This window comes from Methylomonas sp. 2BW1-5-20 (genome assembly GCF_052474515.1).
Genome location: NZ_CP184127.1, coordinates 4,021,894 through 4,079,564, shown reverse-complemented (window position 1 = coordinate 4,079,564; position 57,671 = coordinate 4,021,894). Strand labels below are relative to the sequence as shown.

The window sequence follows — 57,671 nt, the reverse complement described above, 5'->3', positions numbered from 1 at the left end:
ACCGGCTGTTGGTTAAAAACGCGCCCGCCGGCTTGGTTGCCGGCGAAATTGCCGCGCAACTGGGCTTGCCGCCGACCAATTTGTCCTTCCATTTAAAGGCAATGACTTATTCCGGGCTGATCAACGTCACGGCGGAGGGCCGTTATCAGCGTTATCGGGCAAATTTGACGCTGATGCACGATCTGATCGGCTATCTGACCGCCGAATGTTGTACCGGCCACCCCGAACAATGTTTCGAGACCGATTCGGCAACGGGCTGCTGCGAACCCCAATCTTCTCTTTCCTCCACTCCAGCGGACGCGTAATCATGAACGTGTTGTTTCTTTGCACCGGCAATTCCTGCCGTTCCATCCTCGGCGAGGCGACTTTCAATCATCTGGCGCCGGCGGGCTGGCACGCGTTAAGCGCCGGCAGCAAACCCACCGGCCAAGTGCATCCGCGCTCGCTGGCTTTGCTGGAACGCGAAGGCATTTCCACCGCAGGTTATTACAGCAAATCCTGGAACGATCTACCGGTCACGCCGGACATCGTACTCAGCGTCTGCGGCAACGCGGCCAACGAAACCTGCCCGGCTTATCTGGGTCCGGTGTTGCGCAGCCACTGGGGCGTGGACGATCCCGCTCACATCACAGGCACGGAACAGGAAATCGACGCCGCTTTCATGACTGCTTATCGCATCTTGCGCCACCGCATCGAAACCTTTCTGACCTTGCCGCTGGACGAGTTACAACACAACCCGGCACAACTGAAAGCCGAGCTGGATCGCATCGGCGTTTTATTACCCTGATTTAGGAGTTTGGCATGGCAAACATTCAAGTATTCGACCCGGCCTTGTGCTGTAGCAGCGGCGTGTGCGGCGTGGATGTCGATCAACAATTGGTCGGCTTTGCCGCCGATGTGGATTGGGCCGAGCAAAACGGCTTCCAGATCGACCGCTACAATCTGGCTCAGCAACCGCTGGCGTTTGCCGAAAACCCGGTCGTAAAAAGCTTTCTGGAGCGCTCCGGCGCGGAAGGGCTGCCATTGATTTTAATCAACGGCGAAATTGCGTTGGCGGGACGTTATCCGAGCCGGGCGGAATTGACACGTTGGCTTGGCGTTGCCGAGGCGGCGGAAACGCCTCCATCAGGCTGTTGCAGCGGCAGTAAGTGCTGCTAATCGTAGCCGATGAAGTTTCTTGACCGCGCGCCGCGCTTCCTGTTTTTCACCGGCAAGGGCGGCGTCGGCAAGACCTCTATCGCCTGCGCCACGGCTATAAGGCTGGCGGATGCCGGGCGCCAAGTGTTGCTGGTCAGCACCGATCCGGCATCCAATGTCGGCCAGGTGTTCAGCGTCAACATAGGTAACCGGATCACCGCGATTCCGGCCGTAAACGGCTTGGCGGCGCTGGAGATCGATCCGCAAGCCGCGGCCCAGGCTTATCGCGACCGCATCCTCGGCCCGGTACGCGGCGTGTTACCGGACGGCGTGGTAAAAGGTATAGAAGAACAATTGTCCGGCGCCTGCACCACGGAGATCGCTGCGTTCGACGAATTCACCGCTTTGCTGACCGATTCGGCATTAACCGCCGGTTACGACCATATCGTGTTCGATACCGCACCTACCGGCCATACCATCCGCCTATTACAACTACCCGGCGCCTGGAGCGGCTTTCTGGAAACAGGCAAGGGCGATGCCTCTTGCCTGGGCCCTTTGGCCGGATTGGCGAAACAACGCAGCCAATACAAACAAGCCGTCGAGGCATTAGCCGACCCGATGCGTAGCCGCCTGATTCTGGTAGCTCGTGCTCAGCATTCCACGTTATGGGAAGTGGCGCGTACCCATGAAGAATTAGAGGCTATCGGCTTATCGCAGCAATATTTGCTGATCAACGGAATTTTGCCGGCGCGTGAAACGGCGCAAGATTCGCTGGCAACCGCCCTATATCGACGTGAACAACGGGCACTGGCCGAGATACCGCAAGCGCTCGCAGCGCTGCCCATTGATCGCATCGAATTGAAACCGTTTAATCTGGTCGGACTGGCTGCGTTGCGGCAATTGCTATGCGCCGCGGCACCGGTATCTACCCGTAGCGAAGGGATCCGCAGCACCATTCAAGCACCTAACCTATCAAAACTGGTCGATGAGATTGCCGCCGACGGGCATGGGCTGGTGATGCTGATGGGCAAGGGCGGCGTCGGCAAAACCACGCTGGCGGCCGCCGTGGCGGTGGAGCTGGCGCGGCGCGGTCTGCCGGTACATCTAACTACTTCCGATCCGGCCGCGCATTTGAGCGAAACCCTGGACGGAGCGTTGGACCATCTAAGCGTCAGCCGCATCGATCCGCACGCGGAAACCGAACGTTATCGCCAACACGTACTGGCAAGCAAAGGCGCCAAGCTGGACGCAGCCGGCCGGGCCTTGCTGGAAGAGGATTTACGCTCGCCTTGCACCGAGGAAATCGCCGTATTCCAGGCCTTTTCCCGCATCATCCGGGAAGCCGGTAAAAAATTCGTGGTCATGGATACCGCGCCGACGGGCCATACCTTGCTGTTGCTGGATGCCACCGGCGCTTATCACCGCGAAGTTAGTCGGCAGATGGATAGCAGTACGCATTTCCTGACGCCAATGATGCAGTTGCAGGACCCGAAGCAAACCAAAGTCATATTGGTCACGCTGGCGGAAACCACGCCGGTACTGGAGGCAGTCAATCTACAGGCCGATCTGCGCCGGGCCGGCATAGAACCCTGGGCGTGGGTGATCAATAACTGCATCGCCGCAAACGTCGTCCATTCGCCCTTGCTGCGGCAACGCGCCGCCAACGAAATCCCCGAAATCGAAGCCGTCGCCAAACGGCATGCCCAACGTTATGCGGTGGTACCGTTACTGGCGGACGAACCGGTGGGTGTGCGGCGTTTGCTGGCATTGACCGGCGGTAACGGCTTGGACGCATTAAATATCACAATACCGACCGAGCAATAGCCATGAAACGCTTTCATATACACATCGCCGTCGACGATCTGGAACGGAACATCGATTTTTACAACACCTTATTTCAAGCCGAGCCGTCGGTACGCGAAGCCGATTATGCCAAGTGGATGCTGGACGACCCGCGTATCAACTTTGCCATCTCGATGCGCGGGCGCCAACCCGGACTGGATCATCTTGGCCTGCAAGCCGAATCGCCCGCTGAGCTGGAATCCGTGCAACAAGCGCTGACGGACGCAGTCTTGCCGGTGGCGGCGCAAAAACAGGCCGCTTGCTGTTATGCACAATCAGACAAATATTGGACGGTCGATCCGCAGGGCATCGCCTGGGAAGCGTTTCACTCTCTGCAGAGCATTCCGATGTTTGGCGAGGATGACGCGATTCAACTACCTCCCGCCTCGGCCTGTTGCAAACCCAAGACTTAGCAATAAGCAATTGCCCGACGAACCGCTCGCGAACCACACTATCCGGCCCCCCATGAATCCACCCAGCTGTCCCCACGCCCGCTTATCCTTTCTCGACCGTTTCCTGACCTTGTGGATTTTTGCCGCAATGTCGCTCGGCGTCGGCATCGGTTTTCTGTTTCCAACCCAGGTCACCGACCTGAATCGTGCGGTTTCGATCGGCACCACCAATATCCCGATCGCCGTCGGGCTGATTTTGATGATGTATCCGCCGCTGGCCAAGGTCCGTTACGAAGAGCTGGGCGACGTGTTCCGCAACTGGCGGATATTGGGGATTTCGCTGTTACAAAACTGGGTCATCGGTCCGCTGTTGATGTTTGCACTGGCCATTCTGTGCCTGCGCGACTATCCGGAATATATGACCGGTTTGATCCTGATCGGCTTGGCGCGCTGTATTGCGATGGTCATCGTCTGGAACGAACTGGCGCGCGGCGATAACGACTATGCAGCCGGTCTGGTGGCGTTCAACAGCGTGTTTCAAGTACTGTTTTACAGTGTGTATGCTTGGCTGTTTATTACCGTACTGCCGCCGCTGTTTGGACTGCCGGGCAGCTTGGTGGAAATTACCATCGCTGAGATCGCCAAAAGCGTATTCATCTATCTGGGCATTCCGTTCGTCGCCGGCTTCACCACCCGATTTTTATTGGTCGAAGCCAAGGGCAAGGCGTGGTACCAACGCAGTTTCGTCCCGAAAATCAGCCCGCTGACCCTGATTGCCTTGTTGTTTACCATCGTCGTGATGTTCTCGTTAAAAGGCGACCTGATCGTGCAACTGCCGTTGGACGTCGTACGGATTGCGGTACCGCTGCTGATTTATTTCGTGGCGATGTTTTTGCTGAGCTTTGCGATGGGCAAAGCCGTAGGCGCGGATTACGGTAAAACCACTACCCTGGCTTTCACTGCCGCCAGCAATAATTTCGAGTTGGCAATCGCGGTGGCCGTGGCGGTATTCGGCATCAACAGCGGTGCGGCATTTGCGGCCGTGATCGGGCCGCTGATCGAAGTACCGGTGATGATAGGCTTGGTGAACGTGGCTCTCTGGTTCGGCAATCGCGGTTTTTTTCGAACTTGAGACGTTTTGCAAACATTCAAATTAATTGTCGCTAAATCCGCGCACTAAAATTTCCTTGATTTGCGTTTGAGCAGAAACTAGCTAAAGTAAGCGGGCGACCGGATTTGGCGTCGTTGCTACCCCCTAAAAATGGGTAGTTTTTAAGTCCATAAAGGATCTTTAGCCACTTTGCTTACAGCCAAACGCCATGTCACTCGTCCCTAGCTACTTACTGTTGGCCGTTACTTTACTGGCGTTGCCCCGATATCTTCACGCTGAAGAAGACGCTCAAGCCGCTGAAGCCGGCGACGAACAAAGCTTGTTATTCGGCGAACTGCCCTCGGTGTTTAGCGCGTCGCGTCACGAGCAACCGATCACCAAAGCCCCGGCAGCTGTAGACATCATCAGTTCCGAACAAATCAAGCGTTACGGCTGGCGCACCGTCGCCGCCATGCTGGGCAGCCTGCCCGGCTTCCTCAATACTTACGACCGGGCTTATAACCATGTCGGCGTGCGCGGCTTTGCGCCGCCCGGCGATTACAATACCCGCATTCTGGTCTTGATAGACGGCCACCGCGTCAACGAAAGCCTGCAAGACTACGCCGGTTTGGGCCGCGATTTTCTGGTGGATGTCGAAAATATCGAACGGGTGGAAGTGGTACGCGGACCGGCTTCTTCGCTGTACGGCAGCAGCGCGGTATTCGCGGTCGTCAACGTGATCACCCAGCGCGGCCGCGACCTGCAAGGCGCCCGGCTCGGCTCCGAAGTGGCGAGTTACGACAGCCACCAAGGCCAAGTGAGTTACGGACAAAAGTTCACCAACGGTATGGAAGGCCTGCTGTCGGCCAGCGTTTATCACAGCGACGGCCACCACACGCTAAATTACGGCGATTTAGGTAATGTAAACAATCTGGACGGCGAACAAGTCGAACGCTTGTTCGGCAAACTGGCCTGGGGCGATTTCACGCTCAGCGGCGCTTACCTGCAACGCAAGAAGTCCATTCCCGCCGGTAGCGTCGGCGCCGATCTGGGCGTACAAGGCAGCCATTACCACGACCGCCGGGCATATGCCGATTTGAATTACCGGCACACGTTTTCCAACGATTGGGAACTGACCGGCCGTCTGTTCTGGGACGGCTACGAATTCGACGACGATCTCAACAGCATAAACGCTGCGCAATTGCTGACCAACCAGGACTATTGGCAAGGTAACTGGTTCGGCGGCGAGGTGCTTTTGAGCCACACTTTTTTCGAAAGCCATCGGCTAACGCTGGGCAGCGAATATCGGCGTAATTATCACCAGCAAATGCTGAACTACGATATCCAACCCTATCAAAGCTGGGCGAATAACAACCTGAACAGCAGCATTGCCGGTATTTTCCTGCAAGACGAATGGAGTCTGCTGGACAATCTGAGTTTACACGCCGGCGTGCGTTACGATCGCTACGATAACTTCGGCGATACCGCTAACCCGAGGCTGGGCCTGATCTATCAACCCTTTGCCGACACCACCGTCAAACTGCTTTACGGCACCGCATTTCGCGCGCCCAACGCATTCGAAAGCGTTTATACCTGTTGCCAAGGTGCGTGGCTGGGCAATCCTGCCCTGAATCCGGAGCGGATAGAGTCTTACGAAATCGTACTGGAGCAAAAGCTTAACGAATATTTGGATTTACGTCTCAGCCCCTACTATAACCAGCTGAGCGACCTGATCAATCAAGTCAGCGACAACGGAATAACCCAATTTCGCAATCTGGGAAACGCCGAGGCACACGGCCTGGAAACCCAGTTGCAGGGCCGCTTTCGAAATTTCGAAGGCCGATTCAGCTACACCTACCAGCAAACCCGCATCGCCGGCGCCGATAAGGCCTTGAACTCGCCAACCCATATGCTCAAGCTCAATATCAGTGCGCCATTGTGGCAGGATAAATTGTTTGCCAGTATCGAAACCCAGTACGTTAGCACCCGGGCCGGCGTCGGCGGCAGCAGTGCCAACGATTACGTGCTGACCAATCTGATTGTGTTTTCCCGAAAATGGCTACCCGGCGTCGAATTGAGCGGCGGTATTTATAACTTGTTTGAAGAAGATTACGCCGATCCTCGTTTCATTCCGCCCAACAGCAGCAAACCTTTGCCGAGCCTAGTGCCGCAGGACGGGCGCAATTTTCGCCTGCGTCTGGGGCTGGAATTTTGATCTTGCCGAGCGCATGTCCGCCTCCTCGGGTCAGCTACCCATGCTGCTAGCCTTGTCGATATTAATATGCGTGGCGGCGGGGCACTATCTAATTCCCCGCCGGCGATGCGGCGGGCTATTCGGCCAACTGTGCCTTGGCTTGGCGGCATTCGGACCGGCGACTGCTGCCTTAGCCCTGGATATCCTGGTTTTGCAGAGCCATGACGGCCCGCCTTACCGGCAAACGCTGGAAGGCTTCAAATCCGCATTGAGTCAACGCGGTCTCGCGGCTGATTTTGACGTGCAAACCGTAGACGAATCGGCCTCGACCACTTGGCTGGCGGAACGCTTGACCAAACGGCCGCCGCAATTACTACTTACCCTCGGCACCCCCGCTACGCGCACGTCGCAGGCGTTAAACCGCACTATCCCTGCAGTCTCGGGACTGGTACTGGATAATGAAGAGTTGCATGCCTACCCGAATATGACCGGCGTTGGCCTGGACTTTACGCCCTCGTTGCAATGGCAATGGCTGCGGCGCATATTGCCCGATGCCCGCCATATTGCGGTGATTTACGATCCGCGCCACGGCGTCCGCTTATTTCAGGCCCTGCAGCAGATGGCACGGGCGGAAGGCATGGAACTGATTTCGGCGCCGGCCTCCAGCCCCGAGGATTTGCCGACACTATTAAAACAACTGCCATCGCAACTGGACGCGGTATGGGCCTTGGACGGCGTCACGGCATTTAATGCCGTCGCGGTGCGTGAATTATTGCTGTATTCGTTCCGCAATCGCACGCCGCTGATCGGTTTGTCGGCGCAATGGGTCAGGGCCGGCGCCATTTACGCGCTGGATTGGGACTATACCGATCTGGGGATGCAAGCCGGCGAGCTGGCCTGGGCAATACTCGGCAAGGGATCTAGCCCGGCCGCTTTACCGCCGCAAACGCCGCGCAAAGTCAGACCGGTATTCAATAATAAAACCGCCGAACACATGAAACTGGCCTTCCCGGAACTCTGGCAAGCGGAGATTGCCGAGGTGGTGCAGTGAAATTTAAGCTAACGTTCAGCATGGCGACTCGCTTCAATTTATTGAATGTGGCATTGGTGTTGGTCACCGCGCTCAGTGTCGGCTTTATCGCCACCTATACTCAGCTCACCCGGCAATTCGACGCGCGTCACCAACATAGCCGGGCCTTGGCGGCAATGCTGGCGGAGACCTGCGAATATCCGGTCATCACCGGTCAAAGCATTTTGCTGGAACGCCAATTGGAACGCCTGAAGAAGGTACCTGGGCTAGCCTATGTCATCGTAAGCGACGCCCAGGGCAAGCCTTTGGCGCAAATGTTCACCGATGCGCGCAACAAACAAACGACGGCAACATCGGCCGACAAGCTGCCGGCAAATTTGTGGCAGTGGTGGCACAACCCGCAGCGGCAAAGCATTCTGGAAATAGTCCAACCTATTACCAGTGCCGGTTTTGAAAACGAAGATGCGCTGTTTCTGGATACACCGACCACCAACAAAGTCATCGGCTCCGTGCATTTGGCGATGGATATGAACGACTTCGTCGTGGTAGTGCAACATGCGGTAAAACTAGGCCTGGTGGTGGTTGCGGTAATTCTGCTTATCGGCCTGACCGTTTCGTTGGCTTTGACGGCGCGTATCGCCGCGCCATTGAAGCGGCTGGCCGAAGCCGCCCATAAGCTCACCGAAGGCGATATCCAACCGGTCTCATTGAGCCACAACGGTCCGGAAATCCACGAGCTGGTGCAAGCCTTCAATCTGATGGTTTCCTGGTTGAGTGACTACCGCAAGGAAGTCGAAAATTATCAAGCCATGCTGGAACGGCAGGCGTTTTACGACGACCTAACCGGCCTGGCCAATCGCACGCTGTTACGAGAACATTTGCAACTGGCGCTGACCCAAACCCACCGCCGGCAGAGCTCAATGGCACTTTTATTTCTCGATCTGGACCGCTTTAAATATGTCAACGATACCTTGGGCCATTCCTTCGGCGATCAATTGTTACAAGAAGTCGCTCAGCGGCTGCATAGTCAGATCAGGGTTTGCGACACCGTGGCACGCATGGGCGGCGACGAATTTGTGATGATACTGAACGACTTGAATGCCGACTCCGCCCAAGCCCGACTGGATGCCGGCCAAATAGCCGAACAAATCGGCCGGGAACTGGCCTATCCGTTCGAAATCAGGGGACATGAAATCAGCACCAGCTTCAGTATCGGCATTGCCCTGTGTCCGCACGATGCCGAAGACAGCGAAGCCTTGATTCGTCACGCCGATTGCGCCATGTACGAAGCCAAAACCCAAGGCCGCAATACCCATAGATTCTACGAACCCTCCTTACAACAACGCGACGCGCGCTTGTTGGCACTGGAAACCGGACTGAAGCGGGCGCTGGAGTTGAACGAACTGCACTTGTACTTCCAGCCTAAATACGATTGCCGTAGCGGCCGTCTGGTCGGAGCGGAGGCTTTATTACGCTGGCGGTTCAGGGACAACTGGATATCGCCGATAGAATTCATCCCCTTAGCTGAAGAAACCGGCCTGATTTTGCCGATAGGCGAATGGGTGCTGGAGACCGCGCTTCGTTCCCTGGTACATTGGCAAGCGCTCGGCGTGGTCAATGCCGACTTCCATGTCAGCATTAACGTTGCGCCGCCGCAATTTTGGCACCCCGACTTTGCGCGCCGCACGCTGGCCATACTCGATAAATTGATGCCTCACGCGCCGCATGCTTTGGAGTTGGAGCTGACCGAGAGCTGTTTACTGAGGCCCAGTTCGGAAATTCAGCGTAGTTTCTCCACGCTCAGACAGGCGGGTGTGCGTTTTGCCGTCGACGATTTCGGCACCGGTTATTCCAGTCTCAGCTATTTAAAACAATTTCCGCTGGATGTATTGAAAATAGACCAGTCTTTCGTGCGCGATTGTATCGACGACCCGAGCGATGCCACCATTATCAGGGCAATTATCGCCATGGCGCGCGGACTGGGTTTGGAAGTAATAGCCGAAGGCGTGGAAACCCCGGAACATGCGATGTTTCTGAAAAAGGAAGGCTGCTATCTGCTCCAGGGTTATCTGCTCGCCAAGCCCATGCCCACGGACGATTTCGCCGAATTTTGCAAAGGCTTTCAGAACCATTCCATCGCTGCCAACTTTAAGCCGTGGGAACGCGACCTGCAAAGCGTTACGCAGGAAACGCTGAAACCCTAAACCACAAGGCACGGGTAAAAACGGAGCGGCACTATTGCCCGGACTTTGTGATAATAGCCGGGATTAAACTCTCTCACTCCAAGCTTTAGCCGCTCTCATGCAACGAATCTACTATTACTACGCGGCCCTAATCGGCTTTTTCGGCCTGTTTGCTTTACTGATGGCGTGGCACACGCTGTTATCGCCATCGACTAAACTGCCCACCGCCTTGGTTCTGATTATTTCGGTCGGCCCGCTATTATTACCGTTCAAAGGCCTGTTGAACCGCAATCTGAAAAGCTGTACCTGGATGAGTTATTTGAGCCTGCCTTATTTTGCTCATGGCGTCGCCGAAGCCTACGTGAATCAAGTGGAACGACCTTATGCGCTGCTGGAAGTACTGTTCAGCCTATTGTTGTGCTTCGGCGCGGGTTTGTTCGTGTATAAAGCGGAAAAAGCCTGAGCATTTTCGGTATGCAAGTTCCGTTACAGTTCGAGTTTCAGAGCGATCAGACCTTTGCCAGCTTTTTCCCCGGCAATAACGCCGAAATCGTCGCGCAGATACAAACTTTGGCCACGAACGGCGGCGAGCAGCAAATTTTTATCTGGGGCGATGCCGGTAGCGGTAAGAGTCATTTATTGCAGGCCTGTTGCCAGCAAGCCAAATTAGCCGGGAAAGACCCGTTCTATTTCGCGTTTACCGCTGACAAATTGCCGGCGCCGGCCATGCTGGAAGGCCTGGAAGACATGGAACTGGTCTGCTTCGACGACATTCAGATGCTTGCCGGCCATGACGATTGGGAACGCGCGCTGTTCGCTTTTTATAATAGCCATCGGCAGAGCAATCATAAATTGCTGCTGGCCGCCGATTGCCCGCCGAAATTTTTAAGCTTTGCCTTACCCGATCTGAAAACTCGGATGGCCTGGGGACTGACGCTAAAAATTCAGCCCCTGCGCGACGATCAGTTAATCGAAGCGCTGACCTATAAAGCGCATTTTCTGGGCTTCGATATTCCGCCGGCGGTAGGGCGGTTTTTGTTAAATCATTATGTGCACGATTTAGCTGCTCTATGGCTGCTCCTGGAAAAAATCGACCGCGCCACCCTGGCCGCGCAACGCAAACTATCCATTCCGTTTTTAAAGCAGATTCTGGCTGACGAAACATGAACAACAAGGTATTGATCGTTGGTGCCGGTGCCATCGGCGGGTTTTATGGCGGATTGCTGGCCAAGGCCGGCACCGATGTCTCGGTGGTATGCCGTTCGGATTACGACATTGTTAAACGCCAGGGATATCGTATCGATAGCCATGTTCTGGGTGGTTGGCAATTCATGCCTAGCCAAGTATTGCGCAGTGCCGCCGACTACAACGGTCAAGCCGATTATCTGATTTTATGCAGCAAGGTAACAGCCGACATCGACCGGGTTGCACTGATACGCGATGCGGTGGCGCCACACACGGCGATTGTGCTGATCCAAAATGGTGTCGAGATTGAACAGGAACTGCAGCACGCCTTTCCTGGCAACCTGTTAATTAGCGGCCTGGCGTTTATCTGCTGTAACCGGCTTGCTCCGGGCGAGATTAGCCACTTGGCTTACGGCAAGTTGATCCTGGGTAATCTGTCGGGCAAACCTGAGCCGAAAACACCGTATTTGCGCGATTTATTCCAGCGGGCCGGCATCGAATGTGTGATCAGTGAAGATATTGTCGCCAGCCGCTGGCAGAAATGCGTCTGGAATGCGCCGTTCAATCCTTTGTCGGTGCTGTCCGGCGGACTGGCAACTCAGGCGATATTGCAGAATCAGGAAAATTTTGTTCGCCGCATCATGCGGGAAGTCTGTAGTATTGCCGAAGCTTGCGGCCATCCTCTGCCGGCCGATATTGTCGAAAGTCATATTGCGCTGACGCGCGACATGCCGCCCTACAAAACCAGCATGCTGCTGGATTTCGAACGCGGACATACCATGGAAACCGAGGCCATTCTCGGTAATGCGGTGCGCGCTGCCCAGCGGCAAGGTGTAGACTGCCCCTGTCTGCAATCGCTTTACGTATTGATGCAACTTCGGGAGTTGCAACTCCGTTCCACTAGCCCGCTTAAATAAATCACACAATTGACATTCTGCTTTTTTTGGTTTTTCGGTTAGAATGTGAAGATTTTCATTGACCTTGTCTTTGAAGAAGCCGTGTGAATTTCGCCTCAGACCTTGCAAAGCGAAGACCGGCCGCATACTTCGCTAGGCTAGCAGCTATGTGATCCACAACCAACCGTGGCAATGGTGCTGGGGTTTAAAAGTTTTTATGTCCATTTTTAGAGTATAACCATGACTGATCTATCGCTTTACAGAAACATCGGCATCTTCGCTCACGTCGATGCCGGTAAAACCACTACCACCGAGCGGATTTTGAAACTGACCGGAAAAATCCACAAAATCGGCGAAGTGCACGATGGCGCGGCGACGACAGACTTCATGGTGCAAGAGCAAGAACGCGGCATCACCATTCAATCGGCCGCCACCACCTGTTTTTGGCCGGGCAGTACTAACCAATTCAAACCGCACCGTTTCAATATCATCGACACCCCTGGGCACGTTGACTTTACTATCGAAGTTTATCGTTCCTTGAAAGTATTGGACGGCGGTGTTGGCGTATTCTGCGGCTCCGGCGGCGTTGAACCGCAATCCGAAACCAACTGGCGTTATGCGAACGACTCCAAAGTCGCTCGCGTCATTTACGTCAACAAACTGGACAGACTGGGAGCCAATTTCTATCGCGTCGTCAAACAAGTCGAAGACGTGTTGGGCGCCAAACCCGTTGTAATGACCTTGCCTATCGGCGAAGAAGAAAACTTTGTCGGCGTGGTCGACTTGCTGACCCGTAAAGCCTGGATTTGGGATAACTCCGGCGACCCATTGAAATACGAAATTCAAGACGTGCCTGCCGACATGGTTGAGCAAGTCGAAGAATGGCGCGCGAAACTGATTGACCAAGTGGCCGATCAAGACGACGACATCATGGAAAAATATTTGGAAGGCGAAGAGCCTACCATCGAAGAAATCAAACGCTGTATCCGTAAAGGCACCATCGCGATGAATTTCTTCCCGACTTTCTGCGGCTCATCTTTCAAAAACAAAGGCGTGCAATTGGTGTTGGATGGCGTTATCGAATACTTGCCTAATCCTACCGAAGTCAATCCGCAACCTGAGACCGACCTGGAAGGCGTTCCAACCGGCGAACACGCGATTGTCGATGCCGATCGTCCGTTGCGCGCATTGGTATTCAAAATCATGGACGACCGTTTCGGCGCCTTGAACTTCGTACGTATCTACTCCGGCCGCATCAAAAAAGGCGATACCTTGCTGAACACTTTTACCGGCAAAACCGAGCGTATCGGCCGTATGGTGGAAATGCACGCCGACGACCGTAACGAGATCGAAACCGCGCAAGCTGGCGACATCGTGGCCTTGATCGGTTTGAAAAACGTACAAACCGGCCATACCCTGTGCGACCCGGACCAACCTGCGACTCTGGAACCGATGGTATTCCCGGATCCTGTTATCTCAATTGCGATTTCGCCAAAAGACAAAGGCAGCAACGAGAAAATGGGTATAGCGATCGGCAAGATGGTGCAAGAAGATCCATCGTTCCGCGTCGAAACCGACCAAGAAAGCGGCGAAACCATCATCAAAGGGATGGGCGAGTTGCATCTGGACATCAAAGTCGACATTTTGCGCCGTACCCATGGGGTAGACGTGAACGTGGGTAAACCACAGGTGGCTTACCGCGAAACCATTACCCAACGTATCGAAGATAGCTACACCCACAAAAAGCAATCGGGCGGTTCCGGCCAATACGCGAAAATCGATTATGTGATCGAGCCAGGCGAGCCAGGCAGCGGTTTCATATTCGAATCACAAGTTACCGGCGGTAACGTGCCTCGCGAATACTGGCCTGCCGTTGAAAAAGGCTTTAAAGCCAGTATCGACAAAGGTGTGTTGGCAGGCTTCCCTTGCTTGGACTTCAAAGTCATCCTGACCGACGGTGCTTTCCACGCAGTTGACTCCTCGTCCATCGCTTTCGAAATCGCCGCCCGTGCCGCGTACCGTCAATCGATCCCAAAAGGTAACCCGCAATTACTGGAACCGATCATGAAAGTTGACGTATTCACACCGGATGCGCACGTCGGTGACGTGATCGGCGACTTGAACCGTCGCCGCGGCATGATCAAATCACAAGATGCAGGTGTTACCGGTGTACGTATCAAAGCCGACGTGCCGCTGAGCGATATGTTCGGTTACATCGGTGATTTGCGTACCATGACTTCCGGTCGCGGCCAGTTCTCCATGGAGTTCTCGCACTACACCGCTTGCCCACGTAACGTCGCGGAAGAAGTGATCAAAGAAGTTAAGGAACGTAACAAAGACAAATAAGCGGCATCCGGGCTGACCTTGTTGAGCCCTTACTCTGCTTAGTATTGCCGATCAGCCACCTGCCGCGTTTAGCGGCAGGTGCATTTTTAACCATAAAGCTTCCGCAATGCACGGCAGCTTGTTCATTTACCTAACCTTGGAAGAACAATATGGCTTTTGTAATCACCGAAAACTGCATCAAATGCAAATTTACCGACTGTGTTGATGTTTGCCCAGTCGATTGCTTTCATGAAGGTCCAAATTTTCTGGTTATAGACCCCGACGAATGTATCGATTGCACCTTGTGCGAGCCCGAATGCCCCGCCAACGCCATCCACGCCGAAGACGAATTGCCTGAGGGTCAAGAACACTTCGCGGCTCTGAACGCGGAACTGGCTAAACAGTGGCCTATCATCACCGAAGTGAAAGACTCGTTACCGGATGCCGACGAATGGAACGGCAAACCGGGCAAGTTTGCGTTACTGGAAAAGTAAAGCGCCACTTCCCGCACTGTACTATCCGGACCGGCACCTTAAACATTTGGCGCCGGTCTTTTTACTCGCTTTACCCGCGCTATCACTCCCCGCCATCGGCCATACAGATCGCAATCCGTATTCGCTATCCTTCAGAATTCCAAATTCTTGGTGATAAAAAGCCTAGGCAAAACAATTCATTCACACCGACGACCTTAAAACCTGGCACGTTAAATTTGGCTTTTGGCTGATTGGCTCCGTTGCTACACTTTGATGTGCAGTATATGAACGGCTTTATTTCAATCACGGCATCTGCGGTTCCGCTCCCCACGATTCGATCTGCTTATTTACGCCGTTGGCGGTGCCGGATAACCCCTGCCAACAATTACGTCTAAAACCGTCCTGCAAATAAAAAGGCGTTAAACCGGCATGCGGTTTAACGCCTTTTTAGTAAATACCAAAAAATCAAATCTCGCCTTTCTCAACCACTGGCATAATCCAATAATGAATACCCGACCCGGCAAACTCGGCCTTCAATTTTTCCAGCAAGGCGGAAATAGCCATCTTTTCGGCATAAATCTGAAACCGGGCGGTTTGCTGTTCGGCATCGTCGGCTTCAGTGAGAAACTTGGTAATCTTGTGCTCGCCGGTATCGCTGGTAAGCAATTCTTCCTCAAAACTGTTCAAGCACTCCATCATTGCAACTTCCATGACCGGCGGTACGATGAACGAAATCGAGAACTGTTGATGGTGAACGGTTTTGAAAAAATCGTCTTCGCTGTTGAAGCGATCGGATGCATTTTTGATCACTTGCAAATATTTACCGCGACGGCGGTCGCCTTTGCGTTTTTCCATCACGTCGGGCGCGACAGGCGTTTGGTTTTGCCTGGGATCGTTGTACCAGCTACGGTGGTAATAAGGTCTGACAACCACCATTCTGCCGTTGAAACGGCGATTTTTTAAGCCTTTTACCACTCTTTGCACTGAAAGCTCGGAATCCAGCGTCACCACGCCGTGGTATTCGATCGTCCCTATCCGCGTATCTTGTAAAGCCAGAATCTCTATATCGACGATGCGCCCGGACTTTCTAAACAAGCCGCTCTTTAATGCAGGGGCTACAAACTCGGAAATTTCAATATGCCTGGTATTAGCAGGAATTCGTCGCAAAAAAATGTTCATAGGGCTATGTATGACAAGAAAAATAGCTCATTCAATAATGTTTAACCGCTGTTTGCCCGAACTGTAGCATTCCCTGTGGAATTCTGCATATTTTATGCTCAGATGATGCCTTGCTCGATGGCCGGCACCAACCAATAACGTAATCCGGAACCGGCAAAATCCGCTTTTAGCTTAGTCAATAATGCGGAAATGTTTGGTTTTTCGACATACATCTGAAAGCGAATTTTCCGTTGATGCCCTGCCACCTGCTCCGCCAGCGACAAGCCCTCATTATTATGATCGTGCACATTGGCCGGAAAACTGGTGAAACCCTGCCGCCACTCCAAGGATAAAAGACAATCGACCAGCGCCTCTTCCAGGCTGGGCGGCACATTTAGCGTCAGTAAAAATGCATCATGACTCATTAACAAAGCTCCGGGTTACGGCCGTATAGCCGGTAGAGTATCGGCAACAAAATTAGCGTTAACAAGGTCGAAGACAGCAATCCGCCGGTGACCACGATAGCCAGCGGCCGCTGAATTTCCGAGCCCGGTCCCGACGCGAACAGCAGTGGGATCAAACCGAACGCGGCGATACTGGCGGTCATCAACACCGGCCGCAGACGCCGGCCGGAACCGATAATCACCACCCGCGATAACTCCATGCCGGTCGCGCACAGCTGATTGAAATAACTCACCATCACCACCCCGTTCAATACCGCGATGCCGAGTAGGGCGATGAAACCGACCGAGGCCGGTACCGACAGATATTCGCCGGACAACCACAGCGCGAACACGCCACCTATCATTGCCAGCGGGATATTGGATAGCACCAGCACCGCCTGCCGCACCGAACCGAAAGTGGAAAACAACAGCAAAAATATCAAGCCCAGCGACAATGGGATCACCAATGACAGCCGTGCCGAAGCGCGTTGCTGATTCTCAAACTGCCCGCCGAACGCGACATGAAAACCACCAGGTAATTTGACGCGTTCGGCCACCGTTTTACGCGCCTCGTCGACAAAACCGACCAGATCGCGGCCTTCCACGTTACAGCGGATCACAACGAAGCGCTGGCCTTTTTCCCGATCGATCGACACCACGCCTTCGACCGCTTGAATTTTCGCGACAGCGGTAATCGGCACATGACCGCCATTGGGCAGGCTAATTTGCAGGTTGTCGAAATTGGCGGTATTGCTGTTCCCGCGCAGCAGCAACGGTGTACGTTTGACGCCTTCCTGCACAATTCCCATCTGCATACCTTCGATTTGAGCCCGCAGCATGGTTTCGATAGTATTGCTATCCAAGCCGAAACGGCCGGCCGCCTCGCGATTTATGCTGAGTTGCAAGAACTGCATACCTTCGTTTTTACGAGTGAACACATCGCTGGAGCCGGGTATAGTCTTCAGCACGGATTCAATTTCTTCGGCTTTATGATTCAGCGTCTCCAGATCCGCACCGAACAGTTTAATCGCGACATCGCCGCGGGTACCGGTCAGCATTTCCGAAACCCGCATTTCGATGGGTTGGGTGAAACCGAAGGCAATACCTGGTGTATGGTCCATGATTTTGCGAATCTCCTCGATCAACTCCTCTTTGGTATCCATACGCCATTCGGATTTGGGCTTAAGGATTAAAAAGGTGTCGGTGTCATTTAGACTCATCGGGTCCAAACCCAATTCGTCGGTGCCGACCCTTGAAACCACGGTTTCCACTTCGGGAATATGCTCAAGAATATTTTTTTGTACGCGGCCGTCCAGCGCCACTGAATCCAGCAAAGTAATCGATGGCAATTTTTCCAGCTGGATGATGATGTCGCCTTCGTCCATGGTCGGCATGAAAGTGCTGCCGATCTGGGTAAATACCGCCAGACTGGCGGCCAGCATCACGCCGGCGCCGATAAAGACTTTCTTGCCGTTCTCCAGACACCAGACCAGGATAGGTTGATACCACTGCAACAATTTGCGCGGCAACCAGGGCTCTTCATGCGATACCTGCTTGAGGAGTAGCGAAGCCAAAACCGGAATCACCGTCAGCGACAATATCAAAGAGCCGCTTAAAGCAAACACGATGGTCATCGCCACCGGCCCGAACAACTTACCTTCCAGGCCCTGCAAGGTCAACAGCGGCAAGAACACGATAATGATGATCAAAATGCCTGAGGTCACCGGCGCGGCGACTTCGCGGGTGGCGCGATAAATCAGATGCAAACGCGGCAGACGCTCGACCTTGTGATGATCGGCCAACTGGGTAATCACGTTTTCCACCACGACCACCGCACCATCTACCAGCATGCCGATCGCGATTGCCAGGCCGCCCAAACTCATCAGATTGGCAGACATACCAAAGGCATACATGAGAATGAAGGTCGCCAGCGCCGCCATCGGCAAGGCCAAGGCCACGGTCAACGCCGCCCGCAAATCGCCTAGGAACAGGATCAGCAACACCACCACCAAGACGATCGCTTCCATTAAGGCCTTGGACACCGTATTGACAGCCTTGCCGACCAACACGCCGCGGTTATAGAACACATTGATATGTACGCCTTCCGGCAAGGCGGGTCGCAATTCCGCTAATTTATTTTCCAGTTGTTCGATAGTCTGTCTGGCGTTGGCGCCACGCAAACTCAACACCACCGCAGTGACCGCTTCGCCTTTGCCATCCTTGCTGACCGCGCCATAGCGAGTCAGTGCTCCGATGCGGACATCGGCGATATCCTCGACTCTAACCGGTAATCCTTGGTGTTGGGCCACCACAATATCCTTAACATCCTGTTCGTTTTTGATGCGGCCTTCGGCACGGACAATCAGCGCTTCCTCGCCTTCGGTGAGCCGACCGGCGCCGTCGTTACGGTTATTGTTTTGCAAGGCTGCCATCAATTGCTGAGTATCGATATTGCGCGCGGCCATCCGGACGTTATTCGGTACCACTTCGAAACTGCGTACCAGCCCGCCCAGCGCGTTGACATCGGCCACGCCGCTCACGGTGCGTAAAGCCGGACGTATCGTCCAATCCAACAACTCGCGACGCTGCATTAAACTTAAATCGCCGCCCTCGATGGCAAACATGAACATCTCGCCCAACGGAGTGGTCAGCGGCGCAATCCCGCCTTGTACTCCTTCCGGTAAACTGCCCCATAAAGTGTTCAAGCGTTCCGCAACCTGCTGTCTGGCCCAATAAATATCGGTACCTTCTTCAAAATCAAGCGTGATGTCGGTAATCGCGTATTTCGCCAACGACCTCAACATGGTTTGGTGCGGAATACCCAATAGCTCAATTTCGATCGGCGCGGTAATCCGCGCTTCCACTTCTTCCGGCGTCATGCCGTTGGCTTTGACGATGATCTTAACCTGGGTGGGCGACACCTCCGGAAAGGCATCGATAGGAATATGTTTAACGGCATAATAACCGCCGCCCATCAACAGCAACACGCCGAGTAAAATCAGCAGGCGCTGGGTCAACGCAAAGCGAATTAACCCGGCCATTACTCAGCCCTTCCCAAACCAAGCCAATTGGCTTTCAAGGCTACAGCACCTTTTGTCGCGATTTGCTCGCTACCGGACAACGGTCCGCTGATCAGCGAATCGGCATCCTGTTTACCAATGACCGACACTTCCGTCACCGCAAATCCCTCTTGGTTACGCACGAACAGATAGGCATGGCCCTCATTTTGCGCAATCGCGGTATTGGGCACGATAAAGCCGGCTTGCGTACTGTTTTGCATGATCTGCACATTAACGTTTTGCCCGACTCTTAAGCCCTCTGCCTTGCCGTCGATCACCGCTCTGGCCAACACCATTTGATTGTCGCGATTGACGCTTTGCCCCAGCAGACTAATTCTGGCGGTTATCTCGCTGCCCTCCAGACGCAGCGAATCGCCGAGCCGAATCCCATTCAAGCGTTCTTGCGGAATATTAATTTCCAGCCAGAGTTCGGATAAATCGGCAATACGATACAGCGGCGCCTGCACGTCCAAACGAGCGCCCAGGCTGATCAGGCGTTCCAGTACCACACCGTCAATCGGCGAGCGAATATTCAATTGATTCTCAAGCTTGCGGGTTTGAGCCAGATTTTTGATTTCGGCAGCCGACATACCGGCCAGCGTTAGCAATTGGCGGGCTTCGTCGGCTTTTGCCGATTTGTTGCTGTGCAGCATCTGGGTTTCCTGCCAACGCCGTTCGGCGATGACGCCTTCCTGAGATAATTTTTGATCCCGGCTCCGCTCCAAAGCGGACAAATTCAGTTCGCTATTAGCCGTCAAAAACGCCTGCTGCAAGCCCACCAACGCCGGACTGTTCAACTGCGCCAATACTTGGCCCTTACGTACATGGTCGCCGATATTGACCAGCAATTCGCTGACCAACCCCGGTTGGCTAGTACTGATCAACACCTCGCGATCGGCGGGCACTACCACTTTGCCGGGCGCGTAGAACAACGGAATCTGCCGGCTGGCGGTCAGTGGCGCAACCGGAATATCCAGATTGGCTATCTGCTGCGGGGAAATGCGAATCTGCATCTCCAGCGCAAACGTGTTCGTAGACTGCGCCAGTAGCAACGCATATATCATCCGCTTCATGGCTGTACACCGACCGCTTGATTATAAAAGGCGATATTGCGCTGCAATTTAACTTCCTGCAGTTTGGCGTTACGAGTCGCCTCCAGGCTGCGGGCCTGGATTTTCAACAAATCCAGCAGATTGATTTCGCCGGCGGAAAAACTGATTTCCGTCATTTTCAGATGGGTTTCGGCGATTTGTTTCAATTCGTTGGCTATGGCCAGCTCCGCCCGCGTCACTTCCAGCGAGTGCTCGGCCTCATGCAGATTTTTCTCCAATTGCCGGTAAAGATGCTCGCGTTGCGCCTTGGCATGGTTCAGCTCTACATTCACCTTCGCGATTTCCGGCGCATTGTAGGCTTCGCCGCCGAACAGCATTACTACGCCGACACCAACACTCTCTATATCTTGACCGTTACGGCCGTCGCGCTGGCTTTTGGCGCCCACGCTCAGTTTGGGCTGATTGATCGGATCGGTGGTTTTAGTCCATTCGATTTCCGCCTGCTTGCGTTCGATGATGGCATTTACCGCTTCCAGCATCGGATGATTGGCGGTCACAGCGGTAATATCGCTTTGCTTTTCCTGATAGCTGCCTGGCACCCGTGACAAGGTGGTCAAACTGGCATAGGCTTTTCGGCTATGCATTACCTCCGCTTCGGCCTGCGTCACCAAAGCCCGATTTTGCAGATATTCCCCCTTGGCCAACAACAAATCGGCGCGCGGTAAATCGCCCAGCTCGACCCGCCGTTCGACTTTATTCATCAGCTGCTCGGAAATCGACAAGGCGTTTTGCGCCTGTTGCAAGCCGATGTTGGCGATTTCCATATTCCACAGCGCCTCGCGAACCAAACGCGTTACTTCCAATTTCACCGCAGCCAATTGCTTTTGCGCGGATAGGCTCGCTTGCTGCGCAACCGCCTGTCCGGCATCGCGCTGCCCCCATTTCCAGGTGGTCACTTCCAACTTTGCCGACGCTTCCCTGGAACCAAAATTATCGGCTATGCGGTCATCGAAATAATCCAAGGCCAAGGCTGTCGATCCCGCCACCCAGGCATCGCTACGTTCCGCCAGCGCATCGGCTTCCTGAGTCAGGGCTTCGTTGATCAAGCGATCCGGGTATTTTTCCAAGGTCAATTCCACCAATTCCGCCAAACTCAGGGCCGGGTCGGTTTCAACCGGATCAATGTGTTCGACAATCAGCTTTTCCGCAACCGGCTTGCGGCTCATCGCGGTCAAGTGTTCGCCGCTGTCGTTTAGTTCGGCAGCACAAGGCGTGCTTGCCAACAGTAAAACAGGTAAACCGTATTTAATATGACGGTATCCGTTCATTTAGCGCTCCAAAACAAAAATTAAACTGGGCATAACTTACTAATAGCCGGCAGACTTTAGTAGTTGTAAGGAATCGGGGGCATGGTTTAGCGTGTAAACCAATTCCGGCCGCGCTAGGCGGCGGCCCCTTTCAGAACGGCGGTGCGCGTGAGGCGTTTTGACTGGGTAATGGTTCCGGCACAAATAAGGATGTGTGCGGAGAAAAATTGACGATACCGATTTGCCGCGCAACGGCAAAAACCGGGACTGCCAGAACAAACAAGAACACAGCAGGGCTGAGCTTATCCAGCAATTGTTGCTGCTTAATCGCCGAGCCGATGTTGACGATGCTGCTTTGCATTTGCAGATCGTGATCGAATGCCATCAAGACCGGCCCATCGCGCTCGATATGCAAAGCTTCGAATTCATGTAAATGCAGACCGCAGGGACTGACATCCGCACCGACGTGGGCATGCATCAGCGGTGCCGCCATTTGCAGCAGCATAAGCAACATCACCAACAATTGACGCAAATATGCAACCATTTATGTTTTCAGAGTGTCTGAGAAGTCTCGTTAATCGGTAGACAGGTTGTATAGGCCGGTACGAAAGGCTATTCTACTTTAAATTAGCGATTTTACCCCGAATATCGGCAAACCCTTACTCACTTGGCATACAAACCCTATGAACAGAAAGATCGGTACCTTGGCAACACTATTCATTGCGCTGGCCTTGCTGCTAGGCAGTGTTCACGAAGCGCAAGCTAAACGCATGGGCGGCGGCAAATCCTTCGGCAGCAAACCCAGCTATAGCACGCCTTTTCAACGTTCAACCTCGCCCAGCGGAGCGAGCAGCCAGCCGGTCCGGTCGGCCGCCCAACAACAAGCCGCGGCGCAAAATCAAACGGCTCGGCAAAGCTGGGCCGGTCGCGGCGGTCTGATGGGCATGCTGGGCGGCTTGGCCTTGGGCGGATTGCTGGGCTCTATGTTCTTCGGCGGTGCGTTTGAAAACTTCAATTTTATGGACATTCTGGTACTCGGCGGCGTCGCCTATTTGCTGTATCGGCTGTTTGCCGCCAGAAGCCGTCAGCAACCGGCCGCACCCGCCGGCTACGGACCGGCCCAACATAAGCAGGCGGAGCCGCAAACTTATTACCGCGAGAATCAACAAGCCGCGCCCGGCACCTCCGGTTTCGATACCGACGTGTTATTCAACAAAGGCAAAGTGGCGGCCTCAAGCAGCGGCGACAGCCAGGCGTCTGCGGGCTTTGACGCAAGCAAACTACCGGCCGGATTCGATCAACATACTTTCTTGACCGGTGCGGAGAACGCCTACCGGCACTTACAAGCGTCTTGGGATAATCGCGACCTGGCCGAGATCCGCGGTTTGACCACCGACAAAGTCTTCGCGGAAATTCAGGAACAATTGCGCACATCAGGCGGCAATAACAAAACCGTAGTGCTAAAACTGAATGCCGAACTGCTCGACGTGCGCGAAGCCGGTTCGGAACTGGAAGCCGTGGTCCTGTTCGACGCGCTGATCAGCGAAGACGATGCGCCGGCCGAAGCAATCAAGGAAGTCTGGCATTTCATCAAACCGATAAACAGCAAACAAACCCGCTGGTTTCTGGATGGCATTCAGCAACTAGAGGCGTAAGTTATACATGACAGCGAACAGCAACCGGATCAGACAACGCTATGACCGGCTGGCGCCTTATTTCGACAGTCTGGAAGGCGTTTTGGAAGGCTTGCTGTTTCGCCGTTTACGTAAAAAACTCTGGGTGCAGGCGGCGGGCGCCCACATTTTGGAAGTCGGTGTAGGTACCGGCAAAAATTTCGCCTTCTATCCGGACGATGCCAGAATGACCGGTATCGATTTCAGTCCAAGAATGCTGGAAATAGCGCAACGCAAACAGCAGCGTAAACAGATTGCTGTCGATCTGACGCTGATGGATGTGCAATCCCTGGATTACGCCGATAACAGTTTCGATACAGTCATCGGCAGTTTCGTGTTCTGTTCGGTCCCCAAGCCCAGAAAAGGCCTGAAAGAGCTGTATCGGGTATGTAAGCCCGGCGGCCAAGTACTGCTGCTGGAACATGTTTTAAGTTCCAACAAAATCCTGGCTACCCTGATGAATTTATTCAACCCGTTGGTTGTGAATACCTTGGGTGCCAATATCAATCGGCAAACCCTAAAGAACGTCCAAGCCTGTCCGTTCCAGAAAATATTTATCGACCCGGCCAGCAGCGACATGATCAAATTGATCCGCGCCATCAAGTAACCCCCCGGCTTTTACCCGACCGACCAAAGAGGTTTTGCTATTTAATCGCGCCCGTCTACAATGAACCCATGCTTAATAGGGTATAGAAACGGGGTTTATGGCAAAACGGCTAAAAAAGGCTGGGAAATATCAGAGCGCAACGCTTTTTTATTTAACCTGCTTGACCGCTGGCGATGTCTATGCGGACGATACGCTGACACACCTAAAAGCCCTGTCCCTGCAAGAACTAAGCGCCACCACGGTCTCCATTGCCACGAAAAACCAGCAACCCATCAACGAGACGCCGTCCGCGGTATTCGTGATCAGTCACGAAGAAATCAGGCGCTCCGGCATGCAATCGATTCCGGAAGTGCTGCGCAAAGTCCCGGGCTTGGAAGTCGCTCGCGTGGATGCCAATCAATGGGCGATCAGTAGCCGAGGTTTCAACGGCATTTATGCCAATAAATTATTGGTGATGGTGGACGGCCGCACCGTTTACGATCCGTTAAACTCCGGGGTGTACTGGAATGAACAGGATTATCCGCTGGAAGACATAGACCGTATCGAGGTGATTCGCGGCCCGGGCGCCACCTTATGGGGCTCCAACGCCGTCAACGGCGTGATTAACATCATTACCCGCTCGTCGCAGGAGTCGCAAGGCCTATTGCTGTCGGGCGGCACCAGCAAGGAAGAACCCGGATTCGGCACCTTTCGTTACGGCGGCGAAATCAATCCTGATTTTCATTACCGGATTTACGGCAAATACAATCATCGCGACGATTTCCATTTCGGCAACGGCGACAAAGCTAACGATCGCCTGGACATGGGACGAGCCGGCTTTCGCAGCGACTGGACACCGGACGCCCGCAAAAACCTGATCGTGCAGGGCGACTATTTCAACGGCGATATGCAACAATCGCTGAGCAACCTGAATCCTATGGCCCCGGTTATCGCCGACAACGCTAAAAAATACGGCGGCAACCTATTGCTGCGCTGGCAGCAAACCCTGGAAAACAACAGCCGCCTGCAAATTCGCAGCTATTTCGATCATGCCGTCAGAAATCAGGTTCGACTGGACTATCGGCGCAGCACCTTCGATCTCGATCTGCAGCATAATTTCCGCCTGCAGGAGCATAATTTGACCTGGGGCGCCGGTTATCGCTTCAACAGCGATCTACTCGAGCAAAAGCAAGCTTTGTTGTATTTCGATCCGGCGCAACGCGATGTGCATTTGTTTAATGTCTTCGGGCAAGACGAATGGCGATTTCTGGACGATAATCTGCGCTTTATTTACGGCAGCAAAGTCGAACACAACGACTTTACCGGTTTTGAAATTCAACCCTCGGCAAGGCTGTTGTGGATGCCCAATCGACAGCATAGCCTGTGGGGAGCGGTATCCCGAGCGGTAAGAGTGCCGGCAAGAGTGGATCACGATCTGAATGTGCTGTTCAACGTCGGCCCCGGAACTAACGCAAATATATTGGGCGACGACAATTTCGACTCGGAAAGCGCAATTACTTACGAACTGGGATATCGCTTTTTCCCCGGCGACGCCTTCAACATCGATACCACGCTGTTTTACAGCGATTACGGCCGACTCAGCACAACCGAGCCGCAAACCCCGATAGTATCCGGACAAAATACCACCATCCCGTTTCTGATTGCCAACAAAGCGAATGGCGAAACCTATGGCTGGGAAACCGCGTTGAACTGGCGGGTTTCGGAGAACTGGCGCATGCAAGGCAGTTACAGCCTGTTTGGGATTGCGCTGCATCGGCGTGATGGCAGTCTGGACAGTGCCGCCGAAATAGCCGAAGGCAATAGCGCGCGGAATCGGTTCAACTTGAGCTCTTACCTGAATCTGCCGTATCAATTGGAATTCGATGCCCACTGGTATTACAGCGATCGGCTTGTTAATCAGGTTAGGGCTTATCACCGCGTGGACTTGCGACTGGGCTGGCAGCCGAATCTGCATTTTGAGTTGGCGGTCGGTGCGCAAAACTTGCTGGACAATCGGCATCTGGAATTCAGTCCCTATCTGGACAACGCCGTGATCAGCAGCGAATTCGAACGCAACTACTACCTTAAAGCCACGGTGCGTTATTAGATGCAGCGCCCTAGCCGGTTAAAAACGGTCTTGGTCAATTCCGGCCATGCTTGGCGGGGTTTGACACTACTGCTATTGTGCTATTCGCTGTGGATACAAGCAGTTAAAGCCGAGGAGCCGCGTTTCAACGAAACGGAACTTAAAGCGGCCTATCTGTATAACTTTGCCTACTTCGTTACCTGGCCGGCGGACATTAGCAAGCATTTTTTATTTTGCAGTTATGCCAACTCGCCGGTGACGCAAATCCTGGCCAAGCTGATCGAAGGCGAACGGGTGCACGATCAACCCATTCAGTTGCTTATAGATCCGGTGCCCGGCCAATTACATGAATGCCAGGTGATTTACGTGCCGGCCCAACAAGAGAGAATACTCGCCGCCACGCTGGAGTTCGTGCATGCGTTGCCGATTCTGACCGTCAGCGATATCGCCGATTTCGAGCAACGCGGCGGTATGATCAGGCTGGCCAACGACGGCCAACGTATTCAACCGGTGATTCAACTGAAAAATGTGACGCAGACCGGGCTGACGATTAGTTCCAAGCTACTGCGAAGCTCACGGATACTGGAATAGCCATGTCGCTTAGTAGCATCTACCAACACGCTTCAATTCGCCGAAAAATTTTGGCCATCGTGCTGCTGACAGCGTTAATCACGGCGGTATTCACGCTAGTGTTTTTTCTGGCAACCGATTATCGGCATCAGAAACAAACATTGCTGGAGCAAAGCCGGGTGTTATCCAAAATACTCGCCAGCAATGTATCGGCGGCGATTGTCTATCAAGACCCCGGCACGGCTAGAGAAATCCTGGCGGCACTAAGGGAAAAAGACGATGTGATCGGCGCCTACATTTTTACCGCCGACTATAGGCTGTTTGCCGACTATCGGAGGCAGTTGCCGCAAAACCAGACCAAGTTAAGCACGGATAAACGGGATGGCGAATTTTGGCGGCAATTTTCCGCAACATTAAACGGCCAAAGCGTTGATCATATTTTTCGTTCCGATTCACTGGATTTGCTGGTTCCCGTCAGAATCGACCAACGACTTATTGGTTACCTAGCCCTGCATTTGTCGCTGGCGGAATTGATATATAACTTCCGTTACACGGCGCTAGAGGCCCTGAGCGCGATGCTGCTGGCGATGCTGATCGCCGTGTTATTGGCTCGCTGGCTGGGTTACAAAATCAGCCGGCCATTGTTGCGCCTTACGTCCAAGATCGAGCAAATCAGCCGGAACAATAGTTTCAACAGCCGGCTCAAGGTGGACACTTTCGACGAAACCGGGACCTTAATTAAAACCTTTAACACCATGCTGGAGCGACTGGAGCAACACGAACTCAACAAAAACGCATTAATCGTCAATTTATCACACGCCAAGTGGGAAGCCGAACGCGCTAGCCAAGCCAAATCGGAGTTTTTGTCGCATATGAGCCATGAACTGCGCACGCCGTTAAATGCGATTATCGGCTTTAGTCAGCTGCTGGAGTCGGATCAGAAGGAACCGTTAGACGAAGATAAAAAAGATTCCGTCAGTCATATCTTAAGCGCTGGCCTGCATCTGCTGGATTTGATCAGCGAATTGCTGGACCTGTCCGCCGTGGAAAGCGGCAAATTGACGGTCTGTATCGACGAGATCGACTGCCAAAGCGTGATTGCGGAAGCCTTGGAACTGATCGGTCATCATGCCAAGGCACAGGGCATCAGCATCCAATGCCGGCTCCCGGAACAGCCGGTTCCGGTCAATGCCGACCGGCTGCGTTTGAAACAATGCGTGCTTAATTTGCTATCCAATGCGGTCAAATATAATCGTCCGCATGGCGAGGTAACAGTATTGGTCGAGCAAAAGGACAATAAAGTCCGTATCGCCGTGAAGGATACCGGTGCGGGTATTGCGGCCGATAAACTTGCGTTGCTTTTTCAGCCCTTTACCCGTTTTCATCAGGATCAGGAAAGCATAGAAGGTACCGGCATAGGCCTATTGATTACCAAACATATGGTCGAGCTGATGGGCGGTTCCCTGGCAGTGAGCAGCCGGATTGATCGGGGTAGCGAATTTACGATTACCCTGAATCCGGCCGAAGCTCAATCGACTAACGAACTGAATTAACCGCGCGTTCCAGTTCTTCTCGGCTAATATGGCGTACGTCCTTACCCTTCACCATATAAATCACCTGTTCACAGACATTGCAGGCGTGGTCGCCTATCCGTTCCAGCGCGCGGGCCGCCCACAACATATCCAGCGCGCGGGTAATATTCCGCGGGTTTTCCATCATTTGCGTAATCAGCTGCCGGGTGATGCTGGTGTATTCCCGATCTACCTTGGCGTCCTGCTCGGTAATCGCGACGACTTCCTCAACATCGTTTCTGGCATACGCATCCAGCGCGCCGTTCAGCATTTCCTTGACCAGATTCAGCAGATGTTCGATTTCGTAATACTTGTCCTGGTAATAATCGGCGCCTTCCAGACGCATGGTCATCTTCGCAATGCGCGCCGCTTCGTCGCCGATGCGTTCCAGGTCGGTGATGATTTTGATGGTCGCGATCAACATCCGTAGATCGTAGGCCGCCGGCTGGCGTTTAGCCATAATTTCGGTGCATTCGTGGTCGATGTCTTTTTCCATTTCATTGACATACCGATCCTGCAGGACCACTTTCTCTGCGTTCTCCAGGTCATTGCTCATGAAAGCCTTGGTCGCCAGATCGACTTGTTGCTCGACCAATCCCCCCATGGTCAGCACTTTGTTACGGATATCTTCCATCTCCTCGTTAAATTGACGGGAAATATGTTGTTTGATTTTGCTGTTATCCATTGCCTACCTCCTAGCCGTACCTGCCGGTAATGTAATCTTCAGTTTGTTTTTTCGCCGGATTGGTAAACAATTCGCTGGTTTCACCAAATTCGATTAATTCGCCCATATACATAAAGGCAGTGTAATCGGACACCCGCGCCGCCTGCTGCATGTTGTGGGTAACGATCACGATCGTATATTTTTCTTTCAGTTCGTTGATTAATTCTTCGATTTTCAACGTGGAAATCGGGTCCAGGGCCGAGGCCGGCTCGTCCAACAAAATCACTTCCGGCTCGATGGCGATGGCTCTGGCGATCACCAAACGTTGCTGCTGGCCGCCGGACATACCCAAGGCATTGTCGTTGAGCCGGTCCTTCATTTCATCCCATAGCGCCGCACCGCGCAATGATTTTTCGACAACTTCGTCGAGGATGCGCCGGTCGTTGACACCTTGAATCCGCAGCCCGTAAGCCACGTTTTCATAAATGGTTTTCGGAAACGGATTAGGTTTTTGAAACACCATGCCCACCCGTCGGCGCAAGGCGGCGACATTCACCGATTTATCGTAAATATCCTCGCCGTCCAGCAGAATTTTACCCTTGATACTGACGCCGTCGACCAGATCGTTCATCCGGTTAATGCAGCGGAGCAGAGTGGATTTCCCGCAACCGCTGGGACCGATATAAGCCGTCACCTTCTTATGGGGCATTTCCATATTAACGCTGTGCAATGCCTGCTTCTGGCCGTAGAACAAATCCAGATTTTCGACTTTGATACAGGTTTCGAGTTGCTCGGCGCTTTTTTTGCCTTCCCGTTTCAACGCACCGAGATCGATGGCGTGGGTATTTATTTGGGCTGTTGTCATGGTATTGGGTCCAGGCTTCCGGATGAATATGCGATATTAATTTTCTAGGGCGCGGTACTTTTCCCGCAAATTGTTGCGTATGGAGATAGCGAACATATTCAAGCCGATAATGACCATCACCAGTAATAAAGACGTCGCGTATACCAAGGGCCTGGCGGCTTCGACATTAGGACTCTGGAAACCGACGTCGTAAATATGAAAACCCAAATGCATAAACTTTCTATCCAAATGCAAATAGGGGAAATTACCATCCAAAGGCAAGGTAGGCGCCAGTTTAACCACACCAACCAGCATCAACGGCGCGACTTCGCCGGCGGCGCGCGCCACCGCCAGAATCAAGCCGGTCATGATGGCCGGACTGGCCATCGGCAATACCGTGCGCCACAGGGTTTCGGCCTTGGTGGCGCCCAGCGCCAAACTGCCTTCCCGAATCGATTTGGGTATGCGCGACAAACCTTCCTCGGTGGCGACAATCACCACCGGCAAGGTCATCAAGGCCAGTGTCAACGATGCCCATAGTAGCCCGGGCGTACCGAACACCGGCGCCGGCGCCGCTTCCGGAAAAAACAAGCGGTCGATATTGCCGCCGATGATATACACGAAAAAGCCCAAACCGAATACGCCGTAAACGATGGAGGGTACGCCAGCCAAGTTATTAACGGCAATCCGTATCACCCGTGTGATAAAGCCTTGCTTGGCGTATTCGCGCAGATAAACCGCAGCAATCACGCCAAACGGCGTCACCACCACTGCCATCAGCAACACCATAAGCACTGTACCGAATATGGCAGGGAAAATACCGCCCTCGGTATTGGCTTCGCGCGGTTCGTCGCTGACAAAGGTGGCGAAATTACCGATATATTCGATGCATTTATCGAACACGTTCATCGTATTGGGACGGGTCAGTTTAACCACCCGATTCAAGGGAAGGCTGATTTCCTTTTGCCCGGCTTCAGCAACCACCAGACTGTAGCGTTTGCTTTCCTTGCTCAGTTTGCCGATTTGTTGCTGGATAACTTGGTATTGTTTTTCGTAATCCTGTTTTTGCGCGGCAAATTCCTGTTTGGAAGCCTCGCTCCAGGCATTTTTCAGTTCCAGCGCGCGTTGCTTCAAACGCAGACGTTCCAGTTGATAATTGATTGCACCGACTTCATGGTCTTGCAAACTATCGATTTCGTCGTGCTGCGCCAACACTTTCGCCAACTTTTCTTGCGCGACCTGCCAGGCTTGCTCGCCTTGGGCAATCACCGCGCCGTCTTCCTTAACCGCCACCAAGCGGCCGTAGAAATTACCCCACTCCCGGCGTTCGATCATGATCAAATCGTCCGGCGTGGATTGGCCGTGGATGTATTGCTGCTGAATCCAACGAAAATCGCTACCGAGAATATCGCGGTTACCGGTTTTTACCAGATGCTGCACCAGATATTCGCCGTTATCCAGCAACTCATGCCCCGCAGCCCTGGCTTGCACGGCAGGCAATAACGAAGTCGCCACAGCCTCTCCGACTATAGAAATTTCCGGGCCATCGCGATCCTGATAACGGTATTCGATGATATCGGCCGGCCAAAAATGCCCCAAGCCTCTCACCGCAATCAGCAGCAGCAAGCCCACTACCAATATCAGATTCAAACTGACCGCGCCGGCGGTCATCCATATCCAGGGCGAACCGCTCTTAAACCATGCTTTAATCATAATGAGCTGTATTTTTGTCTTAGATTCTGCCGAATGACTTCAGCCAGCGTATTGACTACAAAAGTGAACATGAATAGCACCAGCGCCGCGAGAAACAACACACGGTAGTGAGTGCTGTTAACTTCCGATTCCGGCATTTCCACCGCGATATTGGCGGACAGCGTGCGCAGCCCCTGGAAAATGCTCAAATCCATTACCGCGGTATTGCCAGTGGCCATCAACACAATCATGGTCTCGCCGACGGCGCGGCCGAAGCCGATCATGATCGCCGAGAAAATACCGGGGCTAGCGGTCAGTAAAACCACTTTAGTCAAGGTTTGCCAAGGCGTCGCGCCCAGCGCCAACGAGCCGGTAGTCAAATGTTTGGGTACGCTGAAAATCGCATCTTCGGCGATGGAAAAAATCATCGGAATTACCGCAAAACCCATCGCCAAACCAACCACCAGCGTGTTGCGCTGATCGTAACCGATTCCGAATTCCTCGCGCATCCAAGTCCGCAGATCGCCATTGAAACACAGCGCCTCAATAGTAGGGCTTAACTGAAAAGACAACCAAGCACCGAATATCACCACGGGGATCAACACAATCGCATCCCAGCCGTCCGGGATTTTATGCCGGGTTTGCTCCGGCACGTATTGCCAACAATACGCGAAAATCATCACCGACAGCGGCACCAGCATCAGCAGCGAAAAGATTCCGGTGAGATTGGCTTCCACGAAAGGCGCCAGCCACAGACCGGCCAGAAAACCCAGAATCACGGTCGGCAACGCCCCCATAATTTCCACGCCCGGCTTTACATACTGCCGCACGCTGGGTGCCATGAAATAACCCGTATAAATCGCGCCGAACAAAGCCAGCGGCACCCCCATCAACATTGCGTAAAACGAAGCCTTCAGGGTGCCGAACACCAGCGGCGTCAGGCTCATTTTCGGTTCGAAATCGTTGCTGGCCGCCGACGACTGCCAGATGTAATCGGGTTTAGGATAGCTTTCGTACCAAACCTTATTCCATAACGAACTCCAGGACACTTCCGGATGCTCGTTTTCGATTACCCAATGATTGATTTTACCGTCCGCCGCCTGCAATAACATGGCGTTGGCGCGGGGCGACAAGGTAACGGCCACCGGTGTCCCGCCGGGGATGTTTTCCTTGATCAATTCCCGTTCGGCGGTGGAACTGTAGATGCCGATCTCGCCATTGGCGTCGGCAGCCAGCATGCCTTTGCGGCGTTGTTCCGGATTGATGGTAATAATCGGCGCATCGGACACTTTAAATTCACGCAGTTTTTCGACGCTGAAATGGTTTTGCTGATCGCGAATCATGGACCATTGGGCCATCACCCCGCTGCTATCGCCAATCAACAGCGAAATGTCGCCGTTTAAAAATTCCATACTGCTGATTTGCACACCCTGATGCAGCACATTCAGCTTATGTTTGATCTTGGGCTGGCTTTTGTCGAGAATATCCACCACGGTTAAATCGCCGGTGCGGCTTGCCAGGTACAGATTGCGCAATTCCTTATCCAGCAGGATAAAGTCGACTTCGTCGGCAGCCATCTCGATCACCGTGTCGGTGGCTTCCCAAGACGCTTCGTCGTCGAACAGCGACTCTTTTTTACTCAGGCTGCTCAACAGCATGCGGTTATCGGCGGTTTTTGCCAGCAGGGTACTGCTTTTATCACCCAACTTCACCGCCAGTTTTGTCAGCGCTTGGCCTTGTTTATCCACCACTAACGGTTCGGTGCCCAGCGGATATTGAATAGCGGGGGTAATTACCCGTTTGCCGTCCGGATACGTCAGTTTGTAATCGTGTTTAACGACCACGGCGCGGCCATCTGACAAACCAAAGGCAATTACACCTTTATCAACACCGCCATGGGCATAGCTGGTGATTTTTATGTTCTCCGGAATAGGCAACGCGTCCACGCGAATGGGCTGACCGGTGGCGACGCTAAAAAATACGGCTTTGCCAGTGTCGGTAAAACGCACGCCCACTTCGTTTTGTTCTTCCATCGACAAAAATACGGTGTTACCCAATGCCCGCTCCGGCACATCGTAACGGCCGACCGCTTCCGCGTGGGACGGCAACAATATCGGAAAAACCACATACAACAGGTAGAAAAAAATCAGCACCACGGCGAGGATAATACTCAGGCCGCCTGCGACTACGCAACGCGCCACCAACTTATCTTTTACCAGACGCCAACGCTGATAACGGTCGCTAGTAGCTGTTTGCAACAGCGTGGCTTTCGCTGGAATGGGGTGGGCTTCAGTCATAACAAGGCATGGTTGGTTAACATAGCTGCGTCGAAAAAACGACGCGACAGAGATAAAAAGCCGATAACTGTTTAAAAATCATCGGCTTTGTATTATACAAGATCATTCACCATTCACAGTGAGGGGGATATGGCCACCATTTCCATCAGCCAATCCCTTGCTGCGTCCGTGCAATATTGTCCTTTTTCAGACATCCTTGGCTGATCTAATTACTGAATCAAGGTTAAAGCTTTTTCCACTGCTTTGGCGGGCAACGGGATGTAGCCGTCCTTGATCACAACTTGTTGTCCGGTTTTTGACAATACCATTTTGATGAATTCCTTCTCCAAAGGCGCCAACGGCTCGTTAGGTTTTTTGTTGACATAGACGTACAAAAAGCGCGATAGCGGATAAGCACCTGATGTGGCATTCTCCGGAGTCGGCTCAACGAACGGTTGACCGTCTTTATGCGCTAACGGCACGGCTTTTACGCCCGAGGTGGAATAGCCGATACCTGAATAACCGATGCCGTTTGCCGAAGTAGTGACCGATTGCACCACGGATGCGGAACCAGGCTGTTCGTTGACGTTGCTTTTGAAATCGCCTTTACACAAGGCTTCGTCTTTAAAGAAACCGTAAGTACCGGAAACCGAGTTACGGCCGTACATTTGAATCGGTCTGCTAGCCCAACCGCCAGTCAGGCCAACTTGCCCCCAAGTGTTGATATCGGTAGCAAACCCGCATTTACGGGTTGACGACAAAATTGCATCCACTTGCGGCAGGCTTAAACCTTTAACCGGATTGTCCTTGTTGACGAAAACCGCCAGCGCATCTATCGCAACGGGAATTGCAGTCGGCTTATAGCCGTATTTGCTTTCGAAATCGTCGATTTCGTTGTCTTTCATTTTCCGGCTCATCGGGCCGAGGTTAGCGGTACCTTCGGTCAGCGCCGGCGGCGCGGTCGAAGAACCGGCAGCCTGAATCTGCACATTAACGTTAGGGTATAGTTTGCCGAACTCTTCGGCCCACAAAGTCATCAGATTGGCCAAGGTATCGGAGCCAACGCTGGAAATATTGCCGGACACACCACTGGCTGCCGCGTATTCGGGCAATGCAGGATCCAATGTCGCGGGGGCCGCAGCTGCTTCGCCGCCGATCAGGGCAGCGGATGCAAAACCAAATCCTAAAACCAGCGATTTCAGCTTGAAGGTGTTTTTCATATATTTTCTCGAAATGTTTAAAACTTAAGATCCATATTGCCAATCTAGCGTGACAATAGTATGAAGCGAATATGACAGTTTTATGACAAAAATTCCGCCGCTAATCGACTCCGGCGGATATTGGCAAAATATTTTGTGTGGCCTAATCGAGCCGGGCGTTTTGAAACTTTAAAAAACGGTAGGTAAAATCAACGGTTTGATCGTTTTCCACCTCCTCTCTAGCGATTTCCCGCCATTGGCTTAAATCGATTTCCGGAAAAAAAGTATCGCCGGCAAACTGTCTGTTGATTTCGGTCAAATACAGATAATCCGCTTGAACTAGCATAGCTTCGTATAAGGTAGCACCGCCAATCACGAATAATTCGGAATGGTCGGCATAGTGCCGTAACACACTGGCAATGTCGGTAAACACCCGGCAACCCTGCTGTTGGTAATCCGGATCGCGGCTGATAACAATATTCTCCCGACCCGGCAAGGGCCGGCCGATGGCTTCAAAGGTTTTACGGCCCATCAAGATCGGCGCCCCCATGGTGATCTGCTTGAAGCGCTTTAAATCGGCCGACAGGTGCCAGGGCATTTGGCCGTTCAGGCCGATGGCTCGATTGCTGGCCATTGCCACGATCAGTGATATTTTCATACGGAGTGTTTTAAGATGGGCCTTATTATTGGCGAAACATCATACTAGAAACCATCCTTTATGCCGAAAAACATCCTGCTGATTTTTACCGGCGGTACCATAGGCTCTCAGCTTAGTGGCGACACCATTAATACCGACTGCAACGCCGGCTTTAAGCTATTGCAGTGCTTTGCGACGCAAGCCGACGATCCCGGCTCGGTAAACTTCAAGTCCTTGCAACCCGTGCAAATTCTTAGCGAAAATCTGCACCCCAGCCACTGGCCGGGAATTATCGCCAGCATCGAAGCCGAGGATTTAAGCCGCTTCGACGGCATCATCGTCACCCATGGCACCGACACTCTTGCATTTAGCGCCGCCGCACTGAGTCTGTATTTCAATAGCCTGTCGATTCCGCTGCTTCTGGTTTCCAGCGATCTGCCGCTTGATAACCCGCAGGCCAACGGCCTGGCGAACTTTCTCTGCGCGGTGGAATTTATCCGCCAACTCGGTCTGGCCGGCGTGTTTGTGCCTTATCGAAATCCGGGGCAAACGATGCAGATTCATCTGGGCAGCCGCTTGTCATCCTGCCTGCCGTTAAGTAGCGATTTCATCAGCGTGCAGTCGCAGGCATGGATGTGCTTCGAGAACGGACGGTTCCAATCCCTACAAAATCCGGCGCTAAGCGAGCGCGCATCGATTGCGCTTAGACCAGACTTTTCCAAACGAATATTGTTGACCAGACCTTATCCCGGCCTGGATTACTCTGCATACAATCTCGACACCGTCGATGCAGTGCTACACGACCTTTATCATTCCGGCACCGCTTGCGCATCTGATGCGGTGGGTGAGCAGTACAGTTTGGTCGAGTTCGTCAAACGCTGCGCCGGGCGGGGCATCAAAATTTATCTAGCGCCGGCACTGTTTTCCGAAAGCGCGTATGCCTCTACTCGGGAGCTGCTGGATTGCGGCGCGGAAATGATCTGGAATATATCGTTGGAAGCCGCCTACGCCAAATTGTTATTGGCGTACGGCAACTTCGATTCGAAGCCGGCAATAACCGAGTTTTTACAGAAGGACATGGCCTGGGAACATATTGGGTAAAACTTCGGCGGAAAACGCGCTGGCCCGGACGGGTTTAATATAGACGCGGAATATAAACCGCAAAGCAGATTTGATCTGAAACAGGGGAGAGCGCCATCGATACGCCATCAACCCAGTCATTTTCCCAAACAACGCCCGACCAGCCTGGGCATTTAAGCGGATTGTCTTTCGGCAATCCGCTTTAAGGAAAGGCGTTATTGCTTCGGTTGGGGTTTTTTAACCAAAACTTTAGCGTCAGGCCCCATCGACACGGAATAGTCAGCGGAAGAAATCACATTTTGGCTGGCGATATCGACCACCCGTAAAGATACGTAGACATTATTGTAACCGGGTGCATACGAGCCGATCACCACCGCTTTGGCGCCGACATTATTCAGCGCTTCCTTGGTTTTTTCAGGCAGTTGCAGGATGCCGGTTTCGTTTTTTGCAAAAATTTCGGTCGGTAATTCCATCCCCATCACCCGGTAACCGGAGCGATGGAAAGCCGAGGAAATCTGATCGGAGACTATTCGGCCAAACGCCAAGTTTTGTTCTAGATCATCGACATTGACCAGGGAATTGATAACGACCAGACTGCCAATGGGCAAAGGTTGTCTCAAATCGAGAATAAGTTGATTAACAACGTCGTAGCTTACTTCAACCAAATTGTCGTCATTGTTTTCCGGGCGGGAAAAGCGGTGACAACCACTTAGAATAGTCAACGCCAAAAACATCAGCGCCATTGTTTTTTTGTTAATCATAGGTCCTCTCCTGTCGAAATTATCTAAGTTATCAGAGCTTAAAACAGCAAACGAGTCAATCTAAATTACTATCGGCGCCCACTGAAACGAATTTACGCTACCGTATTGCTTGAGCTGGGGATCCTAGGACCAAACACCGGATCAATTAAGCACTTATTGGCCGCTCTCGGTAACAATCACGCCGATACCGTTCTTCTGTAACAATTCCTTGATCGTGGAGACACTGGCCGGGTTATCGTAAGGCCCCACTTTGACGCGATGCCAAATCACATTGCCAACCTTGGCTTTCTCGACGCGCGACTCTATACCCAATAACGCCAGTTTGGCTTTATGGCGCTCGGCTTCAGAGGCTTCGCGGAAAGAACCCGCTTGCATGATGTATTTGGCGGCTTTCGTTTTACCCACCAGTTGCTCGCGAACCCTGGTTTTAATTTCGTAATCGGGAACCACCACTTCCGCCTGCGGCAGGATGGTATAAAAGTCGTAGCGCGGTTCTTCAGGCTCCGCCGGTTGTTGCGGTTCGGCCGGCTTTTCAGACTCGGTCGATTTTTCCGCTGCGGCAACCACTTGCGGTTTTACCGGTATTTCCTGTTTCAGCTTTTCGGCTACCTGCGGTATTTCCACTCCAGGTTTGCCAGCCACCAACTCAGGCACCATCTGCCGGATCATATTCAGAAACACCCCAAAAGCCACAATCAGCACGATGACCAGCAACCAACGCCACAGCGCTACCGAAGACTTTTTCGGTTTTCTGCGGCTATTAGCGTAACTGGGGCTTTGAACGCGGTGCTTATAGTCTCTGGCCATTACATCGCTTCAGGTGTATTAATTTTTAATAGCGAAAGAGCATTGACCAACACCTGTTTCACCGCGCAAATCAAATTGATGCGGGCGTTGCAAAGCTTGTCGTCGTCTACCAAAAACTGATGCGCGTTGTAATAACTGTGGAACTGATTGGCCAATTCACGCAGATAATGAATCAGTTGATGCGGTTCGTAATTCACTGCAGCACGTTCCAAAGCTTCCGGGTACTTGGAAAGTGTAGTCAATAACGCGGTTTCCTGCTCTTCGGTCAATAGATTCAGATTTTCCATTCCCAAATACGGATTGCGCTGCCGGCCTTTTTCGTCGAGCTGGCGTAACACGCTGCAAACCCTGGCATGCGCGTATTGCACGTAATACACCGGGTTTTCGTTGCTTCTGGAGGTGGCCAGCTTCAAATCGAAATCCATATGTTGCTCGGATTTACGCATCACGTAAAAGAAGCGGCATGCATCTCTACCGACTTCGTTGCGTAGCTGTCTTAAGGTTACAAACTCGCCTGAGCGGGTCGACATTTGCACTTTTTCGTCGCCGCGATACAGGATCGCAAATTGCACCAGCAATACTTTCAGCTTGGCGTCGTCGGCGCCCAAGGCCTGCATCGCCGCTTTCACCCGTGGAATATAGCCGTGGTGATCGGCACCCCAAATATTGACGATTTGATCGAAGCCGCGATCCAGCTTGTTCATGTGATAGGCAATATCGGAAGCAAAATAGGTCGTCTGACCGTTATCGCGCACCACGACTCTATCTTTTTCGTCGCCCAAACGGCTGGAGGCAAACCAGGTGGCACCTTCCTGCTGGTAAAGATACCCGGCCGCATCCAGGCGCTCTAGGGCTTGTTCGACAGAATGATCTTCCATCAGCGAACGCTCGGAAAACCACTGTTGATAGCTGACACCAAATTCGGCCAAGTCATCCTTGATGTCGTCCAGGATTTCGTCCAGACCGGCTTGAAATACTTCCTTGTAGGCCTCGCCGAGCAAGGTTTTGGCTCTGTCGATCAACGCATCGATATGTTTTTCCTTGTCGCCGCCCTGTGGCTCGTCGGCGGGCAAATCCGCCATCACTAGCGCGGCGGCGCGGCGGTAGGCGTCACCGGCTTTCTTATGCAAATTCGCGGAAATTTCACGGACATATTCGCCGCGATAGCCGTTACTCGGAAAAGGCAACACCTCGTCGCAGGCTTCCAGATACCGCAACCAAACACTGGTAGCCAGAATGTCCATCTGCCGGCCAGCATCGTTGACGTAATATTCGCGTTCAACCTGAAACCCGGCCGCGGCCAACAAATCCGCTACCGCCGAACCGTAAGCGGCGCCGCGGCCATGGCCGACATGCAAAGGCCCGGTGGGATTGGCGGAAACAAATTCGACTTGGACGCGTTTGCCGGCGCCGATCTTGCTTAAACCGAACTCCGACCCGACATCGAGTATCTGTTTGACAATCTGGAACTGGCTATCGGGATTGATAAAGAAATTGATAAATCCGGGACCGGCTATGTCAACCTTGCTGATCAGCGCATCGCTCGGTAGAGCGGTGACGATTTTTTCGGCTAGTTGTCTAGGGTTAAGTTTGGCCGGCTTGGCCAGCAACATCGCCAGATTGGTGGCGAAATCGCCGTACTGCGCATCGCGGGTGCGCTCTAAATTGATTTGCGCAACAAAATCGTTTTCGAGAATACCTTGGGTTTTAAGGGCTGTAACGGCTTGTTCTAAAAGGGCTTCCAGCTTTTGTTTCATCGCGTTGAAAAATGGGGATTTATCGGAAAATAGCCGCCATTATCCATTAAAAACAAATTATTGGCTAGGACGCTCGCCGAACAGCGCCGTGCCTATCCGCACCAACGTTGAACCTTCGGCGACCGCCGCTTGCAAATCGCCGCTCATCCCAAACGAAAAGGTATCTAGATCGCTACGATCAAGTTGCCGCACTGCTTGATAAAGCCGGCGGTAGGGCAGACATTGCGCCTGATAATCCTGCTGTGGCTCAGGAATTGCCATCACCCCGCGTAAACGCAAGTTAGGCAATTTGCCGACTTGCTCGATCAGCACCGGCAAATCGGCCAACTCGATACCGGACTTGCTGACTTCATCGCTGATATTAACCTGCAAACAGATATTTAGCAGCGGCAAATAACCGGGACGCTGCTCGCTTAGACGCTCGGCTATTTTCAAGCGGTCAACGCTGTGTACCCAGGAAAAATACTGGGCTATCTGCTTGGTTTTATTGGATTGAATCGGCCCGATGAAATGCCAGCTGATATTGAATGCCGCCAATTCCTGCTGTTTTTTCAGCGCTTCTTGTAAGTAATTTTCGCCGAAATGGCGCTGACCAAATCGGTAGGCTGCGGCAATATCTGACGCCGGCTTGGTCTTACTAACGGCCAACAGTTGAACGCTACCAGATGGACGTTGCGCGTCGATTTCGGCCTGACGAAGTTGCTCCCGTACCTTGGCGAAACGCTGAGCGATACTATTCACTATCCTCGGCCGCCTGCTCTTTTTTGACGAAAAGCCTTGAAAATAGCAAGCCGGATTCGAACAACAGCCACATCGGTACGGCCAGCAGGGTTTGCGATAAGGCGTCGGGCGGCGTCAAAAACATCGCTATGACAAACACGCCGACAATCACATACGGCCTTTTTTCAGCCAGGGTTTCCGGGGTGATGATGCCGGTCCAAACCAGCACGATGGTGAAAATCGGAATTTCAAACGACAGTCCGAAGGCGAAAAACATTGCCAGCACAAAATCCAGATAGGTGGCGATATCGGTCATCACCGCCACGCCAGCCGGGGCTGCCGACGTGAGATAACCGAATACTAACGGGAATACCAGAAAATAGGCGAATGCTGCGCCGCCGTAAAACAGCAGCGTGCTAGCCAATAATAAAGGGGCCACCATCAGCTTTTCGTGACGATACAAACCCGGCGCTACAAAGCCCCAAAACTGGTACAGGATGACCGGTATCGAAATAAATACGGCCACCACAAAAGCCAGTTTGAATGGCGTGAAAAACGGAGAGGCAACATCGATGGCAATCATCGTGCTGTTTTTCGGCATATGCTGCAGTAAAGGCTCGGCCAGATAGGTGTAGATTTCGTTGGCATAACTGGCGGTACCGACAAACACCAGCAACACGCACAACACTACCTTCAACAGGCGGTCGCGCAGCTCGACCAAATGGCTAAAAAAAGACTGCTCGTTATCCTGCGGTTGGTGTTTTGTCATCGTCCTGATTGATTTCGGTCGCCGCCTGAACATTAAAATTAATATCGTCAAGGGCCGATTGGGTTTCTTGCACAACCTTCTCCAATTCGCCGGCTATGCTTTGCTGTTGCATCAGCTGGCGCATTTCTTCCGCGTGCAGCTCTTGCTTGATTTCAGCCTTGGCTGTCGCTAACACAGTACGGGCTTTTCCTACCCACAATCCGGCCAGTCGCGCCGCTTTCGGCAATTTTTCCGGCCCCAAAACCAGCAACGCTACCAAACCGACCATCAATAACTCTGAAAATCCGACATCGAACATATAACGAACTAAGCCTGATCTTTTTCTTTGTGGGTAACTTCACCTTCCAACGGCTCTTCTTCTTTACGAGCAATCGCTTTGTCGTCACCGCCTTCCTTTACCGCAGAGCGAAAACCCTTGATCGCCTCGCCGAGATCGGCGCCGACATTTTTCAGACGTTTGGTACCAAATACCAACACCACGATAACCAATACTACTAATAGATGAGGGATACTTAAACCCATTTCTCACTCCTTATATTTAACCATCAGGACGAATCGCGCTGTGCTTTTTCCTGCAAACCGGATAAGCCGAAGCGCCGTTGTAATTCATTGATCACATGTTCCGGCCCTAGTTCCTGCTGCGCCAACATGACCATGCAGTGAAACCAAAGATCGGCTGTCTCGTAAATAATTTTATCCTTATCGCCGTCTTTGGCGGCAATTACCGTCTCGGTAGCTTCTTCGCCGATTTTTTTCAATATATGATCCAGTCCTTTGGCGTACAAGCTCGCCACATAGGATTGATCGGCGGTTTGCAACTTACGCTGCTCAAGAACCAAGGCTAATTGCTGTAAAACGTCGCTCATTGATTTATCTAGGTTATGGGGCTGCAAAATCATAGCACGTTGCCGAAACAGGCAAAAAAAAACCTCCCAGTGCTTACGCAGAGGGAGGCTAGAAAACCAGCGGAGTGCTTTGAAGGAGGTTACCGCTCGTTATTACAACACCAGGAGGTAGTTACAAATTCGTGGATCAGCTATTCAACTGTTTTGGTATCGACATATTGCTAAACATCGACGTTGCAGCGAATAACACAGTAGAAATTACAAACAGACCGGAGATAAAGTTCCATATACCGGCAATCAACAAAGCACCAACGAAAATATCTTTTTTAAATTCGCTCATTTGTGCTCAAATCCTCTGTTTTCAAATCTTGTGCTTGACAAAATTTAACGTGCTTGCTCATCAGTTGCTGGCTACTATACAGGATAGAAAAAAGTTTACAATTAGGCTTTTATTAAATAAATTGTATACAATTTAGAAACAATAAAAATGTCAACGTCTTTTGATAAATTTTTTACTCCCCTGGAGATAACATGGACAAATTAACCAGCATGAATGTCTTTGTCCGCGTCGCCAAGGCAGGCAGCTTTGCCGGCGCCGCCAAAGATCTGGATATCTCCAGAGCGATGGCCACTAAACACATCATGCAGCTGGAGAGCGAACTCAACACACGCTTGTTCAATCGTACCACTCGCAGCTTAAGCTTAACCGAAGCTGGCGAAGCCTATTTGGAACGTTGCCAACAGGTCCTACTTGACGTCGCGGAAATGGAATCGGCGATCACACATCTGCAAACGGAGCCGCGCGGCACTCTGAAAATTTTGGCGCCGCCGGTCATTGGCGCCAGCCACATATCGCCGGGTTTAACCGAATACCTTAAGAACTACCCCGATCTCTCGGTAGAGATGGTGTTGAAAGGCGGACAGGTGGATTTGATTGATGAGGGTGTGGATCTGGCTATTTATTTGGGCCAACTTAACGACACCAGTCTGGTGGCTCGCAAACTTGCCAGTTCGTCCTTGGTGGTGTGCGCGTCCCCGGAGTATCTAAAATCGCACGGCACACCACAAGACCCTGAAGACCTTGAAGACCACAGCTGCCTGATCAACTGGGCCATACCGCCGCGCAATAAATGGCGCTTCAAGGGCATCCTCGGCGAGCGCACCGTCACGGTCACCGGCAGGATGCAGGCCAATATGGCTGACCCGATTCGTAATGCCGCGGTCAACGGTTTGGGCCTGATCATGTTGCCGCGTTACATAGTTGGTCGCGATATTGAACAAGGCCGTTTGCAAGTGGTGATGGAGCAATACGGTATCTCGCCATTGGAAATATATGCCGTTTACCCGCACCGTAAATATATGTCGGCCAAAGTACGTTCGTTTTTGGAATTTATCCAAGCCTGGCTGCCGCATCGTATCGGCATGAATCCATGATCGATCTGCAACGAAAATGGGATGGCATTTATAGTAAAGCTGAAGCGCCGGCTACGGTAGCCGAAGTTCTGACCCAACATCGATACCTGTTACCCAATTCCGGTAGGGCGCTGGATTTTGCCTGCGGACAAGGACGTAACGCATTATTCCTAGCTGAATGCGGTTTGCAGGTCGACGCCTGGGATATTTCCGCCGTCGCCCTACAAATCCTGCAGCAAACGGCCATCGATAAAGACTTACATATCACTACCCACCAATGTTTTATCGGTACCGAAACGCTACCGCTGCAGACTTACGATGTGATTGTCATCTGTCGTTTTCTTGACCGAACCCTGTGTAATGCGATAATGGCAGCCTTGAAACCGGGCGGCCTGCTGTTTTATCAAACATTTACCCGCAACAAACTTGACCAACAAGGCCCCAACAATCCCGATTACTTACTGGCAAGCAACGAATTATTGCGGCTGTTCAAACCTCTAAACGTGGTTTTTTACCAGGAATACGCAAAACTCGGCGATGTGCGATTCGGCAATAGAAACGAAGCCTGTTTTATCGGGCAAAAATGAAGCGGTAAATTAATGATAGAAAATCTAGACCCCAAACAATCCTGGGCTGTATTACAAGATAATCCGGCTGCCGTACTCATCGATGTCAGAACCGCCATCGAGCACAGCTTTATCGGCCACCCGCCCAAAGCAATTCATATTGCCTGGAAAGAGTTTCCCGGTATGCAATTAAACAACGGTTTCGTCGATCAAGTGCGGCAGCATGCGCCCGACAAATCGGCGCCGGTTTTGTTGTTATGCCGCAGCGGACAACGCTCTGTAGACGCTGCCAAAGCCTTGGAAGCCGCTGGTTATGAACACCTGATCAACATTTTGGAAGGCTTCGAAGGCCCGCTGGATGACAACAAACATCGCGGCAATCTCGGCGGCTGGCGTTTCCATGGCTTGCCCTGGCAGCAAAGTTAACCCCTCACTAATCGGCTCACGCAAGTCCGTAAGCCGTTACTAAACCTAGCCGCTTCGCAGAATCGACCCGGCCTATCTGTTCCTTAAAAAATCATCTAGTAAATTATTGTGATAGAAAAACTCAGAAACATCGCGATCATCGCCCACGTCGACCATGGCAAAACCACATTGGTCGATCAGCTCCTGCAACAATCCGGCACGTTCGATGCCCACACCAAAGTCGATGAACGGGTGATGGACTCTAACGCCCTTGAAAAAGAGCGTGGCATTACCATTTTGGCGAAGAACACCGCGATCGACTGGAACGGCTATCACATCAACATCGTCGACACCCCCGGTCACGCCGACTTCGGCGGTGAAGTCGAGCGGGTATTGTCGATGGTAGATTCGGTTTTGTTATTGGTTGATGCTGTCGATGGCCCGATGCCGCAAACCCGTTTTGTAACAAAAAAAGCTTTTGCCTTGGGTTTAAAACCCATCGTCGTGATTAATAAAGTAGACCGTCCTGGCGCCCGCCCTGATTGGGTAGTGGATCAGACTTTCGATTTGTTCGATAACTTGGGTGCAACCGATGAGCAACTGGATTTCCCGATTGTTTATGCTTCGGCGTTAAATGGATTTGCCGGACTGGAAGCCGATGTTTCCGGTGGCGATATGACACCGCTGTTTCAAACGATTGTCGATAAAGTTGCACCGCCACCCGTTGAGATTGATGCGCCCTTCCAAATGCAGGTCATCAGCTTGGATTACAACTCCTATGTCGGTGTTATCGGTATCGGTCGTATTCAGCACGGTAAAGTAACCCGCAATATGCCGTTAACCATCGTGGATAACGAAGGCAAAACCCGCAGTGGCCGCATGTTGAAACTTTACGGTTTCCATGGTTTGGACCGCATTGAAGTTGAAACAGCGCAAGCCGGCGACATTATTGCTTTCTGCGGGATTGAAAACCTGAAAATTTCGGAAACCTTATGCGACCCTAATAACGTTGTTGCCTTACCGCCGCTATCGGTTGACGAGCCGACTGTCAGCATGACTTTCCAAGTCAATAACTCGCCATTTGCCGGTCGAGAAGGTAAATTCATTACCACCCGCCAAATCTACGACCGTTTACAAAAAGAGTTGCAGCACAACGTCGCTTTGCGTGTTGAAACCACCGACGATCCGGATAAGTTTAAAGTGTCCGGTCGCGGCGAATTGCATTTATCGGTCTTGATCGAAAATATGCGCCGCGAGGGCTTCGAGCTCGGCGTATCGCGCCCGCAAGTTATCATTAAAGAAATCGATGGCGTCAAACAAGAACCGTTTGAAAACGTCACGATTGAAGTGGAAGAGCAACATCAAGGCACTATCATGGAAAAATTGGGCGAGCGTAAAGGCGACCTGAAAGACATGGTACCCGATGGTAAAGGTCGTATTCGCTTGGAATATGTGGTGCCTTCACGCGGCTTATTGGGCTTCCAGACCGAGTTCCTGACCGCAACCTCAGGATCGGGCTTGTTCTATCACGTCTTCGACCATTATGGTCCAGTGAAAGAAGGCGCGGTCGGTAGTCGCGTACGTGGCGTATTGATTTCCATGGCAAAGGGTAAAGCGGTCGATTACTCGCTGTATCCGCTGCAAGCTCGCGGCGAGTTGCTAGTGGTTAATGGTGATGAAATCTACGAGGGTCAGTTAGTCGGCATCCATTCACGCAGCAGTGATTTAGTGGTTAACCCAACCAAACCAAAACCTTTAACCAACATTCGTGCCGCGGGTACCGACGACAGCTTGACCTGCGCCAAAATTCAAAAAATGACGCTGGAACAAGCTTTGGAATTTATCAGCGATGATGAACTGGTCGAAGTGACGCCGAAATCAATTCGTCTACGTAAAATATTATTGACTGAAAACGAACGCAAACGCGCGCCGAAATAGTCAAAGTAAAAAAAACCGTTCTCGTCATTGCCGAGAACGGTTTCTTCAACCCAAGCCGCTAAACACGGTTCTATTGCAATACGAACTTAACACCTATCACCAGCAGCAAGGTTGCCAACACCGGACGTAAGAAATATTCCGGAATCTTGGCGCTCAAATGACTGCCGATCCAGATCCCCGGCACCGACCCCAGCAACAAACTGATCAACAAATCAAGATCGAAATTTCCCAGACTCAAATGTCCCAAGCCGGCCACGGCGGTTAAAGGAATCGCATGCGCCAAATCGGTGCCGACAATTTTTAGCGTCGTCATTCTGGGATAGAGAAACAATAAGGCGACAGTACCTAGCGCACCCGCTCCAACCGAGGACAATGTAACCAATACCCCTAACACGGCACCGGTAACAATGGTCGCCACTTTTTCCCATCGCGGCGAAAAGCGGCCGCTATTTTCCTGGTTGCTGTGATCGTCATCTAGCAACTGCGCCTTGGCAGCCTTGCGCAACAGAATACTGCGTACCAGTAGCGCAAAAGCGGTCAGTAATAACGCGACACCCAGCGTAAAGGTAATTGCGCCGGTCACTTCCTTACCAACCGCCATCAGATTTCTCAATACATACAGCGTTATGCCGGCAAACGGCAAACTGCCTAGAGCCAACCAGCCGACGATCTTCCAGTCCACCGACCCGTGTTTGCCGTGATGGACGAACACCCCGGCGGTTTTCGTGATCGATGCATACAGTAAATCCGTACCTACCGCGACTGCCGGTTTAAAGCCGAACAAAAACACCAGCAGCGGCGTCATCAGCGAACCGCCGCCGACACCCGTAACACCGACCAGCATACCCACGACAAAACCGGATGCCGTATACATTAAATTCATAACAAATTACCTTTTACTTCGTAGAATCAGATAAAGGATTCTATTATGCCAGCATGGTCAGTCGGCAATTTAATGATTAAAAGGCATATCAATATTCAATTATTAGATACAAGCATCGGCATCCCAACGCGATGCGGAGCTCCGTGCAACTAAAGGGGTGATATACAAGACTGATCGGACCCGAATCGATGCGTGGGCAACAGAGTCAAATCGCAGACTCTGTTGAGTACTTAAATTTAACGGGTGACTTTAAACCAAGCTGCGTACAAGGCTGGCAAAAATAGTAAGGTTAACAAAGTCGCGACGGTTAATCCGCCCATAATCGCTACCGCCATGGGCCCGAAAAAAGCGCTCTGCGTTAGAGGAATCATAGCCAATATCGCCGCAGCGGCAGTCAGTACGATAGGTCGGAAACGGCGCACGGTGGAATCGACTATCGCATCGAAATCGGACCGTCCGGCCTGCTTATCCTGATCAATCTGATCGACCAAAATCACCGAGTTACGCATGATCATTCCCGATAGCGCAATCGTACCCAGCATCGCAACAAACCCGAACGGTTGGTGAAAAATCAGCAAAAACAAGGTAACGCCGATCAAACCGAGCGGCGCCGTCAGCAGCACCAGCGCCATCCGCGAAAAACTTTGTAATTGAATCATCAGTACCGTCAATACGGTCAGGAAAAACAACGGCATGCCGGCCGCAACCGATTCCCCGCCCTTAGCCGATTCTTCAACCGCGCCGCCCGTTTCCAAACGATACCCGGTAGGTAATTGGCGCTTGATATCGGCCAGTTTTTCCTCTATTTGAGCAGACACCATCGGCGCTTGCATATCGCCATACAGATTCGCCCGCACCGTGACGGTTGGGATACGGTTGCGCCGCCATATCAGGCCTTCCTCGAAACCGTAATCCAATTCGGCGATTTGCGACAACGGGACGCTACGTCCCCCAGGAATAGGTATCATCAAATTTTGTAAATGCGATAAGTGCTTGCGTTCGGATTCCGCGCCGCGCACCAATAAGTCTATGCGCTCGATACCTTCGCGAAACTCGGTAATATATAAGCCCTGGAGCGCGCCGTTTATCATGTTGGCGATATCATTCGAGCCGATTCCCAATAATCTAGCCTTGGATTGCTCGACATTCACACGCACAACTTTAACGGGCTCTTCCCAATCCAACTGCACATTGGAAAGCTGAGGATTGGCGCGCATGACATCGGCCACTTGGCGGGCAATGCCGCGTAAGTTCAATACGTCCGGGCCCGACACGCGAAATTGCACCGGAAAGCCAACCGGTGGACCGTTTTCCAGCCGCAACACGCTGCCGCGCAGGCTTGGCAAATCCTGCTCGAATAATGAAATCACTTTACTGCGCAGCTGTTCTCGTTCCTTGGCACCGTTGGTCAAGATTACAAACTGCGCAAAACTCCGCTGCGGCAATTGCTGATCCAACGGTAAATAGAAGCGTGGACTACCATTGCCGACATAGGCCACATAATTGTCTATTCCGCTTTGTTTATCCAGCCAAGCCTCGAGTTTCTTGACTTCGGATTCGGTAGCCGCATAAGAAACACCCTCGGCCAAACGCAAGTCAACGATCAGTTCCGGACGGGTTGAGTCGGGAAAGAATTGTTGCTGGACAAATTTAAACGCAAAAATAGAGGCAGCGAACATCGCCACCGTCAACAAAATCACCAACCAACGATGCGTGACGCAGGCCCCAACCAGTCGTCGGAAGCGGACATAAAACGGTGTCTGGTACAAATCGTGAGCATGGTTTTTGATGTTTTCGGGCTGCGGCTTGTTCCGTAACCTTGCCCAAAATCGCGCCAAAGCAGAGGCCTGAACCTCACCCTTGCTAAGATCGGGCAATAGCCTATAACCCAAATAAGGTACGAATATTACCGCTGCCAACCAGGACACCAACAACGCTATTACCACTACTTGAAATATAGAGCGGGTGTATTCGCCTGTCGAAGACTCGGCCGTGGCGATCGGTAAAAATCCGGCCGCGGTAACCAAGGTACCGCTTAACATCGGCATTGCAGTCGAAGTATAGGCAAACGCTGCGGAGCGCGTTCGATCCCAACCTTGTTCCATTTTCGACGCCATCATTTCCACGGCGATAATCGCATCGTCCACGAGCAAGCCGAGCGCCAAAATCAGCGCACCCAAGGAAATCTTGTGTAAACCGACGCCAAAGAGATGCATGATCCAAAAGGTAACGGCCAGCACGACAGGGATACTGATAGCCACCACGATTCCGGTACGTAGTCCCAGCGACAATAGGCTAACGCCTAACACGATCACCACTGCTTCGGTCAAGGATTTGGCGAACTCGTTGACTGAACGCTGTACGGCCTTAGGCTGCGACGAAACGGTATGCAATTCCAAACCGACAGGCAATTGCGTTTGCGTGGCAGTCACCGCCGAATTCAAATCGCGGCCCAATTTAACAATATCCCCGCCTTTTCGCATCGAGACGCCGATCAACAACGCCTCGCGCCCTTGAAAGCGGACCCTGTCCTTGGGCGGATCTTCAAAACCCCGGCTGATTTTTGCGACATCGCCAAGTCTGAATTCGTTGTTATTGGCTCGCAAACGCACATCGCGCAATTGTTCCAGTCTGTCGTAGCGACCGGATACTTCAATCCGGATATGTTCGTCAACGGCATCGAAGTTACCGCTGCCGGTTACCAAATTTTGCGCTTGCAGCGTATGCAGCAAAGTGCCGGTATCTATACCCAAAGTTGCCAGCTTGGCATTAGACAGATCGATATAAATGCGTTGCTTCTGTTCGCCGAAGAAATCGACCTTGGCGACATCGTTTACCCGCAACAGCTCACCCCGGACTATTTCCGCATAGCGTTTCAAGTCCGCATAATCGTAGCCGTCGCCGGTCAATGCATACAGATTGCCGTACACGTCGCCAAACTCGTCATTAAAAGTAGGCCCTTCGATACCCGTTGGCAGGGTATAAGCGATATCGCCGACTTTTTTGCGGGCTTGATAAAAAACGTCGGGGACTTGATCCGCGGGCGTGGAGTCCTTAGCCGCAAGAAAGATTAAAGACTCGCCGGGTCGGGAATAACTGCGCAGATAGTCCAACCAGGGTACTTCCTGCAGTTTTTTTTCCAATTTATCGGATATTTGCCGCTCCACTTCCTGAGCGCTCGCACCCGGCCAACCGGTTCGGATAACCATGATTTTAAAAGTAAACGGCGGATCTTCGGATTGACCCAAACGCGTATAAGAAAACATGCCGACCAAGGTCAGCGTTATCATTGCATACAGCACCAATGCCGGGTGTCGCAAAGACCACTCGGACAGGTTAAAACCCGATTTCATCGCCGGCTCCGCAATGGGGTCGCCCGCACGATCTGACCTGGTACCAGAGTCTGAACCCCCACCACGACCACCTGCTCGCCGCTTTGTAAGCCCTGATTGATCAACACGCCATCTTCGCGAAAAGCGCCGGCTTGCACCGCTCTTGGCTGAACCTCGCCTGTGCCGGAATTGACCACCCACACCACGGTCTGCCCATCGCGTTGCGTTAATGCCGATGTCGGCAAGAGAAAATCGGTGCTGTTTTGATGATAAAAAGAGACGCCGGCCGTCATGCCCAGCCTCACCGAGTCATCGGCATCCTGCAAAGCCACCCTTACTTGAAAAGTACGCGTAGTGCTGTCGGCCGCGGGAGCCACCTCCCGCACCTTACCTTGATATACTTTTTTCGGATTGGCCCATAAGCGGATTTCGGCCGGCACATCCACCGCGACACCAATCATCCGCGACTCCGGTACCGCTATCTCCACTTCTTTATTGTCCGGTACCGCAATACGAACAATAGCCTCGCCGGCCGCCACCACTTGACCGGGTTCAGCGTGAATATCGGTCACCACACCATCCCGTTCCGCCAATAAATGCGTGTAGCGCGACTGATTACCGGTGACGGCGGCCTGGGCTTTAGTTTGTTTGACTCTCGCGGCGGCGGCAGTAAATTGAGCTTCCTGTATATCCAAAGCTTGATTGGAAATGAACTTGCTGGCGTGCAGTTGGCGTTGCCTATCCAACTCGGCTTGCGCCAATGCCAGATCCGCTTCCGCCGCGCGCACTTCCGCTTGGGCGGCCTGAGTCGATAAACCGGTATCGATGCTATCCAGCTTCGCCAACAGCTGGCCTTTTACCACGACAGCCCCCAAATCGACATTCCGTTCGATAATTTTGCCGTTGATACGAAACCCTTGGGCACTTTCATAGCGTGAGCGTATTTCGCCGACCAGGATAGTGGGCGCCGCCGCAGTCTGTTCGCCAACCGTCACCACTAGAGCCGGACGCGGAGCAGGCGCGGTTGGCGCGGATTTCTCGCAGGCTGTCAGCAGCAACGACAATATCAACAGCAAATATTTCATTTTATCTCCTCGAATACAGACACAATTTAACCCTACGGCAATTATGTCATCGCCTTACGGATCAACTCCAAAGGCACCAGCGAAATCAATGCTCTAAACAGCAAGGCATTATTGTTGTTAATCAAACCATAACACTCATAATCCAGCGGCGTGGCGTGCAAATCGCCGAAATCGTGCGCGGCGGAGTTTTCCGCCGGTTTGATCAAAATATGCAACGCATCGTTACTTTTCAATTGCGCCAAATACTGTCTGTCGACAGAAATTTTATGCGAAGTATAAACCATGGGGTTGCGCTCGAAATCGTGCAGCCATTTCAAGGCTTTTTCCAATAGCGCACTGGAGAGTAAAGCGCAGGGAAACATCTCCGGAAAAATCACTTTATCCTGCAATTCATCAAAATATTGGGTTTGATCGCGTAACGACGCACATAGAAAATTCTTGGCATTGCTGGTCATCATGAATTTACGCTTTAAAAAATAGCCGTTGTGTAGAAAACAGCGGTCGGGCTGGATTTTCAATTCGCCGACCCGAGACAAATCCGGCTGGCCCAAAAACATTGGCTCCACGGTTTCTTTTTTTGAGCCGCTCAAAGCCAGTTTACCGTCGGCCTTGACGATGATCCGATTGCTTAGGCTGGGCGAGGGCTCGTGCTTAAATACCGATTCCTTGATATCCACTTCTATAGTCTGATCAGGCTTGATGGCATTGGCGAAGGTAAATTGATAATTGCTGAAGTTCAATCCGTGTTCAACTAGCAATTTTTCTTCGTCACGTTGCCGGCGATAGTCGGTAATCTTGCCTTCTATCAAAGACTCCAATTGAAATCCCAGAGTAATCGGGCCGCTATATGGATTGCCGTGAATGTTTTGCCACTTCCGGCTATCGTGAAAAAGATTGAAATCGTCAGTGGAATTGCGGGCGATGTCGATATGCAGCTGACTAAAAACATCGGCATTGATTGGATTCATAGAGGCGGCCTCCGCTAGGCTTTGGATACAAGGCGATTCAACTCGCCGCATGCTACCACCTATCATCGGCATCACAAACTTAGCAAAGGCGGCGTACTGCGTTTGCAGCTTAGTCTAGCTGATCGTCGCTATCCAGGGCTTGTAGACGGGCACTTATCCTTTTAGCTGTTGAGAGTGTCACCGGAAAAAAGCCTGTCCAAGAAACCGGTTTCTGTTGAAAACTTGTTGGTCGATCGGCTAGGAATTTGTGGATAAGTTGTCTGCAAAAAACCGGATTTGAATTATCCCCAGTCTGTAAACAAGCAAAAAGCCTCACGTATAACAGCGTTAATTTTCAATAAGACTTTGAATTAAAATTAATAAACAGCGTTTTCCACAGATTTTTCAGCCTTAGTAGTAATAATAATCTAAAGATATTTATAAAGTTATTATTACTATTGCGACCATGATAGGCGAATAACGCGGCTTCGCCGGATCTGGTTAACGCTAATCTTCCGATTGCATTTGCTCGGTGAGGCTCTTCGGTAGCTTCTTTTTCACCTTAACCCCCAACTCTTCTAAAACGCTGGCTTGTCGCAACAAGTTGCCGCTACCGCTGCTGAGTTTGTTGACGATACCGTCGTAGGTTTTCTGTACTGTATTGAGTTGATTGCCCAATCTTTCGATATCCTCGACAAAACCTCTGATCTTGTCGTACAAACTGCCGGCCTTGTCGGCAATCAATCGTGCATTTTCGTTTTGCTGCTCGTAACGCCAGATGTTTTGTACGGTACGCAAGGTTGCCAATAGCGTTGTCGGTGTAACGACGACGATTTTGTGCTCGAAGGCGTCGTTAAACAATTTTTCATCGGCTTGGAAAGCGGCCATGAAAGCCGCTTCGATCGGCATGAACAGCAGCACAAAGTCCAGTGACCGTAGACCTTTCAAACTTGAGTAGTCTTTGTTGCTTAAACCTTTGATGTGATTGCGCACTGCTTCGGTATGTTGTTTCAAAGCTTCGATGCGTTGGTTATCGTCTTCCGCCGAGCAATAGCGCTCGTAAGCCAGCAGAGAGACTTTGGAATCGATAATCACATCCTTGCTCTCCGGCAAACGCACGATCACATCGGGTTTAAACAAGCGATTGTCTTCGTCGCGAAACGCGCCTTGGGTTTCGTATTCGATGCCTTTGCGCAGGCCGGATTGTTCCAGCACCTTCTCCAGAATCATCTCGCCCCAATTGCCTTGGGTTTTATGATCACCTTTTAGGGCGCGAGTTAAATTGAGCGCTTCCTGATTCATTTTGGCGGTATCGCGGCGCAGCGATACGATTTCCTCGCGCAAGGAAATGCGATCCTTGGTTTCGTTGTCGTAAACGCTTTCGACGCGATTTTTGAATTCGCCGAGTTGCTCCTTCAACGGTGCGACCAGGTTTTCGATGCTGACCTTATTGTGTTCGGTAAATTGCTTGCCGCGTTCTTCGAAGATCTTATGCGCCAGATTCTCGAACTGGGTTTTTAACTGATTTTCCGCATCTTGTAGTAGACGGATTTTTTCGGCATTGCTTTTATGTTGTTCTTGCTGACGAGCATTAAGGTCGGCGTTTTCGGTCTTTAAATCCAACAATTGCTGTTGCAACGCTTGCAACTCGGATTCTTTTTGCGCCAACAGCAAAACCCGCTCCTCGGCCACCGCCAATTTGACCGCCTGTTGTTGAAGTTGCTGTTGTTGCTGCTCCAACTGACTTTGCAACTCGCGATGCCGCTTACCGTTCAGCCAAGCGCAAACCGCGTAGCCGAGCGCAGCCGCCAAAGATACTGCTATCAGCAGCTGCGATATTTCAGTTTCCATCTGAATCTCTTTTTTTAAATTAGCGGGTACGTTGCTTGATTGACAAATCCCCAATCGTAAAGCCGATATCAAACCCCTTTCCTCTGCCCAGCATAACCAAGGAAATTTCGCCGCGAGTCAATACTTGCCTATCCACCGAGTTTTTAAATCCAAAGTGATTGCCCAGCGAAACATAATCGCCAAATAGCTCGCTGATATATTTAACGTCGGTAAAATAGGCTTCGCCTTCTATGACCGAATAACCGATTGTAAAACCGATGCTTTTTGAAGATAGCGAGACCAAGGCTTTTTGGCCGTTGCGGCAAGTGATTTCCCCGGTACCGTCGTATTGTTTATAAGCCAGCGAAAAGCCCTCCAGCTTGTATTTCATGCTGCAAGTACCCAATTTCTTCTCGCCGAATTGCTCGTTAAAGTCAATCTCCGGTTGGTTGGACTGATTAGTCTCGGCGGCTTCCGGCACCGACGGCGCTGCAGGTTCCGATGGCTTTGGAGAAGGCGCGTCGGTTAGCGGATGGGTCACAAAATCGGCGTAGCTCAAACTTGGCAACATTGCGAAACCGAGCGCCAAAAGCAAGGACCCGGTTAATTTGCAATGCCGATACAGATAACCCCCTTTACAGGTTGTTAAAAGCGATTCAGCGTTTTTGCTCTGTTTATTCATCTGTTTTGACCCAAATCGGTTAAATGCTTCCCGCCATAATGCCTAATTCCACTTGCAACTAAAACCGATACGGCGGAACTATTGAAATTCTACCTCTCGGCAACCACTTTCGCGCATATTCATATACTGCATTTATCTTTTGAAGATCACGGAGTAAATGGTATGAACAATAAAATATCCAGATGGCGAATTTTTAGTACGGATTGGAATGCATTGACGTTTTATCAACGCTTCGAAAGCAGCGTCGCGTTTGCGCTGACTTTTTTGGTGATGTTGGTCGTCAGCGTCGCATTGTTCAGATTATTCGTCGATGTCATCGGCGGACTGGTGTTCGATGCCTTGAATCCCTTAGACCACGAAATATTTCAACAGGTGTTCGGCGAAATCATGACCTTGCTGATTGCGCTGGAGTTTAATCACACTCTGCAATATGTCGTCACTCGCGAGCAAAGCGTCATCCAGACCAAGGTTGTACTCTTGATCGCGCTGCTGGCGTTGGCGCGTAAGTTTATCGTGCTGGATCTCGGTAAAACTTCCGCCGACATATTATTGGCCCTGGCGGCGGTGACGTTGGTGCTGGGTGTAACGTATTGGCTGATACGTGAACGCGATGACCGGTTAGTTGAGACAAATTCGTCTAAATCGGGTAATCAGATACCCAGATAGTTTCGTAGGTCACGTTGGCGCGATACGACTGTTGGATACAGGAGGTAGGGCAACGCAGGAGCAGTTGCCGAGCGGCTGCGTGACAAATCGAGCCATGTTGTCAGGGAACGCTATCGCGAACACTGACCTACCGGGCTCTCAAACGCAACGTTAGAACGCATGATCAACGAACGCTCCTGTTGATGACTGAACCCAATGAGACCCATGGATGGTGAATAGCCAGACACCGTTACTAAGCTCCTCAGGATCAAGAGCAAACCTGTACACGAACGCATCCTCGGCGACCGAATGAGTCTCAAATATTTGCAACTCAGGTAAGGACAGATCGGGCACGCTGGTAAGCAGATTTACCTGAACGCGAATGTCAGTTGGCAACAGCGTTCCAGTATGCAAGAAATGCAAGCCACGAGTAACCCGCTCAAAGACCCTTTGATATAGGCTGACCGGAACGACAAAAGCTAAACGAGTAGTGGTTGAGCCATCTATATTTACAACCTCAACTTCGTGTGTTGTATTTAGGAATGTAGATCGGAGTTTCGTACTGTGTAAGAAACTCTTGTGTGCCCCCATTTCCCAGAGACACTTGGCGCCCTTAGTTTGTTTTCCAACTTGGGCACTAATGTAATTACGGAGAGCTTCATCGTCCTCTGAGCTACCATTGTTGCAGATGGTGCAAGCAGGAACGGTCAAGAACTGACCAAAAATACCCTTGAAAAATCCCCTTGGAGGTACATGTTCAACAGTAGTCGCGGGGCGAGATCCGCAAATTACACATACTGCACTTTTAGGAGGCTGCATTCGCTTTCGTTCTAACGAGCAATTAAAAAGTTTCTGTATATCATCCCCGTCACAACCCCTTAAACACCTCAGCTGCCGCATCCATAGTAGCCAGCAAATCCTCATCCGTATGTGCGGCAGATACAAAACCAGCTTCAAAAGCCGATGGGGCCAGGTAAAAACCTTTATCCAGCATGCCGTGGAAGAAACGTTTAAAGCGGTCAACATCGCAAGCCATCACTTGCGAAAAACGGCTGACTGATTTTTCATTGCTAAAGAACAAACCAAACATCCCACCGACCTGGTTGGTAGTGAAGGCGATGCCGGCCTGATCGGCGGCAGCTTGCAGGCCTTGCAGCAGTGTTGCGGTTTTGGCGGTCAGGGCCTCGTAGAAACCGGGTTGATTGATCAGTTCAAGGGTTTTCAAACCGGCGGCCATCGCCACCGGGCAACCCGACAAGGTACCGGCTTGATACACTGGACCCAGCGGCGCCAGATATTCCATGATCTTGCGGCTGCCGCCGAAAGCGCCGACCGGCAGGCCGCCGCCGATGATTTTACCCAGCGTGGTCAAATCCGGTTTGATGCCGTACAGACCTTGAGCGCCTTGCAAGCCGACACGGAAGCCGGTCATCACTTCGTCGAAAATCAACACGCTTCCGTGTTGGTCGCAGACATCTCGCAGGGTTTGCAAGAAACCTGGCTCCGGCGGGATGCAGTTCATATTGCCGGCTACCGGTTCGACGATGATGCAGGCGATCTTGTCGCCCAGTTCTGAAAAGGTACTGCGCACCGAATCGCTGTCGTTATAAGTCAGAGTAATGGTATCGGCGGCAACCGAGGC

Annotated in this window: 53 protein-coding genes (2 of these 53 only partly in view); 25 read left to right on the top strand and 28 right to left on the bottom strand. The window is 52.0% G+C overall.

Features of this window, described 5'->3' with window-relative positions; translation table 11 throughout:
* The 14 genes from ACH50O_RS18795 to fdxA all read left to right on the top strand — a co-directional run.
* Positions 1–305, top strand: the 3' portion of a protein-coding gene (locus tag ACH50O_RS18795) for an ArsR/SmtB family transcription factor (protein ID WP_446809278.1). Its footprint begins 64 nt before the window's first position; 305 of the gene's 369 nt are visible here — the last part of the coding sequence; its start codon lies beyond the left edge, outside the window; its stop codon occupies positions 303–305.
* A gap of 2 nt (positions 306–307) precedes the next feature.
* Positions 308–787: an arsenate reductase ArsC gene (locus ACH50O_RS18790; RefSeq protein ID WP_446809277.1), complete on the top strand. Its 480-nt coding sequence runs from the start codon at positions 308–310 to the stop codon at positions 785–787.
* Between the two features lie 14 nt (positions 788–801).
* A complete protein-coding gene (gene arsD, locus ACH50O_RS18785; protein WP_446809276.1) occupies positions 802–1,158 on the top strand; it encodes an arsenite efflux transporter metallochaperone ArsD in 357 nt (118 codons plus the stop codon).
* A gap of 9 nt (positions 1,159–1,167) precedes the next feature.
* Positions 1,168–2,961, top strand: coding sequence for an arsenical pump-driving ATPase (gene arsA, locus ACH50O_RS18780; RefSeq protein ID WP_446809275.1), 1,794 nt, complete (start codon positions 1,168–1,170; stop codon positions 2,959–2,961).
* Positions 2,962–2,963: 2 nt separating this feature from the next.
* Entirely contained in the window at positions 2,964–3,392 is a 429-nt protein-coding gene (locus tag ACH50O_RS18775; RefSeq protein ID WP_446809274.1) for an ArsI/CadI family heavy metal resistance metalloenzyme, read from the top strand.
* Positions 3,393–3,444: 52 nt separating this feature from the next.
* The gene (gene arsB / locus ACH50O_RS18770) at positions 3,445–4,503 is read left to right on the top strand and encodes an ACR3 family arsenite efflux transporter (protein WP_446809273.1); all 1,059 of its coding nucleotides are present in this window, start codon (positions 3,445–3,447) and stop codon (positions 4,501–4,503) included.
* 187 nt (positions 4,504–4,690) lie between these two features.
* The gene (locus ACH50O_RS18765) at positions 4,691–6,676 is read left to right on the top strand and encodes a TonB-dependent receptor plug domain-containing protein (protein WP_446809272.1); all 1,986 of its coding nucleotides are present in this window, start codon (positions 4,691–4,693) and stop codon (positions 6,674–6,676) included.
* Between the two features lie 13 nt (positions 6,677–6,689).
* Positions 6,690–7,706 carry an ABC transporter substrate-binding protein gene (locus ACH50O_RS18760; protein ID WP_446809271.1) on the top strand — a complete coding sequence of 339 codons (1,017 nt, stop codon included), beginning with the start codon at positions 6,690–6,692 and terminating at the stop codon, positions 7,704–7,706.
* Positions 7,703–9,889 carry a putative bifunctional diguanylate cyclase/phosphodiesterase gene (locus ACH50O_RS18755; RefSeq protein ID WP_446809270.1) on the top strand — a complete coding sequence of 729 codons (2,187 nt, stop codon included), beginning with the start codon at positions 7,703–7,705 and terminating at the stop codon, positions 9,887–9,889. The genes ACH50O_RS18760 and ACH50O_RS18755 overlap by 4 nt, the downstream gene beginning before the upstream one ends.
* A 97-nt stretch (positions 9,890–9,986) precedes the next feature.
* On the top strand, positions 9,987–10,331 hold the full coding sequence (locus tag ACH50O_RS18750; protein ID WP_446809269.1) for a DUF2069 domain-containing protein: 345 nt from the start codon (positions 9,987–9,989) through the stop codon (positions 10,329–10,331).
* 11 nt (positions 10,332–10,342) lie between these two features.
* On the top strand, positions 10,343–11,035 hold the full coding sequence (gene hda / locus ACH50O_RS18745) for a DnaA regulatory inactivator Hda (protein WP_446809268.1): 693 nt from the start codon (positions 10,343–10,345) through the stop codon (positions 11,033–11,035).
* Positions 11,032–11,970 (top strand): ketopantoate reductase family protein, encoded by a 939-nt coding sequence (locus tag ACH50O_RS18740; protein WP_446809267.1) that lies wholly within the window; start codon positions 11,032–11,034, stop codon positions 11,968–11,970. The genes hda and ACH50O_RS18740 overlap by 4 nt, the downstream gene beginning before the upstream one ends.
* 219 nt (positions 11,971–12,189) lie before the next feature.
* Positions 12,190–14,295: an elongation factor G gene (gene fusA, locus ACH50O_RS18735; protein ID WP_446809266.1), complete on the top strand. Its 2,106-nt coding sequence runs from the start codon at positions 12,190–12,192 to the stop codon at positions 14,293–14,295.
* Between the two features lie 149 nt (positions 14,296–14,444).
* Positions 14,445–14,768 (top strand): ferredoxin FdxA, encoded by a 324-nt coding sequence (gene fdxA, locus ACH50O_RS18730; protein WP_033158287.1) that lies wholly within the window; start codon positions 14,445–14,447, stop codon positions 14,766–14,768.
* A 444-nt stretch (positions 14,769–15,212) separates the two neighbouring features.
* Here the strand turns inward: fdxA and ACH50O_RS18725 are convergent, their stop codons facing one another.
* From ACH50O_RS18725 to ACH50O_RS18700, 6 genes are all read right to left on the bottom strand, one after another.
* Entirely contained in the window at positions 15,213–15,926 is a 714-nt protein-coding gene (locus ACH50O_RS18725; protein WP_446809265.1) for a DUF3240 family protein, read from the bottom strand.
* A 98-nt stretch (positions 15,927–16,024) separates the two neighbouring features.
* Complete coding sequence (locus ACH50O_RS18720) at positions 16,025–16,330, bottom strand: DUF3240 family protein (protein WP_446809264.1); 306 nt, start codon at positions 16,328–16,330, stop codon at positions 16,025–16,027.
* Positions 16,330–19,389: an efflux RND transporter permease subunit gene (locus ACH50O_RS18715; protein ID WP_446809263.1), complete on the bottom strand. Its 3,060-nt coding sequence runs from the start codon at positions 19,387–19,389 to the stop codon at positions 16,330–16,332. The genes ACH50O_RS18720 and ACH50O_RS18715 overlap by 1 nt, the downstream gene beginning before the upstream one ends.
* On the bottom strand, positions 19,389–20,480 hold the full coding sequence (locus ACH50O_RS18710) for an efflux RND transporter periplasmic adaptor subunit (protein WP_446809262.1): 1,092 nt from the start codon (positions 20,478–20,480) through the stop codon (positions 19,389–19,391). Before ACH50O_RS18710 ends, ACH50O_RS18715 begins: the two co-directional genes overlap by 1 nt.
* Entirely contained in the window at positions 20,477–21,787 is a 1,311-nt protein-coding gene (locus ACH50O_RS18705) for a TolC family protein (protein WP_446809261.1), read from the bottom strand. The genes ACH50O_RS18710 and ACH50O_RS18705 overlap by 4 nt, the downstream gene beginning before the upstream one ends.
* A 130-nt stretch (positions 21,788–21,917) precedes the next feature.
* Positions 21,918–22,310 carry a hypothetical protein gene (locus ACH50O_RS18700; protein ID WP_446809260.1) on the bottom strand — a complete coding sequence of 131 codons (393 nt, stop codon included), beginning with the start codon at positions 22,308–22,310 and terminating at the stop codon, positions 21,918–21,920.
* A 139-nt stretch (positions 22,311–22,449) separates the two neighbouring features.
* On the opposite strand from ACH50O_RS18700, the gene ACH50O_RS18695 reads away from it, so the two are divergent.
* The 5 genes from ACH50O_RS18695 (at position 22,450) to ACH50O_RS18675 (ending at position 28,234) form a co-directional block, all read left to right on the top strand.
* The gene (locus tag ACH50O_RS18695) at positions 22,450–23,421 is read left to right on the top strand and encodes a Tim44 domain-containing protein (RefSeq protein ID WP_446809259.1); all 972 of its coding nucleotides are present in this window, start codon (positions 22,450–22,452) and stop codon (positions 23,419–23,421) included.
* A 7-nt stretch (positions 23,422–23,428) separates the two neighbouring features.
* Complete coding sequence (locus ACH50O_RS18690) at positions 23,429–24,046, top strand: class I SAM-dependent methyltransferase (protein ID WP_446809258.1); 618 nt, start codon at positions 23,429–23,431, stop codon at positions 24,044–24,046.
* A gap of 97 nt (positions 24,047–24,143) precedes the next feature.
* The gene (locus tag ACH50O_RS18685) at positions 24,144–26,132 is read left to right on the top strand and encodes a TonB-dependent receptor plug domain-containing protein (RefSeq protein ID WP_446809257.1); all 1,989 of its coding nucleotides are present in this window, start codon (positions 24,144–24,146) and stop codon (positions 26,130–26,132) included.
* Positions 26,133–26,702, top strand: a complete 570-nt coding sequence (locus ACH50O_RS18680; RefSeq protein ID WP_446809256.1) for a YfiR family protein — start codon at positions 26,133–26,135, stop codon at positions 26,700–26,702.
* Positions 26,703–26,704: 2 nt separating this feature from the next.
* On the top strand, positions 26,705–28,234 hold the full coding sequence (locus ACH50O_RS18675) for an ATP-binding protein (RefSeq protein WP_446809255.1): 1,530 nt from the start codon (positions 26,705–26,707) through the stop codon (positions 28,232–28,234).
* Here ACH50O_RS18675 and phoU read toward each other — a convergent pair.
* The 6 genes from phoU to ACH50O_RS18645 all read right to left on the bottom strand — a co-directional run bounded on the left by phoU (position 28,218) and on the right by ACH50O_RS18645 (position 35,585).
* A complete protein-coding gene (gene phoU, locus ACH50O_RS18670) occupies positions 28,218–28,937 on the bottom strand; it encodes a phosphate signaling complex protein PhoU (protein ID WP_446809254.1) in 720 nt (239 codons plus the stop codon). The two genes, ACH50O_RS18675 and phoU, sit on opposite strands and share 17 nt — an antisense overlap.
* A gap of 10 nt (positions 28,938–28,947) precedes the next feature.
* Positions 28,948–29,781 carry a phosphate ABC transporter ATP-binding protein PstB gene (pstB, locus tag ACH50O_RS18665; RefSeq protein WP_446809253.1) on the bottom strand — a complete coding sequence of 278 codons (834 nt, stop codon included), beginning with the start codon at positions 29,779–29,781 and terminating at the stop codon, positions 28,948–28,950.
* A 36-nt stretch (positions 29,782–29,817) separates the two neighbouring features.
* The gene (gene pstA / locus ACH50O_RS18660) at positions 29,818–31,473 is read right to left on the bottom strand and encodes a phosphate ABC transporter permease PstA (protein ID WP_446809252.1); all 1,656 of its coding nucleotides are present in this window, start codon (positions 31,471–31,473) and stop codon (positions 29,818–29,820) included.
* Positions 31,470–33,749, bottom strand: a complete 2,280-nt coding sequence (locus tag ACH50O_RS18655) for an ABC transporter permease subunit (RefSeq protein WP_446809251.1) — start codon at positions 33,747–33,749, stop codon at positions 31,470–31,472. Before ACH50O_RS18655 ends, pstA begins: the two co-directional genes overlap by 4 nt.
* 209 nt (positions 33,750–33,958) lie before the next feature.
* On the bottom strand, positions 33,959–34,948 hold the full coding sequence (locus tag ACH50O_RS18650) for a PstS family phosphate ABC transporter substrate-binding protein (protein WP_446809250.1): 990 nt from the start codon (positions 34,946–34,948) through the stop codon (positions 33,959–33,961).
* A 142-nt stretch (positions 34,949–35,090) separates the two neighbouring features.
* Positions 35,091–35,585: a dihydrofolate reductase gene (locus ACH50O_RS18645; RefSeq protein WP_446809249.1), complete on the bottom strand. Its 495-nt coding sequence runs from the start codon at positions 35,583–35,585 to the stop codon at positions 35,091–35,093.
* Positions 35,586–35,645: 60 nt separating this feature from the next.
* Between ACH50O_RS18645 and ACH50O_RS18640 the strand changes: the two genes are divergently transcribed.
* Entirely contained in the window at positions 35,646–36,665 is a 1,020-nt protein-coding gene (locus ACH50O_RS18640) for an asparaginase (protein WP_446809248.1), read from the top strand.
* A 194-nt stretch (positions 36,666–36,859) separates the two neighbouring features.
* Here the strand turns inward: ACH50O_RS18640 and ACH50O_RS18635 are convergent, their stop codons facing one another.
* The 9 genes from ACH50O_RS18635 to ACH50O_RS18595 all read right to left on the bottom strand — a co-directional run bounded on the left by ACH50O_RS18635 (position 36,860) and on the right by ACH50O_RS18595 (position 42,643).
* A complete protein-coding gene (locus ACH50O_RS18635) occupies positions 36,860–37,405 on the bottom strand; it encodes a FlgO family outer membrane protein (protein ID WP_446809247.1) in 546 nt (181 codons plus the stop codon).
* Positions 37,406–37,558: 153 nt separating this feature from the next.
* Positions 37,559–38,212: an SPOR domain-containing protein gene (locus tag ACH50O_RS18630; RefSeq protein ID WP_446809246.1), complete on the bottom strand. Its 654-nt coding sequence runs from the start codon at positions 38,210–38,212 to the stop codon at positions 37,559–37,561.
* Entirely contained in the window at positions 38,212–39,969 is a 1,758-nt protein-coding gene (gene argS, locus ACH50O_RS18625; protein WP_446809245.1) for an arginine--tRNA ligase, read from the bottom strand. The genes ACH50O_RS18630 and argS overlap by 1 nt, the downstream gene beginning before the upstream one ends.
* A gap of 57 nt (positions 39,970–40,026) precedes the next feature.
* On the bottom strand, positions 40,027–40,710 hold the full coding sequence (locus ACH50O_RS18620) for a YggS family pyridoxal phosphate-dependent enzyme (RefSeq protein WP_446809244.1): 684 nt from the start codon (positions 40,708–40,710) through the stop codon (positions 40,027–40,029).
* Entirely contained in the window at positions 40,703–41,458 is a 756-nt protein-coding gene (gene tatC, locus ACH50O_RS18615) for a twin-arginine translocase subunit TatC (RefSeq protein ID WP_446809243.1), read from the bottom strand. Before tatC ends, ACH50O_RS18620 begins: the two co-directional genes overlap by 8 nt.
* On the bottom strand, positions 41,433–41,756 hold the full coding sequence (gene tatB, locus ACH50O_RS18610; protein ID WP_446809242.1) for a Sec-independent protein translocase protein TatB: 324 nt from the start codon (positions 41,754–41,756) through the stop codon (positions 41,433–41,435). The genes tatC and tatB overlap by 26 nt, the downstream gene beginning before the upstream one ends.
* Positions 41,757–41,764: 8 nt before the next feature.
* The gene (gene tatA, locus ACH50O_RS18605; RefSeq protein WP_446809241.1) at positions 41,765–41,980 is read right to left on the bottom strand and encodes a Sec-independent protein translocase subunit TatA; all 216 of its coding nucleotides are present in this window, start codon (positions 41,978–41,980) and stop codon (positions 41,765–41,767) included.
* A gap of 23 nt (positions 41,981–42,003) precedes the next feature.
* Positions 42,004–42,324 (bottom strand): phosphoribosyl-ATP diphosphatase, encoded by a 321-nt coding sequence (locus ACH50O_RS18600; protein WP_446809240.1) that lies wholly within the window; start codon positions 42,322–42,324, stop codon positions 42,004–42,006.
* Between the two features lie 166 nt (positions 42,325–42,490).
* Positions 42,491–42,643, bottom strand: a complete 153-nt coding sequence (locus tag ACH50O_RS18595; protein ID WP_446809239.1) for a hypothetical protein — start codon at positions 42,641–42,643, stop codon at positions 42,491–42,493.
* Between the two features lie 191 nt (positions 42,644–42,834).
* Here ACH50O_RS18595 and ACH50O_RS18590 point away from each other — a divergent pair, with 191 nt between their 5' ends.
* From ACH50O_RS18590 to typA, 4 genes are all read left to right on the top strand, one after another.
* Positions 42,835–43,737 (top strand): LysR family transcriptional regulator, encoded by a 903-nt coding sequence (locus ACH50O_RS18590; RefSeq protein WP_446809238.1) that lies wholly within the window; start codon positions 42,835–42,837, stop codon positions 43,735–43,737.
* Positions 43,734–44,303: a class I SAM-dependent methyltransferase gene (locus ACH50O_RS18585; RefSeq protein ID WP_446809237.1), complete on the top strand. Its 570-nt coding sequence runs from the start codon at positions 43,734–43,736 to the stop codon at positions 44,301–44,303. The genes ACH50O_RS18590 and ACH50O_RS18585 overlap by 4 nt, the downstream gene beginning before the upstream one ends.
* 12 nt (positions 44,304–44,315) lie before the next feature.
* Positions 44,316–44,708: a rhodanese-like domain-containing protein gene (locus ACH50O_RS18580; RefSeq protein ID WP_446809236.1), complete on the top strand. Its 393-nt coding sequence runs from the start codon at positions 44,316–44,318 to the stop codon at positions 44,706–44,708.
* Positions 44,709–44,816: 108 nt separating this feature from the next.
* Positions 44,817–46,625, top strand: coding sequence for a translational GTPase TypA (typA, locus tag ACH50O_RS18575; protein WP_446809235.1), 1,809 nt, complete (start codon positions 44,817–44,819; stop codon positions 46,623–46,625).
* A 70-nt stretch (positions 46,626–46,695) separates the two neighbouring features.
* Here the strand turns inward: typA and ACH50O_RS18570 are convergent, their stop codons facing one another.
* From ACH50O_RS18570 to ACH50O_RS18545, 6 genes are all read right to left on the bottom strand, one after another.
* Complete coding sequence (locus tag ACH50O_RS18570) at positions 46,696–47,508, bottom strand: sulfite exporter TauE/SafE family protein (protein WP_446809234.1); 813 nt, start codon at positions 47,506–47,508, stop codon at positions 46,696–46,698.
* Between the two features lie 236 nt (positions 47,509–47,744).
* Positions 47,745–50,861 (bottom strand): efflux RND transporter permease subunit, encoded by a 3,117-nt coding sequence (locus ACH50O_RS18565; RefSeq protein ID WP_446809233.1) that lies wholly within the window; start codon positions 50,859–50,861, stop codon positions 47,745–47,747.
* On the bottom strand, positions 50,858–51,925 hold the full coding sequence (locus ACH50O_RS18560) for an efflux RND transporter periplasmic adaptor subunit (RefSeq protein WP_446809232.1): 1,068 nt from the start codon (positions 51,923–51,925) through the stop codon (positions 50,858–50,860). Before ACH50O_RS18560 ends, ACH50O_RS18565 begins: the two co-directional genes overlap by 4 nt.
* Positions 51,926–51,966: 41 nt before the next feature.
* Complete coding sequence (locus tag ACH50O_RS18555) at positions 51,967–52,893, bottom strand: hypothetical protein (RefSeq protein ID WP_446809231.1); 927 nt, start codon at positions 52,891–52,893, stop codon at positions 51,967–51,969.
* A 486-nt stretch (positions 52,894–53,379) separates the two neighbouring features.
* Positions 53,380–54,723, bottom strand: coding sequence for a DNA recombination protein RmuC (locus ACH50O_RS18550; protein WP_446809230.1), 1,344 nt, complete (start codon positions 54,721–54,723; stop codon positions 53,380–53,382).
* A gap of 19 nt (positions 54,724–54,742) precedes the next feature.
* Complete coding sequence (locus ACH50O_RS18545) at positions 54,743–55,273, bottom strand: hypothetical protein (RefSeq protein ID WP_446809229.1); 531 nt, start codon at positions 55,271–55,273, stop codon at positions 54,743–54,745.
* Between the two features lie 273 nt (positions 55,274–55,546).
* Here ACH50O_RS18545 and ACH50O_RS18540 point away from each other — a divergent pair, with 273 nt between their 5' ends.
* On the top strand, positions 55,547–56,050 hold the full coding sequence (locus ACH50O_RS18540) for a phosphate-starvation-inducible PsiE family protein (RefSeq protein ID WP_446809228.1): 504 nt from the start codon (positions 55,547–55,549) through the stop codon (positions 56,048–56,050).
* A gap of 847 nt (positions 56,051–56,897) precedes the next feature.
* Here ACH50O_RS18540 and hemL read toward each other — a convergent pair.
* A protein-coding gene (hemL, locus tag ACH50O_RS18535) for a glutamate-1-semialdehyde 2,1-aminomutase (protein WP_446809227.1) crosses the window boundary here: on the bottom strand, positions 56,898–57,671 show its 3' portion. 507 nt of this gene lie beyond the right edge of the window; only the last 774 of its 1,281 coding nucleotides appear in the window; its start codon lies beyond the right edge, outside the window; its stop codon occupies positions 56,898–56,900.

Bases quoted from the DNA above. Each gene is read 5' to 3' on its own strand.
- ACH50O_RS18790 (WP_446809277.1), top strand. From the start codon at position 308: ATGAACGTGTTGTTTCTTTGCACCGGCAATTCCTGCCGTTCCATCCTC.
- arsD (WP_446809276.1), top strand. From the start codon at position 802: ATGGCAAACATTCAAGTATTCGACCCGGCCTTGTGCTGTAGCAGCGGC.
- arsA (WP_446809275.1), top strand. From the start codon at position 1,168: ATGAAGTTTCTTGACCGCGCGCCGCGCTTCCTGTTTTTCACCGGCAAG.
- ACH50O_RS18775 (WP_446809274.1), top strand. From the start codon at position 2,964: ATGAAACGCTTTCATATACACATCGCCGTCGACGATCTGGAACGGAAC.
- arsB (WP_446809273.1), top strand. From the start codon at position 3,445: ATGAATCCACCCAGCTGTCCCCACGCCCGCTTATCCTTTCTCGACCGT.
- ACH50O_RS18765 (WP_446809272.1), top strand. From the start codon at position 4,691: ATGTCACTCGTCCCTAGCTACTTACTGTTGGCCGTTACTTTACTGGCG.
- ACH50O_RS18760 (WP_446809271.1), top strand. From the start codon at position 6,690: ATGTCCGCCTCCTCGGGTCAGCTACCCATGCTGCTAGCCTTGTCGATA.
- ACH50O_RS18750 (WP_446809269.1), top strand. From the start codon at position 9,987: ATGCAACGAATCTACTATTACTACGCGGCCCTAATCGGCTTTTTCGGC.
- hda (WP_446809268.1), top strand. From the start codon at position 10,343: ATGCAAGTTCCGTTACAGTTCGAGTTTCAGAGCGATCAGACCTTTGCC.
- ACH50O_RS18740 (WP_446809267.1), top strand. From the start codon at position 11,032: ATGAACAACAAGGTATTGATCGTTGGTGCCGGTGCCATCGGCGGGTTT.
- fusA (WP_446809266.1), top strand. From the start codon at position 12,190: ATGACTGATCTATCGCTTTACAGAAACATCGGCATCTTCGCTCACGTC.
- fdxA (WP_033158287.1), top strand. From the start codon at position 14,445: ATGGCTTTTGTAATCACCGAAAACTGCATCAAATGCAAATTTACCGAC.
- ACH50O_RS18725 (WP_446809265.1), bottom strand. From the start codon at position 15,926: ATGAACATTTTTTTGCGACGAATTCCTGCTAATACCAGGCATATTGAA.
- ACH50O_RS18720 (WP_446809264.1), bottom strand. From the start codon at position 16,330: ATGAGTCATGATGCATTTTTACTGACGCTAAATGTGCCGCCCAGCCTG.
- ACH50O_RS18715 (WP_446809263.1), bottom strand. From the start codon at position 19,389: ATGGCCGGGTTAATTCGCTTTGCGTTGACCCAGCGCCTGCTGATTTTA.
- ACH50O_RS18710 (WP_446809262.1), bottom strand. From the start codon at position 20,480: ATGAAGCGGATGATATATGCGTTGCTACTGGCGCAGTCTACGAACACG.
- ACH50O_RS18705 (WP_446809261.1), bottom strand. From the start codon at position 21,787: ATGAACGGATACCGTCATATTAAATACGGTTTACCTGTTTTACTGTTG.
- ACH50O_RS18700 (WP_446809260.1), bottom strand. From the start codon at position 22,310: ATGGTTGCATATTTGCGTCAATTGTTGGTGATGTTGCTTATGCTGCTG.
- ACH50O_RS18695 (WP_446809259.1), top strand. From the start codon at position 22,450: ATGAACAGAAAGATCGGTACCTTGGCAACACTATTCATTGCGCTGGCC.
- ACH50O_RS18690 (WP_446809258.1), top strand. From the start codon at position 23,429: ATGACAGCGAACAGCAACCGGATCAGACAACGCTATGACCGGCTGGCG.
- ACH50O_RS18685 (WP_446809257.1), top strand. From the start codon at position 24,144: ATGGCAAAACGGCTAAAAAAGGCTGGGAAATATCAGAGCGCAACGCTT.
- ACH50O_RS18680 (WP_446809256.1), top strand. From the start codon at position 26,133: ATGCAGCGCCCTAGCCGGTTAAAAACGGTCTTGGTCAATTCCGGCCAT.
- ACH50O_RS18675 (WP_446809255.1), top strand. From the start codon at position 26,705: ATGTCGCTTAGTAGCATCTACCAACACGCTTCAATTCGCCGAAAAATT.
- phoU (WP_446809254.1), bottom strand. From the start codon at position 28,937: ATGGATAACAGCAAAATCAAACAACATATTTCCCGTCAATTTAACGAG.
- pstB (WP_446809253.1), bottom strand. From the start codon at position 29,781: ATGACAACAGCCCAAATAAATACCCACGCCATCGATCTCGGTGCGTTG.
- pstA (WP_446809252.1), bottom strand. From the start codon at position 31,473: ATGATTAAAGCATGGTTTAAGAGCGGTTCGCCCTGGATATGGATGACC.
- ACH50O_RS18655 (WP_446809251.1), bottom strand. From the start codon at position 33,749: ATGACTGAAGCCCACCCCATTCCAGCGAAAGCCACGCTGTTGCAAACA.
- ACH50O_RS18650 (WP_446809250.1), bottom strand. From the start codon at position 34,948: ATGAAAAACACCTTCAAGCTGAAATCGCTGGTTTTAGGATTTGGTTTT.
- ACH50O_RS18645 (WP_446809249.1), bottom strand. From the start codon at position 35,585: ATGAAAATATCACTGATCGTGGCAATGGCCAGCAATCGAGCCATCGGC.
- ACH50O_RS18640 (WP_446809248.1), top strand. From the start codon at position 35,646: ATGCCGAAAAACATCCTGCTGATTTTTACCGGCGGTACCATAGGCTCT.
- ACH50O_RS18635 (WP_446809247.1), bottom strand. From the start codon at position 37,405: ATGATTAACAAAAAAACAATGGCGCTGATGTTTTTGGCGTTGACTATT.
- ACH50O_RS18630 (WP_446809246.1), bottom strand. From the start codon at position 38,212: ATGGCCAGAGACTATAAGCACCGCGTTCAAAGCCCCAGTTACGCTAAT.
- argS (WP_446809245.1), bottom strand. From the start codon at position 39,969: ATGAAACAAAAGCTGGAAGCCCTTTTAGAACAAGCCGTTACAGCCCTT.
- tatC (WP_446809243.1), bottom strand. From the start codon at position 41,458: ATGACAAAACACCAACCGCAGGATAACGAGCAGTCTTTTTTTAGCCAT.
- tatB (WP_446809242.1), bottom strand. From the start codon at position 41,756: ATGTTCGATGTCGGATTTTCAGAGTTATTGATGGTCGGTTTGGTAGCG.
- tatA (WP_446809241.1), bottom strand. From the start codon at position 41,980: ATGGGTTTAAGTATCCCTCATCTATTAGTAGTATTGGTTATCGTGGTG.
- ACH50O_RS18600 (WP_446809240.1), bottom strand. From the start codon at position 42,324: ATGAGCGACGTTTTACAGCAATTAGCCTTGGTTCTTGAGCAGCGTAAG.
- ACH50O_RS18595 (WP_446809239.1), bottom strand. From the start codon at position 42,643: ATGAGCGAATTTAAAAAAGATATTTTCGTTGGTGCTTTGTTGATTGCC.
- ACH50O_RS18590 (WP_446809238.1), top strand. From the start codon at position 42,835: ATGGACAAATTAACCAGCATGAATGTCTTTGTCCGCGTCGCCAAGGCA.
- ACH50O_RS18585 (WP_446809237.1), top strand. From the start codon at position 43,734: ATGATCGATCTGCAACGAAAATGGGATGGCATTTATAGTAAAGCTGAA.
- ACH50O_RS18580 (WP_446809236.1), top strand. From the start codon at position 44,316: ATGATAGAAAATCTAGACCCCAAACAATCCTGGGCTGTATTACAAGAT.
- ACH50O_RS18570 (WP_446809234.1), bottom strand. From the start codon at position 47,508: ATGAATTTAATGTATACGGCATCCGGTTTTGTCGTGGGTATGCTGGTC.
- ACH50O_RS18565 (WP_446809233.1), bottom strand. From the start codon at position 50,861: ATGAAATCGGGTTTTAACCTGTCCGAGTGGTCTTTGCGACACCCGGCA.
- ACH50O_RS18560 (WP_446809232.1), bottom strand. From the start codon at position 51,925: ATGAAATATTTGCTGTTGATATTGTCGTTGCTGCTGACAGCCTGCGAG.
- ACH50O_RS18555 (WP_446809231.1), bottom strand. From the start codon at position 52,893: ATGAATCCAATCAATGCCGATGTTTTTAGTCAGCTGCATATCGACATC.
- ACH50O_RS18550 (WP_446809230.1), bottom strand. From the start codon at position 54,723: ATGGAAACTGAAATATCGCAGCTGCTGATAGCAGTATCTTTGGCGGCT.
- ACH50O_RS18545 (WP_446809229.1), bottom strand. From the start codon at position 55,273: ATGTTGCCAAGTTTGAGCTACGCCGATTTTGTGACCCATCCGCTAACC.
- ACH50O_RS18540 (WP_446809228.1), top strand. From the start codon at position 55,547: ATGAACAATAAAATATCCAGATGGCGAATTTTTAGTACGGATTGGAAT.